Consider the following 41,020-nt stretch of genomic DNA (forward strand, 5'->3'; position numbering starts at 1 on the left):
GCGGCCGGCTCCGTCGACGCCCAGGCGTCGACGGCCGGAGCCACCGCCGCAGCCGCGGTGTCGACCGAGGAAGGCCCGACCCGCGTCCTACGGGACGCCTCCGAGGTCCACGGCGGCGCGGAGAGCGCGGAGAGCGAGGCGAGCGCGACGGCCCTCCTGGCGACACCTGTTCCCGAGACGGACACCTCCGGCTCGCCCGCCCCCGCCGAGGCCGACGCGCCGGCGGATCTGACCGTCCTGAGCGGTGGGCCGGTCACCAGCCCGCCGGCCGCCCCCTCGGCGAGCCCGGCAGCGCCGGCGTTCGCCCCGGCGCCCACGGCGACGACCGGCGCGACGAGCGACGAGCGGCCCGTAGAGACGGCGGCCGTCGACGCGGGCACGGTCGCCATGGCTGACGCGGGCACAGGAACGGGCACGGTCGCCATGGCCGGCTCGGCCCCGGGCACGACGGTCATCGACCGCGCTTCCACGTCGGCCCCGGTCCTGGAACCCCCCGGGGCCGACGAGCCCGCCACGGACCGCCCAGCGGGCGGCGGTGGCACCAGCCAGCGCAGCGGCGCGGGGTGGCCGGACCGGCCGGCGCCGCGCCCGCCGGCGCGGCCGAGCTCGGCGCAGCAGACCGCGCGGTCGCACGCGGAACGCCGAGTCATGATCATCCTGGTGGTGCTCATCGTGGTGCTCGCGCTGGCGCTGCTGGTGGTACGGCTCTCGTCCTCGGACGGGGACAAGCCGGACGCCCAGTCGACGGCCCCGGTCACCGCGGCCGTCGCGAACGGCGCGACCCCTGGCGATGCGGCCGCGGCGGCGCTGGCGACCGACTCGACGCCGATGGTCGCGCCGCCGGGCTGGGTCTCCTATGTGGACCCGAGCGGCTGGTCACTCGCCTACCCGGCGTTGTGGCAGCGCCAGGTGGGCACCGGTGGCCCAGGAATGGTCGACTTCGTCGATCCCGGCACTGGTACGTTCTTGCGGGTCGGTAGTCTCGCGTCGGCGCCCCGGTCTGTGCTCGACGACTGGCTGAAGAACTTCGAGACGGCCTTTAGCGGTGATGCTCAGCGCTACCCGGGCTTCCAGCAGGTGCGTCTCGCGCCGGCGGATGGTGGCGAGGGCACGTCCGAGGCAGACCTGGAGTTCACGTATCGCACGGACGGGGGGAAGGTCCATGTGCTCGACCGAGGCGCCAGCCGAGGCGGCCATGGATACCTGCTCTACTGGCAGACCGGGGAAGAGCGATGGACCGTCGACCAGCCGCTGAGGCAGCAGATGTTCGCCTCGTTCCGGCCGGCGTCTTGACGGGCCCGCGCGCCCCGCTGGCCAATCACCATCCGGCCTCGCGGCAGGCCATAGTGCCTGCCCCGGCTGGCGGTTCCCCGAGGCCGCGCTTCGCGCTGGCCGACGAAGGCGGCTCCCGCCGCCCCGAGAATCCCCCGTCCTGGGAGGGCTCCGTGCGCGTCTATCACCCAGTCTGTCAGACTTGACAGGATGGCCAGATCGGCGAGCGTGCCGCCGGAGACCTCCCGGAGCGGCACACCTAGCATCGTCGCCGGACGTTACCGCCTTGACGCACCGATCGGTCGTGGCGGCGCCGGCGTCGTGTGGCGTGGTGAGGACGAGGTCCTCCAACGTCATGTCGCGGTCAAGGAGATCCTTGTTCCCCTGGCCGGAGCGCAGAACGAACGGGACGCGATCCGCGCCCGCGTGCTGCGTGAGGCGCGCGCGCTCGCGCGCCTGAACCACCCCTCCATCGTCGCGGTCCATGACGTCGCGGAGGAGGCGGAGCGTCACTGGATCATCATGGAGCTGGTCGACGCGGAGAGCCTCGGCGACGTCATCCGCAACCACGGCCCGCTCCCGCCTGGCCAGGTCGCGGCGATCGGTCTCGCGCTCATCGAGGCCCTCGGCGCCGCACACCAGAAGGGCGTCCTGCATCGGGACGTCAAGCCGGGCAACGTGCTGCTCGGGCGCGACGGCCGGGTCCGGCTGACCGACTTCGGCATCGCCGCGACCGAGGGCGACATGACGCTCACCGGCACCGGCGCGCTGGTCGGCTCGCCGGCCTACATCGCCCCGGAGCGGATCCGCGGGTCGTCGGGAACCCCGTCGAGCGACCTGTGGGGCCTCGGCGCGACCCTGTACTCGGCCGTGGAGGGCTCACCGCCGTACGAGGGCCCGGAGACCTACGCCGTGCTGTCAGCGGTCGTCGAGGGCCGCCGCCGGCCCTTCCGCAACGCGGGACCGCTGCGCCCCCTGCTCGCCGACCTGCTCGACAAGGCCGCCGAGGAGCGCCCCAACGCCGACGAGATCCGCCAGCGGCTGGTCCCGATCGCGCGCAACAGCGAGCCGGTCCCCGCCTTCGTGGTCAACGGCCCGGCCATCGCCGGGGCCGAGGGCGGTGGCGACGCCGGGCTGGAGGACGTCAGCGGCACGGACGACGACGGGACCCAGCGCGCCGGGGCGGGACGGCCGGTGGGCTCCCCACTGGCCGCGGCCCATCTGCGCGCGCTCGAGGAGGAGATCTCCAGCACCAACTCGGACGAGCTCTCCGGCCTCGAGGCGGTCTCGGCGGAGGAGCCGTTCCACCGGGCGCGCAACCAGGGCGGCCGGCGTCGCTCCGGCGACAACAGACGTTCACTGGTGATCGCCGCGATCGCCGCCGCGGTCGTCGTCGGCGCCGCGATCGCGGTCAGCCTGCTGCTCACCAATCGAAGCCAGCCGTCCGACGTCGCGCCCATCACGGTGAACAACACGGAGACGTTGGCGCCCACGACGGCGCCGGCCTTCTCGCCGCCGCCCGCCGGGGATCCGACGGTGAGCGGGCCGCCCGTCACGCCAACCCGCCGCGGCGCGGTGCCGCGCACCACCGCGCCGCCGACGCCGACCGCGACGCCGACGGCCAGCGCGCCGGCGACTCCGCCGACCAGCGCGCCGGTCACCACCCCGGCGTCCACCAGCAAGTCACCGACCGGCAAACCATCGGGCGGCGGCCCGACCGCGACACCGACGGTACCGACGTCGGCGGCGTGCGAGGCGCTGCCGCCGCTCTGCCCCCCGGGGTAGGCGGCGGGTACGGGGCACGCGCAGACAAGAGGCGAGGCGGTGGCAGCGGGCCAGCCGTCGGGTCGGCGGCGGGAGCCGTCGACGGCGTCCGCTCCGTGGGCCCGTCATGTGGGCCAGTCGCATGGTCCGTCACGTGGACAAGCCGTATAGGTCCGTCGCGTGGAACGAACGCGGATTGCCCACGGACGGCGGTTCGCTGACAGGCCTCCGCCGAATGGCCGCGTCACGATCGCGGAGCCCGGCGTCACGCGGCGACGCTGGGCGGGGGTGACAGTGGGCAGGGACGACGGTAGGCGGGACAGCGCCGGGCTTCAGGACTTGCCAGCTTCAGGGCTTTCGCGGCGATCTTCCGGTGGACGCGCTGGGGCCGTGCCAGGTCAGCTGGCGCGGGGCATCAGGTCCTGGGCTCGCAGCACCCGGAGCAGGTCCTCGGGCTCGATGATCAGACGGCCGGTCGGCGGGTGGGTCGGGTCGGCCTCGTCGTACTGGAGGTCGACCGGCAGGCTGTAGAAGTCGGTGAGGTGGCGGCACAGCTCCCACAGACGCCGCTCGGCGGCCTTCTGGTCCCGCCAGCGACGTTCCGCCTCGGCATCCGTCTCGGGGCTGCCCTCACGCTCGAGCCGATGCGCCCGGCACAGGCCCTCGGGGTCACCGCGCAGCGCTCGCTTGCCGCACCGGTGCGCGACATAACCACGGCCACCGCCCATGACGGTCGCCGTGCAGCGGTTGTCCTCTTCCCACACCATGCCGTCCTGCCGCCTTCCTGTCCGCGAGCCAGAAGAAGCCGTGGAACCAGGCTAGGGGCTCTCGGCCAGATGTCCATGGCCGCCCCCACTAAGTTCACAATGCCGATACATAGGCATCCGGATGTCACGCGACCGCCCGCGGACGATCGCCGGACGTGGGATTCCGGCCGGACGGACACGCGCGGGCGAGCACGCTCGGCACCAATTCAAGGACCAACGAGTGACAACCCGCAGACCAATCGCGGACAACTCGGTGGGGCCGACGGCCGTCAACGATTGGCGTTGACTGAAAAAATGTGACACATACCACGGAAAGGCCGGGCCGGCTCGTTCTCACCGGCCCGGCGGCCGACATCGCGCGGCGCGCGGCGACGCCAGGCCGCCACGGGCTGACGCGCGGCGCCAGCCCACCCGCGCTCACCTGCCACGGTTCCGCCCGTCGCGCAGCCGTTCCCACGACCCGCCGGTCGACGCGCGACGCGTACCGGCGCGGTGGGAGCGGGTTCCAGGGCCAGCCCGCGCCGACACCGACGGAGAGGTTCGCTTCCTCCGCCAGCGTCGTTCCCCAGGTGTTCCGAGCTGTTCGCGCCGACGCTCCCCGGACGATGGGCCCTCGCCCCAGAGCCAGAACCCGTCGCACGACGCCCGCCCAATATCTTTTTCAGGAATCGACACCGGCGCCCGCGTGGCGCATACATCCTTCTAGGAAGATGACGCGCTGGTCATCTCGGCCTCGGTATACGACCCAGGCCCACGCCACGCGCCGGCGCCGGCGTCCGTCAGTGGCCGGGCCGATAGCCCGCGAGAATCATCCAGGACCGGGCCGCGCGGCGGCGCACAGCCATCGAAACGGCACTTGTCGAGACCGGGGCAGGTCAAAGGAAACGATGCATGATGTGCATATCGACCTCGCCGTGGACGGCGTGCCGAAAACCGCGGGGAACGGTGCCGACGATGATGAAGCCGAGCGAGCGCCACAGCTGTAGCGAGGCGATGTTGGTGGTCACCACTGCGTTGAACTGCATCGCCCGGTAACCGAGCGCGCGGGCCGCGTCCAGGCAGTGCACACCGAGCTGGCGCCCGACGCCCAGGCCGCGCGCCTCGGCCGCGACCATGAAGCTCGCGTTCGCGACGTGGTCGCCGAGCTTGCTCTGGTTCGGCGTGAGTTGGTAGGTGCCGACGAACCGGCCATCCGGGGTGACGGCTACCCAGGTGTAGGCCGGCGGCGCGGCGAACCACATCGCCTGGCCCGCCTCGCTCGACGTCTGCGGGTCATAGGGATAGGTCTCGCCCGCGGCGACCACCGTGTGCCACAACGGCCATATCCCCGGCCAGTCGTCGTCCTCAGCCGGTCGGATCAGCACGTCCATGCCCATCGGCCGATTGTCCCGCCTCGCCACCTGTGGCGCGGTTCGGCGGGGCCTACGTCACCCGGTCTCCAGCGCGAGGGCGAACGGGAGCACGGCGGGGGCGCCGGCCTCCCGGAGCAGGCGGGCAGCCACCGTCATCGTCCAGCCGGTGACGATGAGGTCGTCGACCAGGAGAACCGGGCCGCCGGCCCGGCCGAGGCCGGCGGCGACGGCCGGCGGGACCGCGAACGCGCCCACCAGGCCGGCGAGCCGGTGCGCGCTGTTGTGGACGGTGCCGGCCGGTGGCGAGTCGGCGATCCGGTCGAGGGCCCCGAGCAGCGGCAGCCGGCCGACGGCGGCGATCCGGCCGGCGAGGCTCGCGGCGAGCTGGGGCCGGGACCGTGACGGCATCGCGACCACGGCGGCGGGGCGGCGCGACCAGTCCCAGGCCTTGAGCGTGGTGACGACCGCATCCACCAGGTCGTCGGGCACCGGCCCGTCCGCGCTGCCCGGGGTGAACATCGGGCGCAGCCGGTTGCCCCAGCCGATGTCGTTGAGCCGGGCCAGCGCCCGGCCCGGCTCGGCGGCGACGCCGGCCGGGATCCGCCCCGACAGGCTCACCCCCAGCGTCTTCATCCCGGTCGGCCACATCTTGCGCGGCTCGACGACGACGCCGGGGCGGCGCAGCTCGGCGCGCGCCAGCTCCCGCGCCGCCTGGGACACCGCGGTGTCCCAGGACTGACCGGTGCACCGGTCGCAGCGCCCGCACGCCGCGGCGTACGGGTCGTCGAGCTGGCGGCGCAGGAACTCCATCCGGCAGCCGGTGGTGGCGATGTAGTCGAGCATCGCCCGCTGTTCGGCGGCCCTGGCCACGGAAAGACGTGCATAGCGCTCCGCCTCGTAGTGCCACGGCTGCCCGGTCGCCGTCCAGCCGCCCTTCACCCGGCGGACCGCGCCGTCGACGTCGAGAACCTTCAGCATCGACTCGAGCCGGCCCGACCCGATGTTCACCGCGGCCAGGAGCGCCTGCGTGGACATCGTCCTGCCCGCCTGGCCGAGGGTGGCGAGCACGTCGCGCACGACCGCCTCCGGCGGGAAGGAGGTGTCGGCGAAGTACTTCCAGATGTCGCGGTCCTCGGCGGCCGGCAGGAGCACGACCTCCGCCTTCTCGACGGCGCGGCCGGCCCGGCCGATCTGCTGGTAATAACTGATCGGCGAGCTCGGCGCGCCGACGTGGACGACGAAACCGAGATCGGGCTTGTCGAACCCCATCCCGAGCGCCGAGGTCGCGACCAGCGCCTTCACCCGATTGGCGAGGAGGTCCTCCTCCGCCGCGATGCGCTCGGCCGCCTCGGTGCCACCGTGATAGACGGCGACGGCAAAGCCCCGCGCGCGCAGGAAGACGGTCAGCTCCTCGGCGGCCGGCTTGGTGAGCGTGTAGACGATCCCGGAGCCGGGCAGCCGGTCGAGGTGCTCGGCGAGCCAGCCGAACCGGGCCTCGGCCGACGGCAGCTCGACGACGGCCAGCCGCAGGCTCTCCCGGTCCAGCGAGCCCCGCAGCACCAGCGTCTCGGCCTCCCCCGCCCGATCGCCCCCGCCGTCGGCGGCGGCCCCGCCTCGCCCCGCGGTGCCGCCGAGCTGCTCGGCGACGTCGTCGACGACCCTGCTGTTCGCCGTCGCGGTCGTCGCGAGGACCGGCACGCCGGCGCCGAGGCCCGCGATGAGCGTGCGCAGCCGGCGGTAGTCGGGACGGAAGTCGTGGCCCCAGTCGGAGATGCAGTGCGCCTCGTCGATCACGAGCAGGCCGGTGGTGGCGGCGAGCTCGGGCAGGTAGTCCTCCCGGAACGACGGGTTGTTGAGCCGCTCGGGCCCGACGAGCAGGACATCGAGCTCGCCGGCGCGCAGCGCCGCGTACACCTCGTCCCACTCGGTCACGTTGCCGGAGTGGATCTCACCGGCTCGGATGCCCAGCCGCGCCGCGGCCTGGGCCTGGTTGCGGATCAGCGCGAGCAGCGGCGAGACGATGACGGTGGGCCCAACCCGGCCGGAGGCGGCACGCGGCTGTCCCGGCATGCTTCCCGTGGCCCCCTTGGGGGCGTGGTCGCGCGCGGCCGCGGCCCACGCCGGCCGCCGGGCCGCGCCGAGCTCGCCGGCGGCCCAGCCCGCTGCCAGATCGTCCGGCACCGGCGGAACGGAGCTCTCGTCGTAGTCGGCCGGCCCGGCCTCGTCGTACGCGCTGTCGTAACCGCCGTCCCCGTAGAAGTCGTCCGGGTCCGCCGGCTCGTCCGGCCAGGGCTCGTCGGGCACCGGCTCGGCGGGCGTGGCGGTCGGCGCGGAGCCGTGGGAGGCGGCGGCGCCCCGTTCCCGCAGCAGCGCGGTCGCGAGGAAGTACACGGCGGACTTGCCCCATCCGGTGCGCTGAACCAGCAGCACCCGCTGGCGCCCGTTCACCAGCGCGTCGATCGCCTGCCACTGGTCCGCGCGCAGCCGGGCGTGCGGGCCGGCGAGCTGCCGCAGCAGTTCCTCGGCCCGCTCCCGCCCGCCCGAGGAACGGACCTCCCCGACCGCCCGCGCCGACCGAGCAGGAACCCCGGCCGCCTCAGGACCGACCGACAACATCTCCGCGGCCGGGGCGGCGTCCGTACTCACCGCTGTGCCCGGCTCCGTGCCCGCCGCGGCATCCGCCTGTGCTGGCATCGTCATCACCTCGCCCGTCCCGGCCCTGTCTATCGCATGCGTGCGACAGCTCACCGCCGGCCGCCCGCGGGTCCTGTGCGTACAGGGGTTGACCGGGCGGCCGCCAGCCCGGCGGGCCGGCGGAAATCGCTTCGACACCGCTGGGAACGGCGGCCAGGGTATGACGGCATGCACGCATTGCTTGTCGGGCTGGCGCTGGGGCTGCTGGTCGCGGCGCAGATCGGGCCGATGTCGTTGTTCCTGATCCGGTCCACGTTGCGCAGCGGTTTCACGACCGGGCTGGCCATCGGCGCGGGAATCGCCACGATGGACCTGCTCTACGCCGCCGCGGGCGCGGCCGGGGCCGCTCCCGTGCTGACCATCACCAGCCTGCGGACCGTGCTGGGGCTGTGCGGGGCGGGTGTGCTCGCCGTGCTCGGGCTGCGCACGGTGTGGAGCGCGCTGCGGGTCCGCGCCGGCGGCGAGACGGAGCTGGAGGTCGCCGCGCCGCGGCGGGCGTTCGTGACCGCGTTGGGCGCCACCGCGTCGAACCCGCTGACGATCGCGTCGTGGGCGGCGCTGTTCGCGGGAGCGTCGGTGGCCGGGGCCACGGCCACGACGAGCGGGGCGATCGCCCTGGTGGTGGGCATCGGCCTCGGCAGCCTGACCTCGGTGAGCCTGCTGGCCGGGGTGACCGCACTGACCCGCCGGCGGCTGTCGCCGCGGGCGGTGCGCGGGATCGACGTCCTGGCAGGTCTGGGCATGCTCGGCTATGCCGGCCTGCTCACCGCCCGGACAGCCGCCCACGACTGACGTCGAGGGCGGCCGCGTCGAGCGCGGCCGCGTCGACGGCGGCTGTGTCGACGGCGGCTGTGTCGACGGCGGCGCGGGTGGAGCCGCGCAGACCGCGGACGCCGAGCCAGCCGACGGCGGTCCCGACGGCGAGGGACACGATCGTCAGAACGAGATGGACCAGAAAGAAACCGGTTGGGCCGTCGTGCCAGGAACGGTCGTCCTTCCAGATGTTGCGCAGGAAGGTCGGCCAGATCACCCACGACCACACACCCACCGCGACCAGGAACCAGGACGCACGCTTCGACAGAGTCACGCCTCCACCTTCGCAGCCGCCAGGCCGGGCCGGCGGGGCGGCCAGCCGTCATCGCTCAGGGACGGGCGTCCGGTTCCCGGCGCCGGCGGGTGACCGAGCCGTCGTTCGTCTCGACGGGCGGACGTTGGCGCGGCGTCGGCTGCCGGCCCGCCGGACGGTGCCGGTCCTGCGGGGCGTGCCAGTGCTGGGCCTGCCGGTGGCGGGCACCACGCGGATGGGCCAGGTGGCGAGGCCGGCGGGCACGGGACGGGTGCGGCCGGGCCCGGGCCCGGCGGCGACGGGTGAGCGCCGTGAGGACGCTGGCGAGGACGGTCAGGCCAAGCGCCATCCAGGTGACCCAGCCGACCCCCCCGCCGGCCGTGTGCCCCTCGTCGGGACTGCCGGCGGCCGGCGGCTCCCGGCCCGCGCCCGCTGGCGCGGTGTACCCGTCCCCGTCGGTCCGCTGCCCGGCGTCCTCGCGCCCGGTGCCGCCAGGCGCGCCGGCGGCCCGGGCGCGGTCGGCACCCGGGCGGGCGCCCACGGCCCGAGCCGGGGGCAGCTCGCCGACGGGATCGACCAGACCGTCGTTCGCGAAGCCCCAGTCGAGCAGGGCGCGGGCGTCGGTGGCGTAGTTCGGCGCGGTCCGCAGCAGCGCCACGACGAGGGTCCGCCCGCCCCGGCGGACGGCCCCGACGTAGGTCGCGTCGGCGGCGACCGTGTATCCGTTCTTCACGCCGAGGGTGCCCTCGTAGGTGCCGAGCAGCAGGTTGTGGTTCTGGATCTCGAAGCGGCCGCCGTCGCGGGTGGGCAGCGACGCGCGCGGGATGGTGAGGTACCGGCTCACGGCGGGCTCCGCGATCGCGGCCCGCCCCAGGACGGCGAGGTCACGCACCGAGGTGAGCTGCCCCGGCGCGTCGAGGCCGGTCGGGTCCATGGCGACGGTGTCGGTCGCGCCGAGCGCGGCGGCCAGCGCGTTCATCCTGGCCAGCACGGCCTCGCGGCCGCCGGCGGCGTCGACCAGAGCGAGCGTGGCGTCGTTGCCGCTGGCGATCATCATCGCCGTGGCCAGGTCGCGGACCAGGTAGCGCTGGCCGGGAACGAGCCCGACCTTGGTGCCGTCGACCTCGGCGGCGTCCTTGCCCACCGTGACCATCAGGTCGGGCGAGAGCGCCGGCAGCACGACGAGCGCGGTGAGGATCTTCATCGTGCTGGCGGGCAGGTCGCGCACGCGCGCGCCGCTGGCCGCCAAAATCTCCCCGGTGCCGGCGTCGGCGACGAGCCAGCTCGCGGCGGCGAGACCCGCCGGCAGCGGACTCGCGGCCCTGGGCTGACCGGTTTCCGGTGGCGCCGCCGCGCTCGGGGGTCCGGTCAGGGACGCCGCGGCGGCGGGGCCACTCCCGAGCACCAGGAGTCCCGGTACCGCGAGCCCCAGCACCACGGGCACCAGTACCGCCAACAGCAAGGAGACGACCGCGACCGCCGCGTTGGCGATCGGACGCACGCTCACCGAAGGTGATGGGGAGCGCTGGCAACATTCACGCTGTTACGTTACGTGATGGGATCACCACAACGAGACAAGGGGGGCGGTGTCGTCGCGAACTCGATCCGCCCCGGGTCACCCACCGTGGTCGGCATTACCGAACGGTTCACCGCCGGGTCCGCGACCGCTCGAGCGCGACACCCTCATGGCGGCGGCGGCCGGAGCACCGGGCGCCGCCCGGTGCCGCTCGCCGCTCGCGCGGCGGCCACCGCCACGGCCACCCGTGGACCGGTCACCGCCGCGTCCGCCGCGACGCCCCTGCGTCCCGGTCGACACGGTGTCAGCCGGCTCGAGCCCGGCGTCCAGCTTGCCGGGCGCCCCCGCACCGGCCGGAACGGTCTCGGACGCGGACAGGGTGGCACGCACCGCGTCGAGGACCAGGCCACGCAGGTCCTCACGCAGGTCGTCGAGCTGGTGGGCGAGCTCGCCCCGCAGGTACTGACGAGTCGCCGCGTCGCTCTGCGCCAGCCGCAGCGACGCGACCTCCCGGGCGAGGAACTCGGTGTCCTCCCTGGCCCGCAGCGCCGCCGCGCGGTCCTCGGCGAGCCCCGCCCGGTCCCGGTCGTCCTGGCGGTTCTGCGCCAGCAGGATGAGCGGGGCCGCGTACGCCGCCTGGGTGGAGAAGGCGAGATTCAGCAGGATGAAGGGGTACGGGTCCCAGCGCATGAGCGGGATCGCGATGTTGAGCGCGATCCACACGATCACGATCACCGTCTGGATGGCCAGATAGCGCCCGGTCCCGAGGTAGCGGGCGATGCGCTCGGCGCCGCGACTGAACGCCTCGCGGTTGACCGGTCGCGGCAGCAGCGTCACGCGGCTGGCCACCGGAATGTCAAGACGCTCCGCCGCTCGGCGGGACACGACGCGGTTGGCCGTGGTCGTGATGCTCATAGGGGTCCCCGTTCCGCGCACCGAACCACCGGCCGAAGCCGGTCGGGCGCGCACGTCGAGAGCAGGCCGCACGGTGGCGGTCCGGGCCGAACTGTCATCTGGTCGGCCAACCCCACCCAGGCAGGACGCTGGACGTTGCTGGGGCGTGCGGCGTCGGGCGCGAGCAGGTCGCACCCGGAGAAGAACGGGAGCCGGGCCTCGTCATGGCTGACCGGCCCTGGCTGCTGCTACGCCGCGTACCCTTCGTCGAGCGTCGGGTGGAGGTGGCCGTAACTAGAGCACCCGCTAGAACTCACAGCGGCCACCTCCTCGCGGTCGTCCTCGCTAGAGGATCCGACAGGTCTTTGTCAAGGATAACGGCCGCGCGCCGGCCTCCCCACCCGGGGCCACCGTGATATTGGTCCTCTAGCCGACGTCGCCCGCCAGTTCTCGGGCGGATTTCGGCCCCTTCGGGAGGTTAGGCCCGAGCGGTCTCAGTCCGAGTGGTCTCAGACAGAACCAGGCGTGGCCGCGCGGTGGGGAAGCAGCCGTCGAGCGGCCAACCGGGTGAGCGAGGCCGTTGGAATGGTGCCCCGGCCCAGGCCGATCTCCACAAGGGTGTCGTAGAGCTCGGTACGCCGGCTCGCGGAACGCACGGCCGCGTCCATGAGCACGCGGTGCCGGCCGGCCAGGCCCGCGAGCAGCGCTGTGTGCCGCAGATGACGGCCGAGCTCGCCGGCGAGCGCGCGCCGGTAGGCGGCCCCCACACTGGCCGGCCGACCGTCGAGGACGGCCCGCATCGCCGCGTCGCCGGCGAGCGAGCCGGACAGCAGCGCGTAGTAGATCCCCTCGCCGGTCAGCGGGTTGACCAGCGACGCCGCGTCGCCGACGAGCAGGACCTGGCCGTCGGGCTGGCGGGGCCGCCAGGTCGACATCGGCAGATGGTGCGCGCGCAGCGTGCCGGGATAGGCCGGCTGCTCGGGCAGGATCTTCGCGAGCGTCCCGTGCAGCACCGCCCGGCCCGACGTGGCCGCGCCGCCAGCCGCGACGCCACCGGCGCCAAGGCTGGCGCCACGGCCTGCGCCCGGGTCGATTCGGGCGGTCTGCACGTCCAGCTGAGAACGCAGCATCCCGAAACCGATGTTCGCCCGCCCGTCACCGATCGGGAACGACCAGGCATAGGCCGGCCAGCCCTCGTCGGTCATCTCGATGTACTGCTCGGGCGGCACGTCGGCCTTGGGTGCGTCCGCGTAGGCCCTGACCGCGATCGCCAGCGAGTCCGGCGGGTTCATCTCGATGCCGAGCGCCCGGCGCACCACCGAGTTCGCGCCGTCGGCGCCGACGAGCACGCGGGCGGCCAGCGCCCCACCGTCGACGACGACGGCAGGCGCGCCGTCGACGGTCGTGACCGCGATCTCACGGACCCGGTGGCGGACGACGCGCGCGCCGCGAGCGGCGGCGGCCGCGACGAGCCGGGCGTCGAACACCTTCCGCGGGATGACATGGGCGGCCCGCCTCGACGGGGTGGCGACCTCGGCGCCGCCGGGGGTGCGCAGGCGCAATCGGTCGACCGACCGGAAGCCGGCGGCCGCGTCGGGCACCCCCAGCTCGCGCAGCACGTCCAGCCCGTGCGGCGCGATGCCGTCGCCGCAGGTCTTGTCACGCGGGAAGGCGGCCAGGTCGGCGATCACCACGGTGGCGTCCGGGCGGTGGCGCAGCGCCGCCAGCGCCGCGGCCGCCCCGGCGGGGCCGCCGCCGACGACCAGCACGTCGACGAGGCGCCCGCGCAGCTCCGCCAGGTCGCCGACCGGCACCGCCGGCGCCTCGGCGGATTCGGCCGGACGGCGCGGGGAGGCGTGGGGTACGGACTGGTCGGGCGTCGTGGCGGCTGCGGCGCTCATCGGGCGGTCCTAGCGGTCGGGACGGCGGCTGGGGCGACTGAGGAGACGGGCACGGTTGGCACGGTCGGGACGGACGCCGCGACGACGGTCCCGGCGGAGGCCGGGACCACGACGGCGGTCGAACGGGCCGTCACGGCACCGCGGTGGGCACGAACGCGGCGCATCAGCCCAGTCTGGCAGCCGGTGCTCCGACCCGGAGCTCCCGGTGCCCGGCCACGAGGCTGCCCTGTGATCCCCGAAACAGCCGAGGCCGGCTGCCCGCCCGACTCCAACCCCCTGGCGCGTCCTGTCCATAGAGTGCGGATCGTGGAGGCGCTCAAGCAGGTTGCCGACTGGCCCGTCCCCCAGGTCGCGGCGGCGGTGCTCGCGCGCGGCGCCGACGGGTCGGTGCGCCGGGTGGCCGAGGTCGGCGACGTAACGGCCCGCTTCCGGCTGGCGTCCGTGTCGAAGCCGCTGTCCGCCTATGCGGCGCTGGTCGCCGTCGAGGAAGGCGCCTTCGCTCTCGACGACCCGGCCGGCCCGGAGGGCTCCACCGTCGCTCACCTGCTCGCCCATGCGTCTGGTCTCGCGTTCTCCGGGACGGGGGTGCTCGCCCGCCCGGGCACCCGCCGGATCTACTCCAATACCGGTTTCGAGGAGCTTGGGCGGGCGTTGGAGGCCGCCACCGGCATCGGGTTCGCCCCCTATCTGGACGAGGCGGTGTTCGCGCCGCTCCGGATGACGTCGTCCGTGCTGGAGTCCTCGCCCGCCTATGGGATCTGGTCGACGGTCGACGACGTCGCCGCGTTCGCCGCCGAGCTGCTGTCGCCGGCGCTGCTCGCGGCCGAGACGTTCGCCACGGCGACGGCGGTCGCCTTCCCTGGACTGGACGGGGTGCTGCCCGGCTTCGGGATGCAGCGGCCGAACGACTGGGGGCTCGGTTTCGAGCTGCGCGGCCGCAAGACGCCGCACTGGACCGGGACGACGAGCTCGCCGGCCACGTTCGGCCACTTCGGCCGCTCGGGCACGTTCCTGTGGGTGGACCCGGTCGCCGGCGTCGCCTGCGTCTGCCTGACCGACCGCGATTTCGGCCACTGGGCCCTCGACGCGTGGCCGCCCTTCTCCGACGCCGTCCTCGCCGAAGCACGGCCAGGCTGAGGCACCGCGGGCCGAGCACCCCACCGTCGGACTACGCACACCCGACCAGACCAAGGTGCCCCTGAGCCTGTTTATGTGGCCTAGGGAATGTTGCGCATCGGCGCCGTAGGGGTATGCACGCTGCGTGACAGACATCCGCGGGGCGTTCGGCGCGACCTGGCGCGGGGTGTCCGGCGGTGTCTCGACGACACGCCGGCGGATCCCGCTGTTGGACCATGCGATCCGCGCCTATGGCCGATACACGTCCGACGGTGGCGATCGGCTGGCCGCCGGCGTCACCTACTTCGCCTTCCTGTCATTCTTTCCGATCATCGCGTTGATATACGCCGTCATCGGCTTCGTCGTCGCCGTGAATCCCGACGTCAAGCAGGAGATCGTCAAGCAGATCAACGGCTACCTGCCAGGGCTCGCCGACAAGCTGAACGTGTCCAGCCTCGGCTCGGCGAAGATCGGTGTCGGGCTCATCGGTCTCGTCGGTCTGGTGCTCGCCGGCGTGGCGTGCGTCTCCGCGCTGCGCGACGCGATCCGGCTGATGTGGCACCAGAGCACCGACGCGGGCAACCTGATCACCCGGCGGCTGCGCGATGTCAGCGTCCTCGCCGGCCTGGGCCTGCTGCTCATCGTGTCGCTGGCGCTCACCAGCGTCGCGACCTTGGCCAACGGGGTGCTACTGCGGGTGACAGGCCTGGAAGGCAGCTCCGCGGCGGCCTGGCTGGCCGGGCTGCTGGGCTTCCTGCTCGCGTTGATCGCCGACACGCTGGTCTTTCTGTACCTGTTCTGGCGGCTGCCGAAGGAGACGAACCGGCGGGCGGTGGTGCGGGCGGCGCTGCTTGGCGCGGTCGGTCTCGAGGCGTTCAAGCTGGTCGGCACCTGGCTGGTCGGCAAGACGACCGGCAACCCGGTGTACGGCACGTTCGCCGTCATCGTCGGTCTGCTCATCTGGATCAACATCCTGATGCGCTGGATACTCTTCGTCGCGGCGTGGGCGGTCACCGCCCCCGGCAACTCGGACATCCGCCCGTCCGGCACCGCCGGCCGGCGCGCCGACGCGGCCCAGCCAGGTGACTCGGGCCAGCCAGGTGACTCGGGCCAGGAGGATGGCGACAACCAGGCAGGTGGCGCCGGCCAGGCGGACGGCGCCGGCGCGCAAGGCGCCGCTGACGCCCAGGAGGGCCAGGAGGGCCAGGAGGCCGACGAGGAACGGGAGGAAACCAGCGGCGACCGCCAGCCCGAGCGGGCGGAACCCGCCGGCAACGGCGGGAGGCCCAGCCAGCACGGCGGGCCCGACGATGCCGAGCCCGAGCAGGACAATCGACGCTGGGTCGCTGATCGCTTCCGTCGGGTCGTTCCGCGCCGCCACCCGGGCCGCGGCGTCAGCCGCGAGGGGGCCGGCCGCGACGGGGCCGGCGCCGGCCAGGGGGGCGATGCCCCGGAGACGGCGTCGGCCGCCCCTGCCCCGGGCCGGGGCGGGAGCGGCCGGCGTGTCGACCGTTAGCTGACCGTCAGACGGTCAGTGCCGCGAGGGTCTCGTTGAAGGTCACCGACGGACGCATGACCGCGGTGGCCTTGGCCGGGTCCGGCTGGTAGTAGCCGCCGATCTCGGCCGGCGAGCCCTGCACGGCGAGCAGCTCGGCGGCGATCGTCGTCTCCTGCTCGGCCAGCGTCTTCGCGAAGCTCGCGAAGGCGGCGGCCAGCTCCGCGTCCGCGGTCTGCGCGGCGAGCTCCTGGGCCCAGTAGAGCGCCAGGTAGAAGTGGCTGCCACGGTTGTCGATCCCGCCGACGCGCCGGGCCGGCGACTTGTTCTCGTCCAGGAACGTGCCGGTCGCCCGGTCGAGCGTCTCGCCAAGCACCTTGGCCCGGGCGTTGCCGGTGACGTTCGAGAACTGCTCGAAGCTGACGGCAAGGGCCAGGAACTCGCCCAGGCTGTCCCAGCGCAGGTAGTTCTCCTTGACCAGCTGCTGGACGTGCTTGGGCGCCGAGCCGCCGGCACCGGTCTCGAACAGGCCACCGCCGGCCATCAGCGGGACGACCGAGAGCATCTTGGCGCTGGTGCCCAGCTCCAGGATCGGGAACAGGTCGGTCAGGTAGTCCCGCAGCACGTTGCCGGTGACCGAGATCGTGTCGAGGCCGCGGCGGATCCGCTCGAGCGAGTAGGCGGTCGCCTTGACCGGCGACAGGATCTCGATGGTCAGGCCCTCGGTGTCGTGCTCCGGCAGGTAGGCCCGAACCTTCTTGATCAGCTGGGCGTCGTGTGCGCGGTCCTCGTTGAGCCAGAACACGGCCGGGTCGCCGGTGGCACGGGCGCGAGCGACGGCGAGCTTCACCCAGTCCTGGATTGGGGCGTCCTTGACCTGGCACATCCGGAAGATGTCGCCCTTGGAGACCGGCTGCTCCAGGATCACGGCACCCGACAGGTCGACGGTCCGTACGGTGCCGTCCGCCGGGATCTCGAAGGTCTTGTCGTGGCTGCCGTACTCCTCGGCCTTCTGGGCCATGAGGCCGACGTTCGGCACTGATCCCATCGTGGCGGGGTCGTAGGCACCGTTCGCCCGGCAGTCGTCGAGCACGACCTGGTAGACGCCGGCGTAGCTGCTGTCCGGCAGCACCGCCAGCGTGTCGGCCTCCTTGCCGTCCGGGCCCCACATGTGACCGGACGTGCGGATCATCGCCGGCATCGAGGCGTCGACGATGACATCGCTCGGCACGTGCAGGTTGGTGATGCCCCGGTCGGAGTCGACCATCGCGAGCGCCGGGCCCTCGGCCAGCTCGGCGTCGAACGAGGCCTTGATCGCCTCGCCGTCGGGCAGCGCGGCGAGGCCGCCGAAGATGCCGCCGAGGCCGTCGTTCGGGTTCAGGCCGGCGGCCGCGAGCGTGTCGCCGTAGGCGGCGAACGTCTTCGGGAAGAACGCGCGCACGACGTGGCCGAAGATGATCGGGTCCGAGACCTTCATCATCGTGGCCTTCAGGTGCACGGAGAACAGCACGTCCTCGGCCTTGGCGCGGGCTATCTGCTCGGTGACGAAGGCGCGCAGCGGTCCGACGTGCAGCACGGCGGTGTCGACGACCTCACCGGCGAGGACCTTGACGGTCTCCTTCAGCACGGTCGTGACGCCGTCCGCGCCGACCAGCTCGATGCGCAGCGCGCCGTCCGAGTCGATGACGGCCGACTTCTCGGTGCTGGCGAAGTCGTCGTGACCCATGGTCGCGACGTTGGTCTTCGAGTCGGCACTCCAGGCACCCATCTTGTGCGGGTGGGTGCGCGCGTAGTTCTTGACCGAGGCGGGAGCTCGTCGGTCGGAGTTGCCCTCGCGCAGCACCGGGTTGACCGCGCTGCCCTTGATCTTGTCGTAGCGGGCGCGTACGTCGCGCTCCTCGTCGGTCTTCGGGTCGTCCGGGTAGTCCGGCAGGGCGTAGCCCTTGCCCCGCAGCTCGGCGACCGCCGCCTTCAGCTGCGGGATCGACGCCGAGATGTTCGGCAGCTTGATGATGTTCGCCTCGGGCCGCAGGGCCAGCTCACCGAGCTCGGCCAACGCGTCGCCGATGCGCTGGGACTCGTCGAGGTAGTCCGGAAACGTCGCGATGATCCGACCGGCCAGGGAGATGTCACGACTTTCGACGGGGACACCAGCAGTAGCGGCATAAGCCTGGATCACCGGGAGGAACGAGTACGTCGCCAGGGCTGGCGCCTCGTCGGTGAACGTATAGATGATTGCTGACTCTGTCACCGCTACTCCGCTTCGCGTCTGGTGCGTCTGGCTACCTAACGGTAGTCCCGCTCGCTTCGAGCTGGGCTGACACTTCGTGACGGCGACCGACGGGGTGGCCCTTACGGAGGGGGGATCGGGACCAACAGGGTGAGGCCAATCACAGCACAGCCCATGATCAGTAGTGTGGCGGCGTCGAACAGCCGACCCCGCACCGCGAGCATCCCGACACTGCGCGTGGGCAGGACCAGGCGCGCCAGCGTCATCACCAGCAGCACGGCGCCGAGACCGAACAGGCCCTGCCGCCACCGCTGCTGCACGACCATGACCAGGCTGAGCGTCACGCCGGCCAGCGCCGCGGTCAGCACGAGCTGCCGCACGAACCAGGGCGACCGGCTTCGGCGCTCCGCTGCCCGCAGCGCCTTCGCCTGGGCTCGCGAGCCGGGCCGCGGGGCGGAACCACCGGCCGCCGAATGAGGCGCGGCGGGCGGCGCCGGCCGCCGGCCTCGCGTCACGCCCAGTCCGGCCACGCCCGCAGTGTAAAGAGGGAGGCCACTACCGGGCACACCCACCCGCGTAGGGCCTCTGCGGACGGCGCCGCCGGAGGCGCGAAGAAAGGACATTGTCGCGCCTCCTTTGCCCCTTAAGCACCCCCACCGCGCGGCGCTCACCCGGACTAGGGCAGACTGCCCCGTCAGGTCCCACAGCAGGAGGAGCGTGACGTGGCAGACGAGTCGCCACACAGCAAGAAGCTTCAGGAGCTGATGTTCCGGGCGTGGGAGACCTTCGGGGACGCCCGGCATCTCGACAGCGACGACCGCGTGTTCGTCCAGGCGCTGGCGCGCCAGACCGCGGATCGAATCTCCGTTCTCTACGGCGCCTCGTGGCGCGAGGCGCTCGACTGGGTCTCGCAGCGTTACGTGCCGAACAGCGACGTGCCCGGCGGCCAGGCCAGCGCCGCCGCCAGCGGCAGCACCACCCCGGCCGCCGGCGCCACCACCACGACGACGGGTGCCACGAGCCCGGCGGCGCGGCGGGGCACGACGGCCGCGGAGTCGACGAGCGTCTGAAGCTCTGGCGCCGACCGCCACCTTCTCCTCGACCGGCCGCCGGGCACCCCGCGCCCTCTTGCGGACCCGGCGGCCAGTCCAGGAGAACCCCACGCGGAACCAGGCCGGGAGCGGGAGCCTCCGCCGGCCGGCGCCAAAGACCAGCAAGGCGCGACCCCCAGGCCCCCTGGCTCGAACGGGGGGACGGGGGACGATCGCGCACTGCCTCATGACGCGCGCACGAGGCGTGAACGTCGCGCCGGCCGGCGTGACGGCGGTGGTGGCGGTGGGCGGAACCGACGAGGCGGGCCCGGCGCGGGCCGGTGAGGTTCTTCCCCACCGGCCGCTCGTCCTTCCGCCGGGACCCACCTCGCCGATGATCCAGCCGTGCGCCCGTGACCCGTTCGTGGGTCAGCGCGCCCCCAGGGCCAGCGCCCCCAGGGGCCAGCGCCCCCAGGGGTCAGTGCGCCCCAGGGGTCAGTGCGCGAAGTGCCGCACGCCGGTGAAGTACAGGGTCACGCCCGCCTCCCGCGCGGCCTCGACCACGAGCTCGTCGCGGACCGATCCACCCGGCTCGACCACGGCCCGCACCCCGGCGTCGACCAGCACCTGGAAACCGTCGGGGAACGGGAAGAACGCGTCGCTCGCGGCGACGGCACCCTTCGCGCGGTCCCCGGCGCGGGTGACCGCGAGCCGGGCCGCGTCCACCCGGTTCACCTGACCCATGCCAGCCCCGACGGTCGCCCCGCCGGCGGCGATCAGGATCGCGTTCGACTTCACGGCGCGGACCGCCCGCCAGGCGAACCGCAGGTCGGCGAGCGTCGCCTCGTCCGCCGGCGCGCCGGCCTCCAGCGTCCAGGCCGACGGCTCGTCCCCGGCCGCGTCCAGCGCGTCGCGGGACTGCAGCAGCAGCCCGCCGGTCACCTGGCGCAGCTCGACGCCGCGCTGGTGCGGCGGCGGCGCGCACTCCAGTACGCGGATCGACGGCTTGCGGGACAGGATGTCCACGGCTCCCGGCTCGTAACCCGGCGCGACGACGACCTCGGTGAAGATCTCCGCGATCTGGTCGGCGAGCTCGACGGTGACCGGTCGGTTGGTCGCGATCACACCGCCGAAGGCCGACACCGGGTCGCAGGCGTGCGCCTTGCGGTGGGCCTCGGCGATGTCGTCCGCGATGGCGATCCCGCACGGGTTGGCGTGTTTGATGATCGCGACGGTCGGCTCGGCGAAGTCGTAGACGGCGCGGCGGGCCGCGTCGGTGTCGGTGTAGTTGTTGTAGGACATCTGCTTGCCGTGCAGCTGCCTCGCCGTCGCCAGCCCCGGGGTCCGGTCGTCGGTGGCGACGTAGAGGGCGGCTCGCTGGTGCGGGTTCTCGCCGTAGCGCAGCACGTCCGAGCGCCGCCACTGGGCCGTCAGCACGTCCGGCCAGCCGGTCTGGCTCGCGGTCTCGTCCGGGGCGACGACGCTCGCGAACCAGGACGCGACGGCCGCGTCGTAGCCGGCGGTGTGGGCGAAGGCCCTGGCGGCGAGCCGGCGGCGCGCGGCGAGGTCGAAGCCAGCGCCCCGGACCGCCTCGATCAGGGCCGGGTAGTCGTCCGGCTCGACGACGACCGCGACCGACGCGTGGTTCTTCGCCGCCGCCCTGATCATCGCCGGCCCGCCGATGTCGATCTGCTCGACCGCCTCGTCCTCGGTCCCGCCGGCCGCCACCGTCTCCCGGAAGGGGTACAGGTTGACGACGACCAGGTCGAACGGCTCGATGTCGAGCTCGGCCAGCGCCTCGGCGTGCTCCACCTGGCGCAGGTCGGCCAGCAGGCCCGCGTGGACCCGGGGATGCAGCGTCTTCACCCGGCCACCAAGCACCTCCGGGAAACCCGTCAGCGTGCTCACCGGGGTGACGGCGAGGCCGTGCCTGGCGAGTACCTCGGCCGTGGAGCCCGTCGACACGACCTCCACCCCGGCGGCCTGAAACGCCTCGGCGAGGTCACCCAGCCCCGACTTGTCGTAGACGCTGACCAGCGCCCGGCGCAGCCGCCGGCGCCCGGTGGCGACCACCTCGGCGCGCAGCGCGGCATCGGCGTCCGAGGACTCCGCCGCCGGGCCGTCGGCCTCGGCTAGGACCGTCGTCGTCAGATCCTGCGGCCTCGTCATAGTTCCTCCTTGTCGACCATGCATTCCACGCAGTCCAACGCCAACCGAAGCCGTCGCGCCCCCATGTGGGCGGCCGACGGCCCCGGCTAGCGGGCGGCGGCCGCCGTCGGCCGCCCACGCGCGATCTCGCCGATCGTGGTGACATACAGCCCGCGTTCGACTGCCTGGATCCGCGTGCGCAGGATGTCCTCGGTGTCATCCGGCAGGACGTCCACGGCCGCCTGGGCGATGATCGGCCCGGTGTCGACCCCCTCGTCCACCCAGTGCACGGTGACCCCGCTGACCTTCACCCCGTGCGCGATGGCGTCGCGGATCGCGTGCGCGCCGGGGAACGACGGCAACAGCGACGGATGGGTATTGACCGTGCGGAACCGCCCGATGACCTGCTTGTCGAGAATCTTCATATACCCGGCGAGCACCAACAGGTCGGGGCACTCGACCGCGATCCGGTCCGCCGTCGCGGCGTTGAACGCGTCCCGGTCGGGGTGGTCCTCCAGCCGGACGGTGAACACCGGCAGGCCGGCGGCCAGGGCACGGCGCTCGGCGCCGGTGCCCGCCCGGTCCGTGCCGACCGCGACGACCTGGGCGCCATAGGCCGGGTCCTGGCAGGCATCCATGACCGCCTGCAGGGTGGTGCCGGTTCCCGACGCGAGAACGACCAAGCGGGCAGGCACAGGGCTCTCCGAAGCAGCAGGGGCGGGGCGCCGGGCGCCCCGCCATCGGGCGTTTCACGCCCTCTCGACGCGGTCACGGATCGGGGGCGCCTGGCGGCGGTCGGCCCTGTCGGGGGCAGACAAGAGGGCCGGGCTGACGGCGGGCGCCGCGAGCCGGCTCCACGGCCGCTGTCGGCCTGGGTCCGGCGACTCGGGCGCCGCGCGCCTTTCCTGGCATGGTCGGGGTTGGAGTCGGGCCCGCTGCTGACCAGTCCGCCAGCCTGGGCCCGAGGTGGTGACTCGACCCCCGACTGTACTGACTTGCCCCCTCCGGACGCCGCCATCCGCGTTACCCGCACAACGCGTCGGTGGGGTGCCAGAACTGCTGGCCGAAGGCGAGGCCCAGGTCGAGCTCGAAGTCCGGGTCAGGCGGGCCGGCTGGCGAACCGGGCCAGCCGCCGCGGCCGTCACGGGCCAGGCGGCCCCGGCCGGCGTGGCCCTGGCTGAGGCGGCCCTGGCCGGGGTGGTCGCGCGGGCCATGGCCGTCTCGCCCGCCGCCCGCGTCCAGGCCCGGGTCGAGGACGCCGTAGTCGAGGCCGTCCACCAGGTCGCCGGGGCGGCACAGGTACAGCTCGGCGAGCCGGGCCAACGCGAGCGGCGACGGCGCGCGGCCACCGGACGCGGGCCAGGTCTCCCAGTAGCTGAAGGACTTACCGGTCTTGGGGGAGGCCGGCCACCGCTCGTTCCAGCGGCGGGCGGCATCCTCCTGTGTCCAGCCGTGCGCCAGCCGGAACGCGAGCCGGGCACCCAGCCCATGGGCCAGCTGCCAGTGCGCGGCGATCCGCCGATATGACCAGCCCAGGGCGCGCAGATCGGTCGACTGGGCACGAATCTGTGCCGCGGTGGGTGCGATGACGGCCTCCCGGACTCCAGGCGGGCATCGTGGGGCGACCGCGCCGCCTGCTCGTTGGCCGGCGGCGGCGAGCTCCCGCGGCTCGGCGGACGGCTGGCTCCTCCGGGCGACCGCCCGGACGATCACACCGTAGCCACCAGCTATGACACTCGCGGCCCGCTCAGGAACACGGCCCGCGAGGCCCCGCACCGGACGGCCCGAGGCCGTCGGACCCGGCCTAGGGGCGGCGATGGACGAGCTCGGCGACGCTGGTCACCAGCGCGCCGGCCATCCCGACCTCCATCAGCGCCGCGAGGATCGCCCAGCCAGGCGCCGGCCCGAACGTGGCCGCCGCCTGGGTGCCTATACCGCCGCCAGAGAGCGCCGCGAGCAGCCCGACCAGGAGCGCGCAGGCGGCCGCGCCGGCCAGCACGACCCCGAGGCGGCCGACCAGGGTCGCGCCGGGAGTGGCCCGACGCACCGACAGCGCGAGCGCCGTCCCGGCCGCGAGCGGCGCCACCGCGAGCACCAGCCAGGCCCAGCCGGGAAGCGCGTCCGAGGGCAGCAGCCGCAGCACCGGCAGGTCCGGCAGGGTGGCCGGCGCGGCGGACGTCGGGGTCACGGTGACCGTCGGCCCGGCGGCGAATCCTGTGCCAAGCGCGTAGCAGCACGCCCAGACGGCCAGATTGGGCAGCAGGACGAGCTGGATCGCGAACAGCCCGAAGCCCCCGACCAGACCCGGATCCAGCCCACTGGCCGCGCCGGACACGCTGCCCGCCCGGACCACCAGCAGCACGCACAGGCCCAGCGCGCCAACGGCCACGAGCGCCGCCGTCGCCGCGAGGCCGCCGGCCAGCGGCACCCGCAGCATCGTGGGGATCCGCCGCCAGGCCGCGCCCAGTCGGCGGGAGCCGGCCAGGACGCCGATGGTCGCGCCCAGGGCCGACAGCCCGGCGGCGCCCAGGGCCGCCGAGCCGGGCACCGGCCGCGCGGCCGGGCTCGACGCCGCGAAGCAGACCACGCAGACCAGCGCGGTCTGCGCGAACACGACCGCCGCGATGTCCAGGAGCACCCGGCGCGGCCGGACCCGACGTCGGGTCACTCCCGGCTGGCCGCCGCCACCGCCGCCACCGCCGGCCGGTGGTGGCGGCACGAGGCCGGCCTGGCCGGGGATCCGGGAACGCAGTCGGGAGCCGATCCGCCCCGGCAGGCCGGCGGCGACGTTGACCTCCCGCAGCGGGCGCGCCATGGCCCCGCCGGCCCGGGTGGCGGCCAGCCGGTAGCCGGACGAGGCGGCGAGCAGGACGGGCAACGCGGCCAGCCCGAGCGGAAGGACGCGGATATCGCCGTCCGGGAGCCGCAGGGTCGCGCCGTGCGCGAGCAACCACAGGTCGGCGCCCACCCGCAGCGCGGCGCCGGCACCGGCACTCGACCTGGTGTCGGCTCCCCAGACGATCAGCACCAGCAGCTGCACGGCGACCAGCCCGGCCGCGCAGGCCACGGCCGGTCCCGGCAGCGCGACGCCGAACGCGTGCGCGAGCCGGGTCAGCCGGGTCAGCCGGAGCGCCGCGGCACCGCGGGAGGCGACAGGGTGGGCCACGGGGACGACGCTCGCACGCGCGCGCCGCCACACCGGGCCAACACGCCGGGGCAAAGCCGGAAATGGGCTGATCCAGCAGATATCGCCACACGGCAGGAGCGTCGCGCTCGAACGGCTAGATCCTCTTGATCAGCGCCGCCGGGCCGACCTCTTCGGCGCGCAGTTTTCGCTACTCAGTCGTCTTCGCTACTCAGTCGTCTTCGGCTGGTGCCGGCCGGGCCTAGCCGGGCTGCTGGCCGTAAGGGGTGCCAGGCTGCGACGGCGGCTGCGACGGCGGCTGCGACGGCGGCTGCGACGGGTCATACCCGGATGCCGGGGCCTGGCCGTACGGCGCCGGCGGCTGGCCGTAACCCGGCGCTGGCGTCTGGGGCGGCTGTCCATACGGCGCGGGCGTCGGCTGGCCATAGCCCGGCGCGGGGGTCGGCTGCGGCTGGCCGTAGCCAGGAGCCGGAGTCGGCTGGCCGTAGCCCGCGGCCGGCTGCTGCCCGTAAGGCGTCGCGCCCGAGGGCCCGTACGGCTGCCCATAGGGCTGGCCGTACGCCTGCTGCCCGTAGGGAGGCTGCCGCTGACCCCAGGGCGCGCCGGACGCCGGCCCACGGCCGGGGATCTGCTCGCCGCTGGCAAGCAGCCCGACGACGCTGAAGGCGGTCAGCGCGGCGGCCCCGATCAGGCCGAAGTACAGGCCGAAGCGCGAGTCCCAGGGGTGGACCGTGACCAGCCGGATGAGGATGAACAGCGTCGCGACGGCGCCCAGGATCACAGTGAGCAGCGCTGGGCCTACCGGGCCGATCGCGGGCAGCCTCAGGTTGGCGACCATTCGGGCGGCCACCAAGCCCGCGGCGGCGAACGAGAGCACGATCGCGAACACGGCGAGCGGGCCGCTGCCCCAGCCCATGTGCATGCTGCCCCGGTAGTAAAACCAGTCGATCCCCATCCACGGCAGGAAGCTGGAGATCAGCACGACCACACCACCGGCCACGATGCCGACGTCACTGGTGGCGACGTCGCGACCAGCGATCTTCACCATCGGGACCAACCCCACTTCGTCCGGAATGCCCAAGCGCCGGACCCTAGTTCACCAAGCGCCGCCGAAAAGTCCTAACGCATTCTCCCCATGCCGGCGTCCGCGCGCCTGCCGGCCCCGACGCGCCGGCCAGGCTGCCAGACGAGCGTGGGCCACCCGGCCGGGCAACCGCCGCGGCCGGGTGGCCCACTTCGTACCAGTACTGCCCTACAGCGAACGCATGATGTCGGCCATCAGACGCGCGGTCTCCGACGGCGTCTTGCCGACCCGCACACCGGCCTTCTCCAGCGCTTCCTTCTTCGCCTGCGCGGTTCCGGACGAACCGGAGACGATCGCGCCGGCGTGCCCCATCGTCTTGCCCTCCGGCGCGGTGAAGCCCGCGACGTAGCCGACGACCGGCTTGGTGATGTGGGCCTCGATGTGCGCGGCGGCCCGCTCCTCGGCGTCGCCACCGATCTCACCGATCATCACGATCGCGTCGGTCTCGGGGTCGGCCTCGAAGGCGTCGAGGGCGTCGATGTGAATGGTCCCGATGACCGGGTCACCACCGATGCCGACGCCGGTCGAAAAGCCGAAGTCGCGCAGCTCGTACATCATCTGGTAGGTCAGCGTGCCACTCTTGCTGACCAGGCCGATGCGTCCCGGCGGGGTGATGGTGGCCGGGATGATGCCGGCGTTCGACTTGCCGGGGCTGATGATGCCCGGGCAGTTCGGGCCGATGATGCGGGTCTTGCCCTTGCCCTGGGCGTAGGCGAAGAACTCGGTGGTGTCGTGCACCGGGACGCCCTCGGTGATGACGACGGCGAGCGGGATCTCCGCGTCGACGGCCTCGATCGCGGCGTCCTTGGTGAACTTCGGCGGGACGAAGATGACGGAGACGTTCGCCCCGGTCTTCTCGATCGCCTCGGTGACGGACGCGAACACCGGCACGCCGTCCTGGGACTGACCGGCCTTGCGTGCGTTCACGCCGGCGACGATCTGGGCGCCGGACGCCGCCATGCGCTTCGCGTGCTTGCTGCCTTCGGAGCCGGTGATGCCCTGCACCACGATCCGGCTGTTCTCGTCGAGCCAGATGGCCATTGCGAGCGGTTCCTTTCACCCAGGCCGTGGGGGGCGCGGTCGATTTCTCGGCGCGCCCCGGAGGCCTGCCGGGTAATTGTCAGGCCGCAGCGGCGGCGAGCTCGGCGGCGAGCTTCGCCGCGCCGTCCATGGTGTCCACGGGCTTGACGACCGCGAGGTTGGCCTCGGCGAGGATCCGCCGGCCCTCTTCGGCGTTGTTGCCGTCGAGGCGGACCACCAGTGGGGTGGTCACCTCGCCGACCAGCTCCAGCGCCTTGACGATGCCGTTGGCGACCGCGTCGCAGGCGGTGATGCCGCCGAAGATGTTGACGAAGACGCTCTTGACGGACGGGTCCGACAGAATGATCGACAGACCGTTCGCCATGACCTCGGCCGAGGCGCCGCCGCCGATGTCGAGGAAGTTCGCCGGGCGCTGCCCGCCGAACTCCTCGCCGGCGTAGGTGACGACGTCGAGGGTCGACATGACCAGGCCCGCGCCGTTGCCGATGATGCCGACCGAGCCGGTCAGCTTGACGTAGTTGAGGCCCTTTTCCTTGGCCTTCTGCTCCAGCGGGTCGACCGCGGAGACGTCGACGAGCGCCTCGTTCTCCGGGTGACGGAAGTCGGCGTTCTCGTCCAGGCTCACCTTGCCGTCGAGCGCGATCACCCGGCCGTCACCGGTGAGGATGAGCGGGTTGACCTCGACCAGGGTGGCGTCCGCCTTGACGAACGTCTCCCACAGCTTGACGAGCAGCTCGGCGGCGCCCTCGAGGGCGGCCTCCGGGAGCTTGGCGGCGACGGCGATCTCGCGGGCCTTCGCGAGGTCGACGCCGGTCAGCGGGTCGAGGTGGATCCGAGCGAGGGCCTCGGGGTTGGTGGCCGCGACCTCCTCGATCTCCATGCCGCCCTCGCGCGAGGCCATCGCCAGGAAGGTGCGGTTCGCGCGGTCCAGCAGGAACGACGCGTAGTACTCCTCCGCGATGTTGCTGGCCTGCTCCACCAGTACCGAGTGCACGGTGTGGCCCTTGATGTCCATGCCGAGAATGGCGGTCGCCTTCTCGTACGCGTCCTCCGGCCCGTCGGCGACCTTGACCCCGCCGGCCTTGCCGCGGCCACCGGTCTTGACCTGGGCCTTCACGACGACCTTGCCGCCCAGCTCCGCGGCGATCGCGCGGGCCTCGTCGGGGGTTGTGGCGGTCTTACCGGTGGGCACCGGGACGCCATGCTCGGCGAAGAGCGCCTTCGCCTGGTATTCGAAGAGATCCACGGTCCGTCCAGTCGGGTGCGGTCGGTCAGGGGATGCACGGAACGGATGCGAGCCTACTGACGCACCCGCCGTGACGCGCGCCTGCGCGGCGAGGCCCACAAATGACTCCGCGCCAGCCGGATGACGCCGCGGCGCCGTGCGTGAGCCGTGCTACACGGTCCGGCTCGACTCTGGGCCGCCCAGGGCCGCCTGTCGACGGTCCGAAGCGCCGATGCCAGGGCCGATGCCGCCCGTATGCGCGCGGCAGAACCGTACAAAACCCCCCGCGCGGCTGCCGGCGGGGTGCCCGCGGCGGCGGGGACGGCTACCTGCGGCCACAGGCATCGGCCGACGGCCCGCCGGCTCCGGCCAACGCATATGTCCGATCTCACACGGTGTGATGTGTGAGGAGCGTGCCACCGGTGGGCCAGGCGCCGCCCGGACTCAGCCGTGGCCCGCGACATATCCCAGGTAGAGCAGCGCCGCCACGAGGCCGGGCCAGCCGAGCACGATGCCCACCACCGCCAGCCGGTCTCCTGGCCGCGGGCCGCCCCGGGCAGCGGCCCGGGCCCGGTAGCCGAGGTACACGCCGGCGGCGCTGCCGACCCCGAACAGCCACAGGACGGCAAGCAGCGCCGAGAGCACCGCCGGGATGTTCCACCCGGGACTGGGCTGGCGGCGCCTGGCCCGGCCGCCCCCCGCCGGCCGGCCGGTCGACGCGCCCGGCGGACGGTTGACCGCCGCCGGGCCGATCTCGGCCGGTGGCGCGCCGACCGGCGGTGGCGACGATGCCGGCGGCAACGGCGCCGGGCGGAACGCGCCCGCCGGCGGTGGCACGCCCAGCGAGCCGGCACGCGCCGATCGCCAGTCCCCGTCCGGTGCCCGCCGGGTTGGCGGGGACGCCAGCCTGGGGTCCACATGGTCGACATGGTCCGCGTAGGTGGCTTCCGGGGGAGGCGGCTTCCTGGCCGACGGCTGCGCGTACGAGTGCTCGGGGTCCGCGTACGCGGGATCCGCGTGTCGAGCCTCGGCCCGCGCGGGTTCGGGGAGCGCGGGCGCGCGATACGCGGGTCCGGGGTGCGCAAATCCTGGACTTGAGGCGTCTGGGTACGGGGTCCTGGCATAGGGACCCGCGGAATATCCCGACTCCAGCTGAGGAGGCTCCGGATATGAGGAGGGCGGGCCATACCGGTGGTCCGGCTGGGGTCGCCAGTCCCCTTGGCTTCCGTCCAACGGCTGGACGGGCCCGGGCGGCAAGGGCGGGGCGGACGGCAGAGCTCGTACTGGCGGGGGGAAGGACGCCGGCGAGGGAAAGGACACCGGCGGCGAGACGGGCACCGGCAACGGCGAGGATGCCCAGCCGCCCTGGTCCTGGTGCCCAGCCAGGCCGCGCCGCGCGTCGACGCTGGGTAACTGACCGGTCCAGTCGCGTTCCAGCACCGTTTCGGTCGCGCGGTGCGCGTCGCTACTGCTGCGCACCGGCTGGCCGCTGAGCGCGGCCAGCAGCGCCGCGGCCGACGGGCGCAGCCGCGGCTCCTTCTCCAGCGCCGGCACGACGGTGTCGAACAGATAGTCGGGCAGATGCTCCAGGTCCGGTGGGTCGCGCTGGATGCGGAACGCCAGCGCCTCGGCCCGCTCGGCGTGGAAGGGATGCCGGCCGGCCGCTGCGTAGGCGACGCAGCAGCCCCAGGAGAAGATGTCGGCCGCGGGGCCGGCCTGCTCGCCACGCATCTGCTCGGGAGCCATCCAGGCGAGCGTCCCGACGACGTGGCCGGACCGGGTCAGCGTCGCGTTGCCGTCCAGTTGCGCGATCCCGAAGTCGATGACCTTGGGCCCGTCCCACGCGAGCAGGATGTTCGACGGCTTGAGGTCGCGGTGAACGACACCCACCTCGTGAATCGCCACCAGCGCGTCGGCGAGACCGGCGGCGAGACCACGGACCAGTTGCTCCGCCAGTGGCCCGCGCTGGCGGACCGCGTCGGCCAGGCTGGTGCCCTCCACGTACTCGGTGACCATCCACGGCCGTTCGGCGGTGGTGTCGGCGTCGAGCACCGCCGCGACCGCGCCGCCGTGGACCCGCTGTGCGGCCCTGACCTCCCGCTGGAAGCGGCGGCGGAACTCCACGTCCTCCGACAGCTCGGCGGAGGCGACCTTCACCGCGACCGGGTGCCGCCGGTCGGTGAACGCGAGGTAGACGGTGCCCATGCCGCCCTCACCGATCCGGTTCTGCAGCCGGTACGGACCGATGGCGATGGGATCGTCGTCCGTGAGCGGTGTGAGCATGGCCCCCCTCGCACTGACGGAGCCGCGGCGGCGTGTGGCGCCCCGTCGGACCAGCTGCGCCGACCGCCTCGCGGGCCGGCCTCCGGCCGATGTCCGCCGCCGAACGCCGACGGCGCCGGCGGCCAGGGCAGGGGCCCGGCGACCGGCTGGCTGGACCGTTTTCCACCAGCCGGACGGCCCGGGCCGAAGTAGGCATCCGGACGCTATCGGCATATTGCGACTCCGGACAGTATGCACACCCCTCCGCACGCCCACACACGCAGATCACCACGGAGGTGGGGTCACGGCGTTACGCTCCGCCGTCCACCGCACCGACGGCGCCAGGACGGGCAGGTCCTGGTTCTGGCCGGCCGCGGTCGGCCAGAACCAGGGCGGCGCGGCCATCACCCACCAAAGGACGGTGCGCGCAGTGACATTCCGCTCCGCGCGACGACATGGCGCCTCGGTCGGTCCGACGATGCGGACATGCCCGATCGCGCCGCGTCGCCGACAGGCCCATCCCGCCCGCCTGGGCAGGAGCTCCCTGGCACCCCCGCCGAAACCACTCCGCCGCCCCCGTCCGCGGACGCCGACTGGCGCGCGCGGCTGCTCGCCAGCGTGACGCGCTGCCCACGCAGCGATCCGGCACCCAACCGTCTGTGCTGGCCCGGCTACGCCGCTACCCAGGCGGTCTGGTGGGGCGAGGGCCCGGTGGCCGGCGTCGACTGCGTGGTCGTGGCCTGGGAGTTCAGCGTGTATGGCGGGAGCTTCGGCGAGGTCGACGCCGCCGCGTTCGCCGCGGCGGCCGAGCACGCCGCCGTCACCCGCCGGCCGTTGTTGTCCTTCCTGCGCAGCGGTGGCACGCGCTTGCAGGAGGGGGTCGCCGGACTGGTCGGGCTGCCGAGGGCGACGCTCGCCGCCGCCGGCCTCGACGAGGCCGGCGTGGCGCATGTGGCCGTGGTCGACCATCCGACCACCGGTGGCGTGTGGGTGACGATCGCCTCCAGGGCTGACCTGCGCTGCGCGGTGGCCGGGGCGACGGTCGGCTTCGCCGGCCCGCGGGTCGTCGCCGCCGTGACCGGCACGGCGCCCGGTGCCGACAGCCACACCGCCGAGGCCGCCTGGCGGGCCGGCCTGGTCGACGCAGTCGTCGAACCGGATGCCATCCAGGCCTGGCTCGCGGCCGCCCTCACCGCGGCGGCCGGCACGCCCACGGCAGCCGGCGCCATCCAGACGCTGGGAGACAGCCCAGCGCCGGAGGACGAGAACGTGGCAGCCGACGAGGTGCGCGGCTGGGCCCAGGTGCTCGCCGCCCGGGCGGCGGGCCGGACGAGCGGCGGCGCGGCGCTCGACGCCGTGACGGCGCACGGGGTCGAGCTGGCGGGCGGTGATCCCGCCGTGCGGGCGCGGCTCGGCCTGCTCGCCGGCTCGACGCCCCCGAGCTCGACGCCCCCGAGCTCGGGGGCGCTGGGCATCGTGGCGGTGGCCGTGGCGGCCGAGCCGGGGGGTGCCCCCGGGCCGGGCGGCTACCGGCTGCTCGCGCGGGCGGCTCGGCTCGCGGGCAAGCTTCGGTTGCCGCTGGTCCTGTTCGTCGACACCCCGGGGGCCGACCCGAGCGCGCAGGCCGAGGCCGACGGCGTCGCGGCGGCGATCGGCTCCGCGATGGAGGCGGTGCTGCGCTGTCCGAGCCCGACCGTGTCGGTCATCGTCGGCGAGGGCGGCTCCGGCGGCGCGCTCGCGGCCGCCTGCGCCGACGCCGTGCTGATGACACCGGACAGCTACCTGACCGCGCTCTCGCCGGAGGGCGCGGCGGCCACGCTGCGCATTCCGGCCGAGCGAGCCGCCGACCTGGGTGGCCTGCGACCCATCGACCTGCTCCGGCTGGGCTTCGCCGACGAGGTCCTCCCCTCGGGGGCCCCGGCCGCCGTCGCCGGTGCCATCGCCACGACGCTCGCCCGGCTCACCACCCTTGACCAGGGCGTTCGCCTGTCCACCCGGTGGAGGAAGTGGTCGACAGCACTACCCGGCCACCTGTAACGTCACTGTCCCCTCCTTCCCGACTACCCGACTTACGGATCATGATCACCCGCTTCCGGCCTCGCTTCTCCCGCGGGCCGGCACCTTTGGGCTGGCTGCCGTGCGACCGGACACCGAGCTTCCCCTAGAAGGCCGCGAGGGCACCCGACCGTGGCTGCGCCAGCTCGGCACGGCCGCCGGCCGGTACACCCGCGACGTGGCGACGGCCCCGCTTGGCGTCGGCCGGGTGCTGACGCGCCGCATCGGCGCGACCCCAGCCGCCGTACGCGGTCTCGTCACCGAGGCCGCGTGCATCGCGACGCACGCGGCCTTCTACCCGGCCGGCGTCCGCGCGGGCCGGGTCCCCGTGGCGGACCGGTACAGCCTGGCCAGGCTCGGCCCGCTGCAGCGTGGCCTGCTGGTCGGCCACCCGGCCGCCGCCGGCATGCCGATCCTGCTGGTGCACGGGCTGGTCGACAACAGGTCGATCTTCGCTCGGCTGCAGCGCACGCTGCGCCGACGCGGGTTCAGTCACGTCGAGACGATCAATCTGCCGCTGTACGCGACAGGTGTCCCGCAGGCGGCCGCCACGCTCGAGGCCGCCGTCGCCGACATCCTTTCCCGGACCGGCTACCAGCAGGTCCACATCGTGGCCCACTCGCTCGGCGGGGTGGTGGCCCGGTACTACGTGCAGCGGCTCCGCGGCGACGAGCAGGTCCACACGCTGGTCACGCTCGGCACGCCGCACAGCGGCACGAGGCTCGCCCACCTGGTGCCCCGGGCCGTCCCGTACCGGCTGGTCGCGTCGCTGCGGCCCGGTTCACCGCTGCTGGCGGAGCTCGCCCAGCCCGCGCCGGGCTGCCGCACCCGCTTCCTCGCGATCGGCGGCGGCCTGGATTCGGTGGTACGCCCGGAGTCGGCGGCGCTGAGCCATCCCGATCTCGCCGCGCGCAACGTGACGATCCCCGGCCTCGGCCACCACGCGCTCCCGTTCAACGGGGACGTCGCCCACGGGATCGCCGTCGCCCTCGCCGGCCTCGACGGCCCGGTCGCCTGGCCCTACGAGCCGCCGACCCACCAGGCCCCGCCGCCCGCGCGGACCTGCCCGCCGGAGTCCTAGGAACCCGGCAAACAGACGGACCCCTTCGATCGGGGAACCGGCCGGGCGCTCCGCGACCACGGACATTCGCTCCCACCCCGTACAGGCACGGGGACAACGCCTGACGCTACATATACGACCGGGTCGGTTGACGAGTGCGACACTGATGCTAAGTTGGCACTCGGCACGTGAGAGTGCCAGCGACAGAGGCGCCTGTTCACCCGCGACGGCAGGCCGCCAGGGTCGCTCTCTCATCCAGCGCAGGAAGGGGAGGTCGATCGTGACGACCGCCACCAAGGTTGCCATCAAGCCGCTCGAGGACCGCATCGTCGTCCAGCCGTCAGACGCTGAGACGACCACCGCCTCGGGCATCGTCATCCCGGACACGGCCAAGGAGAAGCCCCAGGAGGGCACGGTCCTCGCGGTCGGTCCCGGCCGGTTCGAGGACGGCAAGCGCGTCCCGCTCGACGTGAAGGTCGGCGACGTGGTGCTCTACAGCAAGTACGGCGGCACCGAGGTCAAGTACGCCGGTGAGGAGTACCTGGTCCTCTCCGCCCGCGACGTGCTCGCGGTCATCGAGAAGTAGTCGAGCGGGGGTGTGCCACGATCGGGATCACTCTGTTCGGCGGCCGTTGGCCGCCTTCCCGAGCTCCCGCGCAATGTCTGCCCAGGGGGGCGACCCCCTGGAACCCCCGCCAGCCGGCGTGACCGGAGATCCAATGTGGCGGGAAGACACGTGACGCGATCCTTCGGGGCGCACCCCCTCGGCGTTGTGCCGGGAACGGCAGCGGGAGGACCCCCAATCAGATGAGTAAGATCCTCAGTTTTCGCGAGGACGCGCGCCATGCGCTCGAGCACGGGGTGAACACCCTGGCCGACGCGGTGAAGGTGACGCTCGGCCCGCGCGGTCGCAACGTCGTCCTCGACAAGTCCTACGGCGCGCCCACGATCACCAACGACGGCGTGACGATCGCCCGCGAGGTGGAGCTCACCGACCCGTACCAGAACCTTGGCGCGCAGCTCGTCAAGGAGGTCGCGACCAAGACCAACGACGTCGCCGGCGACGGTACGACGACGGCGACGGTGCTGGCGCAGGCCATGGTCCGTCAGGGCATCAAGGCGGTCACCGCCGGCGCGGCGCCGGTGTCGCTGAAGGTCGGCATCGAGGCGGCCGTCGAGGCCGTCACGAAGGCGCTGCTCGACTCGGCGATCGAGGTCAACTCGAAGGAGACGATCGCGCAGGTCGCCGCCATCTCGGCGCAGGACACCCAGGTGGGTGAGCTGATCGCCGAGGCGATCGACAAGATCGGCAAAGATGGTGTCATCACCATCGAGGAGAGCCAGACCATGGGTCTGGAGCTCGAGCTCACCGAGGGGATGCAGTTCGACAAGGGCTACATCTCCCCGTACTTCGTCACCGACCCGGAGCGGATGGAGGCGGTCCTCGAGGACGCCTACGTCCTGCTGCACCCCGGCAAGATCGGCTCCCTGAACGACCTGCTCCCGGTGCTCGAGCTCGTGGTGCAGGCCCGCAAGCCGCTGCTGATCATCGCCGAGGACATCGAGGGCGAGGCGCTCTCGACTCTGGTCGTCAACTCGGTGCGCAAGACCTTCCAGGTCGTCGCCGTCAAGGCGCCCGGCTTCGGCGACCGTCGCAAGGCGATGCTGCAGGACGTGGCCGTGCTCACCGGCGGCCAGGTCGTCGCCGAGGAGGTCGGCCTGAAGCTGGAGGCCGTGACGCTGGAGGACCTGGGCCGCATCCGCCGGGCCGTCATCGACAAGGACAGCACCACCCTCGTCGACGGCGCGGGCGACAGCGAGTCGGTCGTCGCGCGGGTCAAGCAGATCCGCCAGGAGATCGAGGCCAGCGACTCCGACTGGGACAAGGAGAAGCTGCAGGAGCGGCTGGCGAAGCTCGCCGGCGGCGTCGCGATCATCCGGGTCGGCGCGGCCACCGAGGTCGAGCTCAAGGAGAAGAAGCACCGCCTGGAGGACGCGGTCTCGGCCACCAAGGCCGCGATCGACGAGGGCGTGGTCGCCGGTGGCGGCTCCGCCCTGGTGCAGGCCGCCACGGTGCTCGACGGTGGCCTGGGCAGGACCGGCGACGAGCGCACCGGAGTCAACCTGGTGCGCACAGCGCTGTCCTCGCCGCTCCACTGGATCGCGCGCAACGCCGGTCTGGATGGCCCGGTCGTCGTCTACAAGGTCGCCGAGCTGCCGGTCAACCACGGCTTCAACGCGGCGACGAAGACCTACGGCGACCTGATCGCGGACGGCGTCATCGACCCGGTCAAGGTCACCCGCTCGGCCGTGGCCAACGCGGCGTCGATCACGGCGCTGCTGCTGACCACGGAGGCGCTGGTCGTGGAGAAGCCGGCCGAGCCCGTCGCCGCCGCCGGCGGGCATGGTCACGGGCACGGGCACGGGCACAGCCACGGCCCCGGCTTCTAGCCCTCGCACCAACGAAGGAGCCCGACCGGTGGGACCGGTCGGGCTCTTTTCGTTGCCTGGCCTTGCTCTTCCTGGCCTTGCTCTTCCTGGCCTCCGCTGCCCGATCTTCGTGGCCGGTCCTCGTGGCTGACCCGCGCTGGCGGCAGCTCCGCCTGGCAAAGGGACGGAAGCATAGCCGCTCCGTTACCACGTCGCCAGACTCGCGGTGGCCGGCCGCCCCCGGCACCCGTCGCGGGTGAGCCAGCCGGCGCGGCGGCGATGTCGGCATCTGGCGGAACTACTCGGCTGTCGGACCATCCGCTGTCGGACCATCGACCATCGACCATCGGAGCACGACCGCTGGGCCGCCCGGTCACGTGCCGCCCGCCACCCCGCGGCCAGGCGCGAAGCGCCCCACGGTCGGAGCGCTTCGCGCCTCCGCCTAGGCGACGATGGGCGCCTGGTGGGCCATCGAGCCAGCCGCGGAACCGGCCGGGACCGGGGCCTGGCGGGTACCCGGTCCTCCTCGGTCCACTACCTCCCGGATCGGCGAAGCGGATCCGGCGGGAACCCCCCCATCGATGAGCGGGGAGGCGGCCCGGCGGCGGGTGCGGCCGGTCAGGATCGCCTCGCGCTCCGATTCACTCATTCCACCCCAGACTCCGTAAGGTTCGCGGGCGGACAGCGCGTGTTCACCGCACTCCTTGACGACGCAGCAGCGGGCACAGATGGCCTTCGCCGCCGCCTCGCGGGCGGCCCGCGCCGGGCCGCGTTCCCCCTCGGGATGAAAGAACAGCTCGGTGCTCTCACCCCGACAGGCGCCGTGCAGCTGCCACTCCCACTTTTCCGCTCCGGGACCTGGTAGACGTCGGACGTCGGTCATCGGCCTGAGCCCCCCCTTTGCGACGAGCCGAAGGCACACGCGGGTACGCGCTCGCCCCGGGCGGCGACGCGCGCCGCCCGCACACCGTAGGCCGGCTCACCCCTCTGATCGATCTTGGAAATTCACCCCCCGGCGGTGCCGCGCGTCGCGGCCGCGCGCCGCGCGACCACGGCCGCGCGGCGCGCTCGGAACAAGGAAGCCCGTAGGCGACAGCCCCTCTCGGCGTCGCCAGGCCCAGAAGGCGCCTCCGAAAGCAACGGTCCTGTCGCTACCCCCCACCGACTCACCCAACCGGCGAGCCAGGCCGGAGTTTTCCCAGATCAGGGCACATCCCGCGCGAACCGGCCGGCCACCCGCCGGTCGTCGCGGCCCGCGGCCCCGCCCAGGCCGGAGATCGGGGCGTAGCGTGGGCGGCGTGAGCGACGAGCCCATCGACCCGTTCGCGGGCGACCCGGAGGATCCCGCTTCCGAGCTCTCCCGGCTGGACCCGGTCGAGGACGTCGACCTGCTCGAGCCGCTGTCGCTGCACGAGCGGGAGGAAGTCCTCGCCGAGCTCGGCGACCTGGACGTGTTCAGGACGCTGCTGGAGCCGCGGGGATACCGCGGCCTGGTGGTGGACTGCGAGGGCTGCGAGGAGCCGCACTTCTTCGACTGGGACCTGCTGACCGGGAACCTGCGCCAGCTCCTCAACGAGGGGCGTACTCGGGTGCACGAGCCGGCGTTCGCCCCAGACCCGAGCTGCTACGTCTCCTGGGACTACGCCCGCGGCTACGCCGACGGCGTCTGCGAGGCGTCCGAAGCGTCGGAGGCGTGATCCCGACGTGATCTCGAGGGCCGAACGCGCTCCGGCGGTCGGGCCACGGTGAGCGCGGATCGGCCCGGGCTGTCGGCCGCGGGCATGGGTGACACTCCCCACGTTGTTGCCGCTAGGTAACGCCGCATCCCTGGCAGGCGAGGGGTAGGCCACACGGAACCCTGTGGCCTTGCCTGCTTACCTGGCGTATAGCGCCCTACGGGGGGCCATGATGTCTATGCGGGGGCGGCTCCCCGCCGCTGGTCGGCGTAACCAGAACGGAAGGTGCCATGGACGCTCCCGTCGCCACCCCGACCCCGATCGCGGCCTCGGCCGCGCCGGCCACGGCCCGGGACTCGCTCCCGCCGGCCGGCGACGCTGACAGGGCACTCGTCAGGCCGCCGGGCGGCGAGGCCGGAATCATCCCCGCGCCGAAGCTCGCCATGCTCGGTCTCACCTACGACGACGTCCTGCTGCTGCCCGCGGCATCCGACGTCGTGCCGGCCGAGGTCGACACCTCGACCCGGCTGTCGCGCAACATCCGGCTGGCCATCCCGCTGGTCTCCTCGGCGATGGACACCGTGACCGAGCACCGGATGGCGATCGCGATGGCCCGCCAGGGCGGCGTCGGCGTTCTGCACCGCAACCTGTCGATCGAGGACCAGGCGCAGCAGGTCGACATGGTCAAGCGCTCGGAATCCGGCATGATCACCGCGCCGATCACCTGCGGTCCCGACGCCTCCATCGAGGAGGCGAACGCGCTGATGGCCCGCTACCGGATCTCCGGCGTGCCGGTGACCGCCGAGGACGAGACGCTGCTCGGCATCGTCACCAACCGCGACATCCGCTTCGAGCGTGACTACTCCCGCCCGGTCAGGGCGGTGATGACGTCGATGCCGCTGATCACCGCTCCGGTCGGCGTGAGCGCGGACGAGGCACTGGACCTGCTGCGCCGGCACAAGATCGAGAAGCTGCCGATCGTCGACGACCGTGGCCGGCTGCGCGGCCTGATCACCGTCAAGGACTTCACCAAGCGGGAGCGCTACCCGCTGGCGACCAAGGACGCGGACGGCCGGCTCGTCGTCGGCGCCGCGATCGGCGTCGGCGAGGACGCCTTCAAGCGGGCGCAGGTGCTGGTCGCCGCCGGCGTGGACTTCCTCGTCGTCGACACCGCGCACGGGCAGCACCGAGCAGTTCCCGAGATGGTCCAGCGGATCAAGGCCGAGCTGCCGACCGGTCCGGACGGCCGCCCGCTGGACGTGATCGCCGGGAACGTGGCCACGGCCGCCGGAGCGGCAAGGCTGATCGCCGCCGGCGCCGACGCAGTCAAGGTCGGGGTCGGGCCGGGCTCGATCTGCACCACCCGCGTCGTCGCGGGTGTCGGTGTGCCACAGATCACCGCCATCTACGAGGCCGCGCAGGCGGCCCGGGCGGCCGGCGTGCCGGTGATCGGCGACGGTGGTCTGCAGCACTCCGGCGACATCGCCAAGGCGATCACCGTCGGCGCGGACACCGTCATGCTCGGCGGTCTGCTTGCCGGCGTCGACGAGAGCCCGGGCGAGCTGATCTTCATCAACGGCAAGCAGTACAAGGCGTACCGCGGCATGGGCTCGCTCGGCGCGATGCGCAGCCGCGGCGGGGCGCGCTCCTACTCGAAGGACCGCTACTTCCAGGACGACGTTCTCTCGGACGACAAGCTGGTTCCCGAGGGCATCGAGGGTCAGGTGCCCTACCGGGGGTCACTCGCCGCCGTCGCCCACCAGCTGGTCGGCGGGCTGCGCGCCGGGATGGGCTACGCGGGCGCGCAGACGGTCCACGACCTGCAGGAGTATGGCCAGCTCATCCGGATCACGTCCGCCGGCCTGATCGAAAGCCATCCCCACGACATCCAGATGACCGTCGAGGCGCCCAACTACACCGGCAGGTAAGTCGGGCGGGCTGGGTTGAAGCTCGCCCAAGACACACGGACCCGCCTGCGCCCAGGTTGGCGACGTTCACGGTCAGAACCCGGTGACCACGCTGGGCGCGGAGGCGCGCCTCGCGGAGGCCCGGCCCCGGACGGTCCGGCCTGCGCCTAGGTTGGCGACGTTCACGGTCAGAACCGGTGACTACGCTGGCGCGGAGGCGCGCCTCGCGAAGGCCCGGCCCCGGAGCGAAGCGACCGGGGTCGGGCCGCAGCGAGGTCGCCGGAGCGCACGTTCGCGGAGGAGGACACGGCGCGGAGGTCCCTTGGGAGCGAAGCGAGTAAGGGGCCGGAGCGCCGTGCCCGGACGGAGCGAACCAGAAAGAGAGCCAGCGTTGGCTGAGGTTGAGATCGGCATTGGCAAGAGCGCCCGGGTGGGGTACGACCTCGCGGCGGTCGGCATCGTCCCGTCGCGGCGTACCCGGGACCCAGCGGACGTCTCGCTGGCCTGGCAGGTGGACGCCTACCACTTCGATCTGCCCATCGTCGCGGCGGCCGCCGACGCGGTCAGCTCACCGGACACCGCGATCACGATGGGCAAGCTTGGCGGCCTCGGGGTCCTGCATGTCGAGGGGCTGTGGACCCGGCACGAGGACCCGCTGCCGCTGATCGCCGAGCTGGCGGAGCTCCCCGCCCAGGCGGCCACCCGCCGGCTGCGCGAGCTCTACCAGGCGCCGATCCGGCCCGAGCTGATCGCCGAGCGGCTCGGGCGGGTACGCGACGCCGGGCTGGTCACGGCGGCCGCGCTGCGGCCGCAGAAGGTCCGGGCGCTGTTCGGTGACGTCCTCGCCGCCCAGGCGGACCTGCTGGTCATCCATGGCCCGGCGGTCTCGGCCGAGCATCAGTCGACACGGACCGAGCCGCTGAACCTCAAGCGTTTCATCGGCGACATCGACATCCCCGTGCTGGTCGGCGGCTGCGCGTCGTTCTCCACCGCGCTGCACCTCATGCGCACCGGCGCGGCGGGCGTCATCGTCGGGGTCGGCACCGGTGGTGGCGACGCAAACCGCGCGGAGCTCGGGATCGGCGTGGGGCTCGCGACCGCGATCGCCGACGCCGCCGGCGCTCGGATGCGATACCTGGACGAGTCCGGCGGCCGGTACGTCCACGTCATCGCGCACGGGGACCTGCGCACCGGCGGGGACGTCGCGAAGGCCGTGGCCTGCGGCGCCGACGCCGTGATGATCGACGGCGCGCTCGCCGCCGCCGAGGACGCCCCGGGGCAGGGCGGCCTGTGGTCGATGGACGTGCTGCACTCCGACCTGCCTCGCGGGCGGTGGCAGCCGGTGGAGCGGGCCGGCACGCTCGAGCAGATCCTCGTCGGCCCGGACCCGGCCGGGCCCGCGGGCGGGGCCAGCCTGGCCAGTGCGTTGCGGACCGCCATGGCCACCACCGGCTATGCGACTCTCAAGGAGTTCCAGAAGGCCGAGATCATGCTCGCCTCCCCACCCATCGGCTGACCGGTACATGCCAGGGCATCGGCCGCGCTTGCCAGATGTCCGTTGTGGTCATATTGTCCAAATCGTGACGGGCTAGCGCCCGCGCTCACGGGTGCCCCGCGCGGGGCACCCGTGAGCCTTGTGAGCCAGGAGTGTTCTTGCTCACAATTTCACAATGGAATACCCCCGAATCTGCGCTCGCGCCGCTCGTGGCACCCTTGGAGCGTCCGTCTCCACTCCGAAGGATCACAAATGCGCCTCGACGAGCACGGCCGCTGGGTCAGCGACGACGGCGCCTACGTGTGGGACGAGAGCGCCCAGACCTGGCAGCCAACGTCTCGCCCGCCGGGCGGTGCGGCGGTTCCGGGGGCCGGCGGCCCCGCGGCCGCGGCCC

30 protein-coding genes and 1 pseudogene are annotated in these 41,020 nt (G+C 73.3%); 13 read left to right on the forward strand and 18 right to left on the reverse strand.

Annotation, left to right across the window (positions count from 1 at the left end; genetic code table 11):
* Together FRCN3DRAFT_RS0201220 and FRCN3DRAFT_RS42115 are read left to right on the forward strand one after the other, a co-directional pair.
* Positions 1-1,293 (forward strand): annotated as a pseudogene (locus tag FRCN3DRAFT_RS0201220) (hypothetical protein); the annotation flags it as partial.
* Between the two features lie 189 nt (positions 1,294-1,482).
* Positions 1,483-3,057 carry a serine/threonine-protein kinase gene (locus FRCN3DRAFT_RS42115; protein WP_035924189.1) on the forward strand — a complete coding sequence of 525 codons (1,575 nt, stop codon included), beginning with the start codon at positions 1,483-1,485 and terminating at the stop codon, positions 3,055-3,057.
* Between the two features lie 377 nt (positions 3,058-3,434).
* Here the strand turns inward: FRCN3DRAFT_RS42115 and FRCN3DRAFT_RS0201230 are convergent, their stop codons facing one another.
* The 3 genes from FRCN3DRAFT_RS0201230 to FRCN3DRAFT_RS0201240 form a co-directional block, all read right to left on the reverse strand.
* A complete protein-coding gene (locus FRCN3DRAFT_RS0201230) occupies positions 3,435-3,803 on the reverse strand; it encodes a hypothetical protein (RefSeq protein WP_007517116.1) in 369 nt (122 codons plus the stop codon).
* 875 nt (positions 3,804-4,678) lie between these two features.
* Entirely contained in the window at positions 4,679-5,179 is a 501-nt protein-coding gene (locus tag FRCN3DRAFT_RS0201235) for a GNAT family N-acetyltransferase (protein WP_007517117.1), read from the reverse strand.
* A 51-nt stretch (positions 5,180-5,230) separates the two neighbouring features.
* Entirely contained in the window at positions 5,231-7,849 is a 2,619-nt protein-coding gene (locus tag FRCN3DRAFT_RS0201240; protein WP_007517118.1) for a RecQ family ATP-dependent DNA helicase, read from the reverse strand.
* A 168-nt stretch (positions 7,850-8,017) separates the two neighbouring features.
* Here FRCN3DRAFT_RS0201240 and FRCN3DRAFT_RS0201245 point away from each other — a divergent pair, with 168 nt between their 5' ends.
* Entirely contained in the window at positions 8,018-8,641 is a 624-nt protein-coding gene (locus tag FRCN3DRAFT_RS0201245) for a LysE family translocator (protein WP_007517119.1), read from the forward strand.
* Here FRCN3DRAFT_RS0201245 and FRCN3DRAFT_RS55755 read toward each other — a convergent pair.
* The 4 genes from FRCN3DRAFT_RS55755 to FRCN3DRAFT_RS0201265 form a co-directional block, all read right to left on the reverse strand.
* Positions 8,613-8,936, reverse strand: coding sequence for an SCO4848 family membrane protein (locus FRCN3DRAFT_RS55755; RefSeq protein ID WP_007517120.1), 324 nt, complete (start codon positions 8,934-8,936; stop codon positions 8,613-8,615). The two genes, FRCN3DRAFT_RS0201245 and FRCN3DRAFT_RS55755, sit on opposite strands and share 29 nt — an antisense overlap.
* A 55-nt stretch (positions 8,937-8,991) precedes the next feature.
* Complete coding sequence (locus FRCN3DRAFT_RS0201255) at positions 8,992-10,422, reverse strand: D-alanyl-D-alanine carboxypeptidase family protein (RefSeq protein ID WP_007517121.1); 1,431 nt, start codon at positions 10,420-10,422, stop codon at positions 8,992-8,994.
* 108 nt (positions 10,423-10,530) lie between these two features.
* Positions 10,531-11,346: a DUF1003 domain-containing protein gene (locus FRCN3DRAFT_RS42125; RefSeq protein ID WP_007517122.1), complete on the reverse strand. Its 816-nt coding sequence runs from the start codon at positions 11,344-11,346 to the stop codon at positions 10,531-10,533.
* 488 nt (positions 11,347-11,834) lie between these two features.
* Entirely contained in the window at positions 11,835-13,226 is a 1,392-nt protein-coding gene (locus FRCN3DRAFT_RS0201265; RefSeq protein WP_007517123.1) for an NAD(P)/FAD-dependent oxidoreductase, read from the reverse strand.
* 306 nt (positions 13,227-13,532) lie between these two features.
* On the opposite strand from FRCN3DRAFT_RS0201265, the gene FRCN3DRAFT_RS0201270 reads away from it, so the two are divergent.
* The gene (locus FRCN3DRAFT_RS0201270) at positions 13,533-14,363 is read left to right on the forward strand and encodes a serine hydrolase domain-containing protein (protein WP_027140144.1); all 831 of its coding nucleotides are present in this window, start codon (positions 13,533-13,535) and stop codon (positions 14,361-14,363) included.
* Positions 14,364-14,487: 124 nt separating this feature from the next.
* Positions 14,488-15,858: a YihY/virulence factor BrkB family protein gene (locus FRCN3DRAFT_RS42130; protein ID WP_007517125.1), complete on the forward strand. Its 1,371-nt coding sequence runs from the start codon at positions 14,488-14,490 to the stop codon at positions 15,856-15,858.
* A gap of 7 nt (positions 15,859-15,865) precedes the next feature.
* Here the strand turns inward: FRCN3DRAFT_RS42130 and FRCN3DRAFT_RS0201280 are convergent, their stop codons facing one another.
* Positions 15,866-18,088 carry an NADP-dependent isocitrate dehydrogenase gene (locus FRCN3DRAFT_RS0201280; protein WP_007517126.1) on the reverse strand — a complete coding sequence of 741 codons (2,223 nt, stop codon included), beginning with the start codon at positions 18,086-18,088 and terminating at the stop codon, positions 15,866-15,868.
* Between the two features lie 101 nt (positions 18,089-18,189).
* Positions 18,190-18,597 (reverse strand): DUF3017 domain-containing protein, encoded by a 408-nt coding sequence (locus FRCN3DRAFT_RS52540; protein ID WP_232793884.1) that lies wholly within the window; start codon positions 18,595-18,597, stop codon positions 18,190-18,192.
* 192 nt (positions 18,598-18,789) lie between these two features.
* On the opposite strand from FRCN3DRAFT_RS52540, the gene FRCN3DRAFT_RS0201290 reads away from it, so the two are divergent.
* The gene (locus FRCN3DRAFT_RS0201290) at positions 18,790-19,137 is read left to right on the forward strand and encodes a hypothetical protein (protein ID WP_007517128.1); all 348 of its coding nucleotides are present in this window, start codon (positions 18,790-18,792) and stop codon (positions 19,135-19,137) included.
* A gap of 456 nt (positions 19,138-19,593) precedes the next feature.
* On the opposite strand, the gene purH is transcribed toward FRCN3DRAFT_RS0201290, so the two are convergent.
* From purH to FRCN3DRAFT_RS0201330, 8 genes are all read right to left on the reverse strand, one after another.
* Positions 19,594-21,267, reverse strand: coding sequence for a bifunctional phosphoribosylaminoimidazolecarboxamide formyltransferase/IMP cyclohydrolase (gene purH / locus FRCN3DRAFT_RS0201295; RefSeq protein WP_007517129.1), 1,674 nt, complete (start codon positions 21,265-21,267; stop codon positions 19,594-19,596).
* An 86-nt stretch (positions 21,268-21,353) separates the two neighbouring features.
* Positions 21,354-21,941 (reverse strand): phosphoribosylglycinamide formyltransferase, encoded by a 588-nt coding sequence (gene purN / locus FRCN3DRAFT_RS0201300; protein WP_007517130.1) that lies wholly within the window; start codon positions 21,939-21,941, stop codon positions 21,354-21,356.
* A 328-nt stretch (positions 21,942-22,269) separates the two neighbouring features.
* Positions 22,270-22,959: a helix-turn-helix domain-containing protein gene (locus tag FRCN3DRAFT_RS55760; protein ID WP_007517131.1), complete on the reverse strand. Its 690-nt coding sequence runs from the start codon at positions 22,957-22,959 to the stop codon at positions 22,270-22,272.
* A 91-nt stretch (positions 22,960-23,050) separates the two neighbouring features.
* Complete coding sequence (locus FRCN3DRAFT_RS0201310; RefSeq protein WP_007517132.1) at positions 23,051-24,412, reverse strand: cell division protein PerM; 1,362 nt, start codon at positions 24,410-24,412, stop codon at positions 23,051-23,053.
* 220 nt (positions 24,413-24,632) lie between these two features.
* On the reverse strand, positions 24,633-25,472 hold the full coding sequence (locus FRCN3DRAFT_RS0201315) for a hypothetical protein (RefSeq protein WP_232793885.1): 840 nt from the start codon (positions 25,470-25,472) through the stop codon (positions 24,633-24,635).
* 171 nt (positions 25,473-25,643) lie between these two features.
* Positions 25,644-26,516 carry a succinate--CoA ligase subunit alpha gene (sucD, locus tag FRCN3DRAFT_RS0201320; protein WP_007517134.1) on the reverse strand — a complete coding sequence of 291 codons (873 nt, stop codon included), beginning with the start codon at positions 26,514-26,516 and terminating at the stop codon, positions 25,644-25,646.
* A gap of 79 nt (positions 26,517-26,595) precedes the next feature.
* Positions 26,596-27,762 (reverse strand): ADP-forming succinate--CoA ligase subunit beta, encoded by a 1,167-nt coding sequence (gene sucC, locus FRCN3DRAFT_RS0201325; RefSeq protein WP_007517135.1) that lies wholly within the window; start codon positions 27,760-27,762, stop codon positions 26,596-26,598.
* Positions 27,763-28,185: 423 nt separating this feature from the next.
* Entirely contained in the window at positions 28,186-30,024 is a 1,839-nt protein-coding gene (locus tag FRCN3DRAFT_RS0201330) for a protein kinase domain-containing protein (RefSeq protein ID WP_007517136.1), read from the reverse strand.
* Between the two features lie 465 nt (positions 30,025-30,489).
* On the opposite strand from FRCN3DRAFT_RS0201330, the gene FRCN3DRAFT_RS42140 reads away from it, so the two are divergent.
* The 4 genes from FRCN3DRAFT_RS42140 (at position 30,490) to groL (ending at position 35,569) form a co-directional block, all read left to right on the forward strand.
* Entirely contained in the window at positions 30,490-32,040 is a 1,551-nt protein-coding gene (locus FRCN3DRAFT_RS42140; RefSeq protein WP_083401197.1) for a carboxyl transferase domain-containing protein, read from the forward strand.
* 100 nt (positions 32,041-32,140) lie between these two features.
* A complete protein-coding gene (locus FRCN3DRAFT_RS42145; protein WP_007517138.1) occupies positions 32,141-33,139 on the forward strand; it encodes an alpha/beta fold hydrolase in 999 nt (332 codons plus the stop codon).
* A 259-nt stretch (positions 33,140-33,398) separates the two neighbouring features.
* On the forward strand, positions 33,399-33,704 hold the full coding sequence (gene groES, locus FRCN3DRAFT_RS0201350) for a co-chaperone GroES (RefSeq protein WP_007517139.1): 306 nt from the start codon (positions 33,399-33,401) through the stop codon (positions 33,702-33,704).
* A 221-nt stretch (positions 33,705-33,925) separates the two neighbouring features.
* On the forward strand, positions 33,926-35,569 hold the full coding sequence (gene groL, locus FRCN3DRAFT_RS0201355) for a chaperonin GroEL (RefSeq protein WP_007517141.1): 1,644 nt from the start codon (positions 33,926-33,928) through the stop codon (positions 35,567-35,569).
* A 421-nt stretch (positions 35,570-35,990) separates the two neighbouring features.
* Here the strand turns inward: groL and FRCN3DRAFT_RS56995 are convergent, their stop codons facing one another.
* Positions 35,991-36,431, reverse strand: a complete 441-nt coding sequence (locus FRCN3DRAFT_RS56995) for a WhiB family transcriptional regulator (protein WP_007517142.1) — start codon at positions 36,429-36,431, stop codon at positions 35,991-35,993.
* A gap of 406 nt (positions 36,432-36,837) precedes the next feature.
* Between FRCN3DRAFT_RS56995 and FRCN3DRAFT_RS0201365 the strand changes: the two genes are divergently transcribed.
* The 3 genes from FRCN3DRAFT_RS0201365 (at position 36,838) to FRCN3DRAFT_RS0201375 (ending at position 40,647) form a co-directional block, all read left to right on the forward strand.
* Entirely contained in the window at positions 36,838-37,245 is a 408-nt protein-coding gene (locus FRCN3DRAFT_RS0201365) for a DUF5319 domain-containing protein (protein WP_007517143.1), read from the forward strand.
* A gap of 269 nt (positions 37,246-37,514) precedes the next feature.
* A complete protein-coding gene (gene guaB, locus FRCN3DRAFT_RS0201370; RefSeq protein WP_007517144.1) occupies positions 37,515-39,152 on the forward strand; it encodes an IMP dehydrogenase in 1,638 nt (545 codons plus the stop codon).
* Between the two features lie 370 nt (positions 39,153-39,522).
* Entirely contained in the window at positions 39,523-40,647 is a 1,125-nt protein-coding gene (locus tag FRCN3DRAFT_RS0201375) for a GuaB3 family IMP dehydrogenase-related protein (RefSeq protein ID WP_027140149.1), read from the forward strand.
* Positions 40,648-41,020: the final 373 nt, after the last annotated feature.

It is taken from the genome of Pseudofrankia saprophytica (assembly GCF_000235425.2).
In the GTDB taxonomy this organism is placed as follows: Bacteria; Actinomycetota; Actinomycetes; order Frankiales; family Frankiaceae; genus Pseudofrankia; species Pseudofrankia saprophytica.

Coding starts and splice junctions, on each gene's coding strand:
- purH (WP_007517129.1), bottom strand. CDS start 21,267: ATGACGAGGCCGCAGGATCTGACGACGACGGTCCTAGCCGAGGCCGAC.
- FRCN3DRAFT_RS0201330 (WP_007517136.1), bottom strand. CDS start 30,024: ATGCTCACACCGCTCACGGACGACGATCCCATCGCCATCGGTCCGTAC.
- sucD (WP_007517134.1), bottom strand. CDS start 26,516: ATGGCCATCTGGCTCGACGAGAACAGCCGGATCGTGGTGCAGGGCATC.
- FRCN3DRAFT_RS0201230 (WP_007517116.1), bottom strand. CDS start 3,803: ATGGTGTGGGAAGAGGACAACCGCTGCACGGCGACCGTCATGGGCGGT.
- FRCN3DRAFT_RS42125 (WP_007517122.1), bottom strand. CDS start 11,346: ATGAGCATCACGACCACGGCCAACCGCGTCGTGTCCCGCCGAGCGGCG.
- groL (WP_007517141.1), top strand. CDS start 33,926: ATGAGTAAGATCCTCAGTTTTCGCGAGGACGCGCGCCATGCGCTCGAG.
- guaB (WP_007517144.1), top strand. CDS start 37,515: ATGGACGCTCCCGTCGCCACCCCGACCCCGATCGCGGCCTCGGCCGCG.
- FRCN3DRAFT_RS0201265 (WP_007517123.1), bottom strand. CDS start 13,226: ATGAGCGCCGCAGCCGCCACGACGCCCGACCAGTCCGTACCCCACGCC.
- FRCN3DRAFT_RS0201245 (WP_007517119.1), top strand. CDS start 8,018: ATGCACGCATTGCTTGTCGGGCTGGCGCTGGGGCTGCTGGTCGCGGCG.
- FRCN3DRAFT_RS0201235 (WP_007517117.1), bottom strand. CDS start 5,179: ATGGGCATGGACGTGCTGATCCGACCGGCTGAGGACGACGACTGGCCG.
- FRCN3DRAFT_RS42115 (WP_035924189.1), top strand. CDS start 1,483: ATGGCCAGATCGGCGAGCGTGCCGCCGGAGACCTCCCGGAGCGGCACA.
- FRCN3DRAFT_RS0201240 (WP_007517118.1), bottom strand. CDS start 7,849: ATGCCAGCACAGGCGGATGCCGCGGCGGGCACGGAGCCGGGCACAGCG.
- FRCN3DRAFT_RS56995 (WP_007517142.1), bottom strand. CDS start 36,431: ATGACCGACGTCCGACGTCTACCAGGTCCCGGAGCGGAAAAGTGGGAG.
- FRCN3DRAFT_RS42140 (WP_083401197.1), top strand. CDS start 30,490: ATGCCCGATCGCGCCGCGTCGCCGACAGGCCCATCCCGCCCGCCTGGG.